Raw genomic sequence first — 56768 nt, 5'->3', positions numbered from 1 at the left:
CGATATAATCAAACGTGCGATGATCGAAGTGGACGCCTGGCTGCAAGCTCAGGAGAAGCCACTGGTGCGTATGATTATGCAGGTACACGATGAATTGGTATTCGAGGTTCATGAGTCGGTGATTGAGGAGTCCAACCAGCGTATTCGTGAGCTGATGGAAAACAGCATGACGTTGGCCGTACCGCTGAAAGTCGACGTTGGCGTGGGTGCCAATTGGGATGAAGCTCACTGATAATGCGGTGATTCGTCAGCTAGCCCTTCAATAGCTGTGCTAACTGGCGATAACCTAAGCAGTTTTTGTAATTAAGCTACAAGATACGGCGATTGTTTCCGCAACCTCGCCGTTATTACGCACTAAACTGTGTAAGTAAACTACAAAAAATTCTTTTGCACTGCGAAAAAATCATGTAAAGTTACTCGCGTAGGGTACAGAGGTAAGATGTTCTATCTTTCAGACCTTTTACTTCACGTAATCGGATTTGGCTGAATATTTAGCCGCCCCAGTCAGTATTGACTGGGGCGTTTTTTATTGTAAAAACAAAGCCACGCCATAAGTTTTTCCTATTCTCTCCGAAACACTTTTTCCCCGTTCGCTCCCCTGAATTTGCTCATCCGCTGGGTTCCCATCGTTAAATGGTCATAAGAATTTATGATGGATTTCAGTCAAAACTGTAATTAGATAACGAAAAAAAGCTGACTTTGCGGATCGCAGGCGTAAAAAAGCCGATGCGTTTCCACATCGGCTACTGCGGCACCTGGGGCGTTGTTATTCGCCGGCGGTGTCGTCATCTTCCGGCAGCACTTCCGGTGGGATCTCGTTAAACCAGGTGTTCAGTTTCTGGCTCAGCTTGTCGACGCCGATTTTTTTCGGGGAGGAGAAGGCTTCAACCTGGATATCGCCCATAAACGGCACTACCGCTTCACGCACCATATTGAGCTGCGCCTTGCGCGCGCCAGATGCCAGCTTGTCCGCTTTGGTCAGCAGGATCATGACCGGCGTACCGACATCGACGGCCCACTGAATCATCTGTTGGTCGAGATCTTTCAACGGATGGCGGATATCCATCAGCACCACCAGGCCTTTCAGGCAGTTACGCATCTGCAGGTATTCACCCAGCGCACGCTGCCATTTGCGTTTCATCTCTTCAGGAACTTCAGCGTAGCCATAACCCGGCAGGTCGACAAGGCGAATGCCTTCTTCCACTTCAAACAGGTTAATCAGCTGGGTACGGCCCGGCGTTTTACTGGTACGCGCCAGGCCTTTCTGGTTGGTCAGGGTATTTAACGCGCTGGACTTACCGGCATTAGAGCGACCGGCGAACGCAACTTCAATACCTTCATCCCCCGGAAGATGGCGAATATCGGGCGCACTGGTGACGAAATGGGTCACATGATAATTGTAATTCTTGCTGGTCAAAATTTTTCGTCTCCGCAAGGATGGCTAACTGGTTGGCGATTATAACTGCATCAGCGGTAAAAATGGTGTGTTTCTCTGTTTTTAAGCATCGAGCCAGCAGGGCGTGGCAGTCAGGCCTAAGTGAGCTTGTGAGACATTCGCCATTCGAATAGGGGGCAATGTCGCTTTATTCGAAAGCTGTTTTTATTCTTTACCTTTAAAAACAGAATGTTAATTCTCCGTTGTATTTTTTGTTATGCCAATTGCCCGATAGCTACCTTGAGCCTAATTCCCGATAGCGTAAAGTAGATTGCAGCACAGGGCTGTGCAGGATTAAGGAACATCCGGGAAGGGTGATAAATCTCATGGCGTGCACAGGAAGTGCTGGAGTACCAGGATGAACCCAGAAGGAATTGACCTATTTGCATCTGAATATGCGAATAGCACAAGGATGGTGAAGTCACTGCAATTTGGATGCCCGCGGGAAGCGCGCTCAGGAAGAGTGGATGCGCATGGATTGTGCCATGGACGATTTTTCTTTCAGGATGAAGGACGTAGTGCGGCAGGGAATGCGTTTATAGCAAAAGGAAAAACCAGGATGTTGAGTGTACGCACGGAGCGCGTAGCAGGAATATCCTTCGAAAGAGGGTGCAAATAGGCGGCGGGTTTAACCTGCCGCCTTTTTTCTTTGTCCGCTTTCTGCTAGATTCCGCCGCAATCGTATAGCATCTATCTCTATACTGAATCTACATACCTAAGAGCATACGCTATGAACCAGCCATCAAAAGCACCTCGCGCCCCACGCAGCAGCGCGGCGACGCCGAAAAACAAAAAGAAAAGCCGTGCGGAGCTCGATCAGGAAGCCCGTGAACACAAGCGTGCGAAAAAACGCCGTGGTCTCGCTTCCGGTTCTCGCACCCAGGTTGAGTCTGCTAATCAAAAAAATAAAGCGGCGGCTCAGGCCAAAGATCCACGTATTGGCAGCAAAGTGCCGGTAGCGCTGGTGGTTGAAGATAAACCAAAAGCCAAACCGCAACCCAAGCCGAAAGCTGAAGCCAAGCCTAAGCCACGTTTGACGCCGGAAGAAGAACTGGCCAAGCTGGAAAATGATGAGCGTCTTGACGCACTGCTGGATCGCATTGATGACGGCGAGACTCTGAGCGCCGAAGATCAGACATATGTTGATCAGACGCTGGATCGTATCGATGCCCTGATGGAGCAATTGGGCATTGAATTGGGTGATGACGACGAAGAAGAAGAAGAGAAGCGGGAAGATATCCTGAAACTGCTGAAAGGCGGTAACCCAAAAGACGTAATTTAACGCGTCATGTGGCTGATCCTGACAATAGCCCTACTCTTGATGTGTTATCTGCTGTGGTTATTCGGTAAACTATGGCGGCTGTCTAAACGCAAAACGCGTTTTCGCAGCGCTTCCGCGGCCAGACAGCGTAGACAACTGCCCATTTCCCGGCCCGGTAGGAAAAAGAAACCCGACAGATTTTAAGTTGCAGGTAGGCGGCAACAGAACGAATCCCCTGGAGCTTGGTAAACCAAGTGACTGGGGTGAGTGAAAGCAGCCAACACCCCTGCAGTTTAAAAGATAAAGGGGATACCGGAAGGAGTGAGCATGTCAGAGCAGGCAATTGTCTGGGATCTGGCCCTGATCCAGAAATATAACTATTCAGGGCCACGTTATACCTCATACCCCACAGCGCTGGAGTTCAACCAGGGCTATGACGAAGCGGCGTTTCAACGCGCTGCTGCGCGCTATCCAGAACGTCCGCTGTCGCTGTATGTGCATATCCCTTTCTGCCACAAACTCTGCTATTTCTGTGGCTGCAACAAGCTAGTGACGCGTCAGACGCATAAGGCCGATGAATATCTGGCGGTGCTGGCACAGGAAATCGCCCATCGCGCGCCTCTGTTTGCCGGGCGTAAAGTCGGTCAGTTGCATTGGGGTGGCGGCACACCGACTTACCTGAGCAAGTCGCAAATCAGCAAGCTGGTGGCAATGCTGCGCCAACACTTTGATTTTCTGCCCGATTTGGAAATGTCGATCGAAGTCGATCCGCGCGAGATTGAGCTGGATGTGCTCGATCATTTACGCTGCGAAGGCTTTAACCGCCTGAGCATGGGGGTACAGGATTTCAATAAAGAAGTGCAGCGGCTGGTGAACCGTGAGCAGGATGAAACCTTTATCTTCGCTCTGATCGCTCGCGCCAAGGCGTTGGGCTTTAACTCCACCAATATTGATCTGATCTACGGGCTGCCAAAACAGACGCCGGAGAGCTTTGCTTACACCCTGCAGCGGGTGGCGGAACTCAACCCGGATCGCCTCAGCGTATTCAACTACGCCCATATGCCGAACCTGTTTGCAGCCCAACGCAAAATCAAAGATGCGGATTTGCCGAGTGCGCAGCAGAAACTGGATATCCTGCAGCAGACCATCGCCTCGCTGACTGAGTCCGGCTATCAGTTTATCGGCATGGACCACTTTGCCCGCCCGGATGATGAACTGGCTGTGGCACAGCGCGAAGGGAAACTGCACCGCAACTTCCAGGGATACACCACTCAGGGTGACAGCGATTTGCTGGGGCTGGGCGTGTCTGCCATCAGCATGCTGGGCGACAGCTATGCTCAGAACCAGAAAGAACTGAAGACCTATTACAGTAGCGTTGAGGCGCAGGGAAATGCCTTATGGCGCGGCCTGGCGATGACGGAGGACGACTGCCTGCGGCGTGAGGTGATCAAAACGCTGATCTGCAATTTCAAACTGGACTATCTGGCAATAGAACAACAGTTCGCTATCGACTTCGCCGACTATTTTGCCGAAGACCTGCAACTGCTGGCACCGTTTGAACGCGATGGGCTGGTGGAGCGTGACGAACAGGGGATCTACGTCACGCCACGTGGTCGGTTGCTGATCCGCAATATTTGCATGTGTTTTGATATCTACCTGCGGCAGCAGGCGCGCACTCAGCAATTCTCTCGGGTTATTTGATCGATAAAGAAACGGCCGCATTAGCGGCCATTTTTTCAATTATAAATTCAACTGAAGAAATTAATCAGTGCTGCGCACAGCACCGCAGCAACGGCTGCCTGCGGCGTGTGGCTGGCGGCAGAGCCAAGCTCCGCGCCTTGGGAAATGAATGCGACAAATGAGTCCAGCATCGAGAGCCTCCAGAGTGTGCGCCCCGATCATACTGCCGGCAGAGCGGCTGTAAAGCCTGGAATAGCCGATTTTTTGTGCGCTTGATTGTGTTTTCTATAATTAACAACGCAAACTATTCCATTCCCAACTCTTTCAACTTGCGCGTTAACGTATTGCGGCCCCAACCCAGCAAGCGAGCGGCTTCCTGCTTATGCCCCTGGGTATGGCGCAGCGCGGTAGTGAGCAAAGTGCGCTCCATTTCCGGTTGCGCTTCCGACAGCAAGTTTTGATGACCGGAACGCAGTGCCCGGTCGGCCCACTGCGCCAGCAGCGTAGCCCAACTGTCCGGCAAGCTGTGGCCGGCCGTTTCCGGCGCTGCGGTTTCAAACAGCTCACTCGGCAGATCCTGAATCAGCACTTCCTGCCCGGCGGCCATGACGGTTAACCAGCGACAGGTGTTTTCCAACTGACGCACGTTACCTGGCCAAGGCAGGCGGGTCAGGGCGGTTTCGGTTTCAGGATGCAGATTCTTCGCCTCAACGCCCAGCTCTTTTGCCGCCACTTGCAGGAAGTAGCGCGCCAGACGCGGTATGTCTTCACGACGTTCACGCAACGGTGGCAGATGTACGCGAATGACGTTCAGGCGATGGAACAAATCTTCACGGAATTTACCTTCCTGTACCCGCAGCTCCAGGTTCTGGTGGGTGGCGGCGATAATGCGCACGTCCACCTTCACCGGTGCGTATCCACCGACCCGGTAGAATTGACCATCTGCCAGCACACGCAGTAAACGGGTTTGAACATCCAGCGGCATATCGCCGATTTCATCCAGGAACAGTGTCCCGCCGTCGGCCTGCTCAAAACGGCCCTGACGGATCTGATTGGCGCCGGTAAAAGCCCCTTTCTCGTGGCCGAACAGCTCGGATTCGATCAGGTCTTTAGGGATCGCCGCCATATTCAACGCGATAAACGGAGATTTGGCTCGCGGGCTGTGGCGATGCAGGGCATGGGCCACCAGTTCTTTACCGGTGCCGGATTCGCCGTTGATCAGCACGCTGATCGATGAACGCGACAGGCGGCCAATGATGCGGAACACGTCCTGCATCGCCGGGGCTTCGCCGATAATGTCCGCCACCGGGTCGTTGGCAGGCTGGCTGCGTGCCGGTTGTTGCTGTTCCTGATAATGGCTGATGGCGCGTTCTACCAGCGCAACCGCTTCATCGATATCAAAGGGTTTTGGCAGATAATCGAACGCCCCTTGCTGGTAGGCACTGACCGCGGCGTCCAAATCCGAATGCGCCGTCATTATGATGACCGGAAGCATCGGGTGACGCTGCTTGATCTGCTTGAGCAACGCCAGACCATCCATACCCGGCATGCGGATGTCAGACAGCAACACGTCAGGAGTTTGCGTGGCCAAGGCTTCCAGTACCGCATTGCCATTTTCAAAGGTCACGCAACTCACGCCCGCTCCAGTGAGCGCGCGCTCAAGCACCCAGCGGATGGAGCTATCGTCATCGACGATCCAGACTATCCCTCGTTGCATAGAAAACCTCACTGGCGAATAGGCAGGTAAACCGAGAATTCGGTATGTCCTGGCCAACTGTTAAATTCAATTTTTCCGCAATGCTGATCGATAAGATTACGGGCGATGGATAAACCCAGGCCGGTTCCGCCTTCGCGGCCGCTGACCATTGGGTAAAACAGCGTGTCCTGCAACTGCGCCGGTACGCCAGGGCCGTCATCCTCAATATCGATACGTGCCGCTAACCGGTAGCGGGTGCCGTGCAGGGTGATCTGGAATGCGGTACGGGTGCGCAGCGTGATGGTACCGCCGGCGTCACCCAGCGCCTGCAGCGCATTGCGAGTGATGTTCAGCAACACCTGTTCGATTTGGTCCGGGTCGTGCGCCAACTCCGGCAGGCTCGGGTCGTAGTCGCGCACCAGCGTCACGTTATCCGGCTTCTCCAGCGACACCAGTTGGCAGACTCGCTCCGCCACCTGGTGAATACTCTGAGTAATGTGCTGGCCCGGCCGTTGCGGGCCCAGCAGGCGATCGACCAGATTGCGCAGGCGGTCGGCCTGCTCAATGATCACCTTGGTGTATTCGGTCAGCGACGGATCGGGCAGAGCCTTGGCCAGCAGCTGTGCCGCACCGCGCAGCCCGCCAAGCGGATTTTTAATCTCATGCGCCAGGCCGCGAACCAGATCGCGGGCGGCAACCTGCTGGGCGTGCTGCAACTGTTCCTGACTCAGGCGGCGTTGGTTATCCATGGGCGCCAGTTCGATCAGGATATAGCCTTCAGATAGCGTCTGAGCGGTCAGGGAGAGGATATGCGCACGCCCGTCAACCACCAGGGTCACTTCGCTATCGGTAAAGCCCTGACCAGCGCGCAGGCTCTCACGCATCAGATCGACATTCAGCGAGAAATAGCCGAGCAGATCGGGTAACGGTGTACCGAAAAGTTTACGGGAACTTTGTGCCAGCAGTTGTTGTGCTGCCGGATTGGCGTAATGAACGGCCAGCGAGTCATCCAACAGCAGGATGCTGTTGATGAGAGAATTGAGGATCTGCCCAGCATCGGGCAGCTTGCCAGTTGCCATATAGCAGACTCCTGCACCTTTTTAGTGCATCTATCCTACTCCATCCGCCATGCGTGCGGTACGGAATAGTTTTGCAGAAAATACGGTGGAGAAAAAAACCCATCCGAAGATGGGCAGAAAGTTTCCACGGCAACAAAAAAGACAACTAAATCTGAGCGCCGTCCGCAGACGGCGCGGTAAAACTTAAACGCTGTAGTACAGTTCGAACTCAACCGGGTGTGGCGTCATGCGAACGCGGTCCATTTCTTCTTTACGCAGATCGATGTAAGCGTCGATCGCGTCGTCGGTGAATACGCCACCACGGGTCAGGAACTCGCGGTCTTCGCTCAGTGCAGCCAGCGCTTCATCCAGAGAGCCTGCAACTTTTGGAATTTCAGCTTCTTCTTCCGGTGGCAGGTCATACAGGTTTTTGTCCATGGCATCGCCAGGGTGGATTTTGTTAATCACACCGTCCAGGCCTGCCATCAGCAGAGCTGCGAAGCACAGGTATGGGTTGGCCGCTGGATCCGGGAAACGGGCTTCGATACGGCGCGCTTTCGGGCTGGCTACCACTGGGATACGGATGGAAGCAGAACGGTTACGGGCTGAGTAAGCCAGCATCACCGGTGCTTCGTAGCCTGGGACCAGACGTTTGTAAGAGTTGGTGGTCGGGTTGGCCAGGGCATTGATCGCTTTGGCGTGCTTGATGATGCCGCCGATGTAGAACAGGGCAGTTTCAGACAGGCCGCCGTATTTGTCGCCGGCGAACAGGTTGGTCCCGTTCTTGGACAGTGACATGTGGCAGTGCATACCGGAGCCGTTATCACCGAACATAGGTTTCGGCATGAAGGTCGCGGTTTTACCAAATGCGTGAGCCACGTTGTGAACCACGTATTTGTAGATTTGGATTTCGTCGGCTTTCTTGGTCATGGTGTTGAAGCGGGTTGCCACTTCGTTTTGACCTGCAGTTGCCACTTCGTGGTGGTGCGCTTCAACCACCAGGCCCATTTCTTCCATGGTCAAACACATGGTAGAACGGATGTCCTGTGACGAGTCGACCGGAGGAACCGGGAAGTAACCGCCTTTGACTGCCGGACGGTGACCTTTGTTGCCGCCATCGTATTTGGTGCCGGAGTTCCATGCGCCTTCGATATCGTCGATAGCTACGTGGGAACCACGGATGCTGCTGCCGAAACGAATATCATCGAACAGGAAGAATTCTGGCTCAGGCCCGAACAACACGGTGTCCGCGATGCCGGAAGAACGCAGGAAGTCTTCTGCACGCTTGGAGATTGAACGTGGGTCACGGTCGTAGCCCTGCATGGTGCCTGGCTCGAGGATGTCGCAGCGAATGATCAGCGTGGATTCTTCGAAGAACGGATCCAATACCGCCGTGCTGGCGTCTGGCATCAGCACCATGTCAGATTCATTGATGCCCTTCCAACCACCGATCGAGGAGCCGTCAAACATTTTACCTTCTTCGAAGAAGTCGGCATTTACCTGATGAGAAGGGATGGTAACGTGCTGTTCCTTACCCTTGGTGTCAGTGAAACGCAGGTCTACGAATTTCACTTCATGCTCATTCAGCATCGTCAAAACGTGTTCAGCGGACATACTTAACTCTCCCGGATTTGTCATTGTCTTCGTCGTGGAACGAATCTGTGGAACTGGCTTTTTTTGTCTTGAAAAGACTAAAGCGAAAACTGTGCCAACTTTGCGAAAGCGCTTTAATCGCCTTTCTGCGCGGCTTTTGCACAGAATCAGTATGCACCATCAGTGACGTTTTGCACTTAAATGGTGCAATCAATGGGCGGTGGGGCACTGTAATGGTGCAAAAGTGCACCAGATGCTGCTTTTTGCACCGTGAAAGGGATCACATACTGACCTGTACACAGTTGTTTATAAGAGACTGTTGTGATCTTGTTTAGTCCCTCGCTTAATACGTGTACAATAGCGCGCTATTTCTAATGCCTGAGGCAAAGCTGTGATCGAAAATTTGCGTAACATCGCCATTATTGCCCACGTTGACCATGGTAAGACCACCCTGGTTGATAAGCTGCTGCAACAATCCGGTACTTTCGGAGAGCGTGTAGAAGCCACCGAACGCGTAATGGACTCCAACGATTTGGAGAAAGAGCGTGGGATTACCATCCTCGCTAAAAACACCGCCATTAATTGGAAAGACTACCGCATCAACATCGTGGATACCCCAGGACACGCCGACTTCGGCGGTGAGGTTGAGCGTGTGATGTCAATGGTTGACTCGGTGCTGCTGGTTGTGGATGCAATGGATGGCCCAATGCCGCAAACCCGTTTCGTGACCAAAAAAGCGTTTGCTAATGGTCTGAAGCCGATCGTGGTAATCAACAAGGTTGACCGTCCGGGCGCACGTCCTGATTGGGTTGTTGATCAGGTCTTCGACCTGTTCGTTAACCTCGACGCGACCGACGAGCAGCTCGACTTCCCAATCATCTATGCTTCTGCACTGATGGGGATCGCGGGTACTGACCACAACGAGATGGCGGAAGACATGACCCCGCTGTATCAAGCGATCGTAGACCACGTGTCTGCACCGCAGGTTGAGCTCGAAGCACCGTTCCAGATGCAGATCTCTCAGCTGGACTACAACAACTACGTTGGCGTTATCGGCATCGGCCGTATCAAGCGTGGTAAGGTCAAGCCGAACCAGCAGATCACTATCATTGATAGCGAAGGCAAAACCCGCAACGGTAAAGTTGCCAAGGTTCTGACCCACATGGGTCTGGAGCGTATCGAAGCGCCTATCGCTGAAGCGGGTGACATCATCGCTATCACCGGTCTGGGCGAGCTGAACATCTCTGATACCATCTGTGATGTGAACGCGGTTGAAGCGCTGCCGGCACTGTCTGTTGATGAACCGACGGTAACCATGTATTTCAACGTCAACACCTCTCCGTTCTGTGGTAAAGAAGGCAAGTACGTGACTTCACGTCAGATCCTCGACCGTCTGAACAAAGAGCTGGTGCACAACGTGGCACTGCGTGTTGAAGAAACCGAAGATGCTGATGCATTCCGCGTATCTGGCCGTGGTGAACTTCACCTGTCGGTTCTGATCGAAAACATGCGTCGTGAAGGTTTCGAGCTGGCGGTTTCCCGTCCTAAAGTTATCAACCGTAAAATCGATGGCCGCATGCAAGAGCCATTCGAAAACGTGACGCTGGATATCGAAGAACAGCACCAGGGTTCAGTCATGCAAGCCATGGGTGAGCGCAAAGGTGACGTTAAGGACATGATCCCAGACGGCAAAGGTCGTATTCGCCTGGATTACCTGATCCCTGCGCGTGGCCTGATCGGTTTCCGTACCGAATTCATGACCATGACTTCCGGTACCGGTCTGCTGTATTCCACCTTCAGCCACTACGATGACGTGCGCCAGGGTGAAATCGGCCAGCGTCAGAACGGCGTGCTGATCTCTAACGGCCAGGGCAAGGCAGTAGCATTCGCCCTGTTCGGTCTGCAAGATCGCGGCAAGCTGTTCCTGGGTCACGGTGCAGAAGTGTATGAAGGCCAGATCATCGGTATTCACTCACGTTCTAACGACCTGACCGTGAACTGCCTGACCGGTAAGAAGCTGACCAACATGCGTGCTTCCGGTACTGACGAAGCGACTACCCTGGTTCCTGCTATCAAAATGTCCCTGGAGCAAGCTCTGGAGTTCATCGATGATGACGAACTGGTAGAAGTTACCCCAACGTCCGTACGTATTCGTAAACGTCACCTGACTGAAAACGATCGTAAGCGTGCAAGCCGCGGTCCTAAAGAAGCTTAATCGCTGATTTAGTCTGCAACACTTAGGGCGCGTCCAGCGCCCTGAGTTTTTTCCTCTGTCTTTTCCCATTTCTGCCGCGTGCTATACGCTTTTCCACCTGCTCTCTATTCAGCCTCTGCTTTTCCCGCTACAGTAAAATCTCACCGGCCCATCAGGAGAGGACTATGCTGTATATCTTTGATTTAGGTAATGTGATCGTCGATATCGATTTCAAACGTGTACTGGGTGTATGGAGTAATTTAAGCGGTACGCCATTGGCGGTCTTGTCCGAACGTTTCACTATGGGCGAGTTGTTCCAACAGCATGAGCGTGGTGAAATCAGCGATGAAGATTTTGCCGGGCAACTCAGTGAAGAGATGGGCATCGCCCTCAGTTTCGAACAGTTCGCTACCGGTTGGCAGGCGGTGTTTGTCGCCCTGCGCCCGGAAGTGATCGACATCATGAAACGCCTGCGTAGCGAAGGTCACCGTGTGGTGGTGCTGTCGAATACCAACCGCCTGCACTGCAACTATTGGCCACAGCATTACCCACAAGTGGCCGAAGCCGCCGATCATCTGTACCTGTCTCAGGATATCGGTATGCGCAAACCGGACGCCAACATCTATCAGCACGTGTTAAGCGCAGAAAATACCCCTCCCGAGCAGGCGGTATTTTTTGATGACGTGGCGGCTAATGTGGCCGCGGCTGAGGCGTTGGGTATTAAAGGGGTGCACGTGACCGATAGTGACGTGGTGCCGGCTTATTTTGCCCAATGACCACGAAGGGTTAAGCTTAAGGCGTATAAACTGACATCAAGGAGTGGCTATGTCATTTTTCCGCCGCAAGAGGCTACCCTCAGCGATCAAACCCAGCGTCACCTTTGGGCGGCTGCTGATCAAACGCGTCGACAGCGATGGCCTGACTATGCTGGCAGGCCATTTGGCTTACGTCTCCCTGCTGTCGCTGGTGCCACTGGTGACCGTAGTCTTCGCGTTGTTTGCTGCCTTCCCGATGTTCTCCGATATCAGCGTCCAACTGAAGAGCTTCATCTTTTCCAACTTCATGCCTGCCGCCGGCAATGTGATCCAAAGTTATCTGGAGCAGTTTGTCGCCAACTCCAACAAGATGACTGCCGTCGGCACTTGCGGGTTGATTGTCACCGCACTGCTGTTGATCTCCTCGGTGGACAGCGTGCTAAACACCATCTGGCGCAGCAAAAACACGCGTCCAATCGTGTTTTCTTTCGCGGTGTACTGGATGGTACTGACCCTGGGGCCACTGTTGGTCGGTGCCAGCATGGCGATCAGTTCCTATCTGCTGTCGCTTAACTGGTTGGCGCAAACCGGTGTTAACAGCCTGGTTGATCAGGTATTGCGTATATTTCCGCTGATCCTGTCATGGATATCGTTCTGGCTGCTGTATTGCATTGTGCCGACGGTGCGGGTGCCGCCCAAGGATGCATTGATTGGTGCGCTGGTGGCCGGGGTGTTATTTGAGCTGGGCAAGAAGGGTTTTGCGCTGTACGTCACCATGTTCCCGTCTTATCAGTTGATTTACGGCGTGCTGGCGGTGATCCCCATTTTATTCCTCTGGGTCTACTGGAGCTGGTGTATCGTGTTACTCGGTGCAGAAATCACGGTGACCATAGGGGAATACCGCGACTACCGCCGACAGAAGGCGGAACAACAGGCTCAGCCACCAGAAGGGCAGTTATGATTGCGTTAATTCAACGGGTATTAAATGCCAGCGTCACGGTCGAAGGCCAGACGGTAGGCAACATCGGTCCAGGTTTGTTAGTGTTATTGGGCGTGGAGCAGGACGATAACGAGCAGAAGGCCGTGCGTCTGTGTGAACGTGTTCTGGGGTATCGCATCTTTGGCGATGAGAACGACAAGATGAATCTCAATGTCCAACAGGCAGGGGGCAGCCTGCTGGTGGTCTCGCAGTTCACGCTGGTGGCCGATACGCAAAAAGGCATGCGCCCGAGCTTCTCACGGGGTGCGCAACCTTTGGTCGCCGATCGGTTATACCAATATTTTGTTGGCCAGTGCCGCGAGCGCGGCATAGAAACCCAAACCGGTGAATTCGCCGCGGACATGAAAGTCGCGCTGGTGAACGATGGCCCGGTGACGTTTTGGCTTCAGGTTTAAGTATTTTCAAAGAGAAGGCGTCTATGTATCACCTACGAGTACCGGTAACAGAACAAGAACTGAAGGATTATTACCAGTTCCGCTGGGAAATGCTGCGCAAGCCGCTGCACCAGCCGGTGGGGTCGGAAAAGGATGCCTATGACGCCATGGCGCATCACCAAATGGTGGTGGACGAGGCCGGAAAAATTGTCGCGATTGGGCGGCTGTATATTAATGCCGACAACGAAGCCGCGATTCGTTTTCTGGCAGTAGACCCGACGGTGCAGGACAAGGGGCTGGGTACGCTGGTGGCCATGACACTGGAGTCCGTGGCACGCCAGGAAAGCGTGAAGCGTGTAGTGTGTAGCGCCCGTGAAGATGCGGTGGATTTCTTTGCCAAACTGGGTTTTGTCAATCAGGGTGAGATCACTGCGCCGCAGACCACGCCGATTCGTCACTTCCTGATGATAAAACCCGTGGCGACGCTGGACGATATTCTGCATCGCCCCGACTGGTGCGGCCAGCTGCAACAGGCCTGGTACGATCATATTCCACTCAGTGAGAAGATGGGCGTGCGCATTAGCCAATACACGGGGCAACGCTTTGTCACCACCATGCCGGAGATAGGCAACCAGAACCCGCATCATACGCTGTTCGCCGGTAGCCTGTTCTCGTTGGCGACATTGACCGCCTGGGGATTAATCTGGTTGCTGCTGCGTGAGCGCCATTTGGGCGGCACTATTATTCTGGCGGATGCCCATATTCGTTACAGCAAGCCGATCACCGGTCGGCCGCGCGCGGTGGCGGATCTCAGTTCGTTGAGCGGTGACTTGGCGCGTCTGGCGCGTGGTCGTCGTGCTCGAGTGCAGGCTGAAGTCCACCTGTTCGGTGACGATGACCGAGGGGCGGTGTTTGAAGGCACTTATATGGTGCTGCCCGCCGAGCCGGAAGTGCCCCTGGACCAGGGCGGTTGCGAGGCGATCGAAGGTTGATACTGTGGCCCTCTGTGCTGAGAGGGCCACTTCAAACTCAAGGCAGTTGTTGCTCCAACGTTTGTCCCGCCTTGCTGGTGGCCTGTAACCGGCCCTGCAAAGAAGACTTGAACGGCCCATCGCTGCTTAGCAAGCCTTTCAACTGTAATTGCAGGTTGCCGTCGCCTTCCAGTGGTACCTGTTGCCATCCCCATTGTTGTAGCGTGTTCACCGGTACCGAGCGCCCGTTCAGCGACAGCGTGAAGGGTTTGCCCGGCAGTTGCTCAACGGTGGCTTTGGCCTCCAGCAAGCCCTGCGGCATAAAGGCACTGAGATCGGTGACGTTAATTTGGCTGTCATTGGCGTTCAGCGCCAGCGATGGTCGACGAACATCGATTTTGTTGAAGGTTGCTTCGCTAGCGTTGAGATTCAGCGTGCCGGACCAGATGCCCCATTGGTGGTCGCGTGCCAGCAGCAGATTACTGCCGTAGCCGTCCAGCGCGGTTAGCTGGAACGGAAAGGCCGGATTGATATCGATGATCAGGTTGCGGTTGGTGGTCAGCTTGTTGACGTACACCTCCGCCAACCAGTGCGGGAGTTGTCGCAACCATAGCTCGCGCCAGTCGATTGGCAATGTGTATTCCAATGCGGCGACCGCTACCTCATCGAGTTGCAGCCGGTTGTTGGCGCGCAGCCAGTTGCCGGAAGTGCGCAACAGTCCACCTTCCCAACGGGTGGTGAACTGTTGAATGGCAATGCCGGCCGGCGAGAGCCGCATATTCATGATCGGATCAATCAGGTGGAAACTGCCGTTTATCAGATCGCTGGCATTGAAGTTCAGCGAACCGTCCGGACTGCTCCAGTCGCCCTGCTGGAAGGTGACATTTTGCAGCGACAGGTCAAGGTCGTTGAATGCCCACTCTTTACCTTCCAGCCGAGCATCGATCAGGTCAAAACGTTTTAGCGTGATCGGCGGCAGGGCAGTAAAGCGCTGCCAGAACTGTTCCAGCGTCAGGGGGGTCTGAAAGCGCACGCCGCTTAGCCGCAGGCGTTCCACCTGCCAGCTGCCATCGGCGGCACGGGTCGCTACGCCAGTCAAGTCACCTTGCGCCAGGTCGGCACCGAAGTTACTGAGCAGCAACTGGTTTTGTTTGAGTTCGCCTTGTACCAATACCTGTGAGGCGGGGATGCCGTTCAGCGTCATAGAACCGGCGCTGAACTGGAACTGATGGTTTTCACCCAATGGATGACCGGCCTTCGGTTGCCATGGCGTAATACCGGCATTGACCTGTTGGGCATTAAGCTGCCAGGTTTCATCGTTGGATTGCAGCGCCATATTGCTCAGTTGCAGTACATCGGCCCGTAACGGCAATACAGCATTCTGCTGAGGTAACTTAAGCGTACCCTCGCGTAGCGTTACGCTATGGAAATAACGCGGCTCGGTAAGTTGGCGCAGGCTGAGGCCGAGATCCAGTCGCTTGGCGACCAGCGAGGGTGGCTGATTCTTTGTCGCTAACTGAACGTCTTCCAGGCTGATTTGACCCGGTTGGTCCCACGAGTGCGAGATCTTCGCTACCGACAGGCGATATTCACTGTTATCGCTAACCCAGCGGCTCAACCAGCCCGCAGCCCAACGGGTTTGCCCTATGATGTACAACAGCGCAATGGCAAGCACTACCAGCAGCAGTAACGTCAGCAACAGTTTCCCGATAAATTTCATCGTCTACATCCGCGTCGGTCAAAAAAGATACCCTGTTTATGCCGCAATTGGCCGGGCATCTCAAGTGCAATGGTCTGATAGGCAATAAAAAACGGCCGCGAGCGACCGTTTAATCGTCGGAGTGGCCGATTATGGCTTTTCGTGTTCGTGCGGGAACACCAGGTTCAGCACGATAGCGGTGATACCGCCGGCAGCAATGCCTGAAGAGAGCAGGGTTTTCAGCCAGTCCGGCGCGAACTGCAGGATCAGCGGCTGCTGGGAAACGCCCATACCCACCGCCAGAGACAGCGCCATGATCATGATTGCGCGGCGATTCAGTCGTTCGCGAGACACGATACGTACGCCAGATGCAGCGATGGTGCCGAACATCACCAGGGTTGCACCGCCCAGGACCGGCTCGGGAATATGTTGCACGAAACCGGCCACCGCTGGGAACAGCCCCAGTACGATCAGCATCAGTGCCACCACGAAACCGACATAGCGACTGGCGACGCCGGTCAGTTGGATCACGCCGTTGTTTTGACCAAAGCACGAGTTGGGGAAGGTATTGAATACGGCCGACAGCATCGAGTTCAGGCCGTTGGCCAGCACGCCGCCCTTCAGGCGTTTCATATACAGCGGACCGCTGACCGGCTGTTCTGACACGTCCGAGGTGGCGGTGATATCGCCGATGGTTTCCAGTGAGGTGACCATAAAGATCAACATCAGAGGCAACAGCAGGTTCCAGTCAAAGCCCAGACCGTAATAGAGCGGCGTTGGGATGACTATTGCTGCCGCCTCGAGAGCCGGTTGGCTTTGCGGCAACATATCCATGGCCCAGGCCAGCAGATAGCCGACCGCCATGGCAATCACCAGCGAGGCAACGCGCAGGTAGGGGTTGCGCTGACGGTTAAGCAGAATGATGACCAATAATACCGCACCGGCCAACAGCAGGTTTTTAGGGGCGCCGAAGCTGCCCCCGTTCATCGCGGCATAGCCGCCGCCGATGGAGGTCAGTCCGACCTGGATCAGTGATAAACCGATAATCATCACCACAATCCCGGAGACCAGCGGGGTGATAATACGGCGTGCCAGGTGAAGGACGCGCGACAACAGAATTTCGGTGCAGGAGGCGACCATTAGCGTGCCAAACAGCGCTGCCATCATGGTGGGGACATCGGCACCGCCGTTTTTCAGCGCCAGACCGCCCATAATCAGCGGCGAGACAAAGTTAAAGCTGGTGCCCTGAATGGACAGCAGGCCAGAACCGACCGGCCCCCAGGTTTTAATTTGCAGGATAGAGGCCAGGCCGGAGGCGAACAGTGACATGCTGATAATGTGTTGAGTATCTTGCGCCGGCAGACCCAGTGCTTGGCAGATCAACAGAGCCGGGGTAATCACCGCAACAAACATCGCCAGCAAGTGCTGACCGGCGGCAAACAGCGTCTGCGGCAGCGGTGGGCGGTCTTCCAGGCGATAAATCAGTTCACTGTTGCGGGGAGTGGCAGATGCTTTTTGCACGGCATCGAGCTCGGTGGATGGCATGGTCATGGTGTGGCATTTCCAGAAACGGCAAAGCAGGCATTTTAATGATTTGACCCACAAAAGCAAACGGTTGCGCGTTAAAGTTATGTTAGCTTTATCGCCGGTTATGTCGCATTTTCATTCATTTTTTCTTGTGTTATCAGCGTTTTTTACTTCTAATCCTGCACTCATCAAGTTTTAAAAACTAAGCGGTTTTCTATAACTTATTATTTCTTAATTGGATCTTTCCCCTTACATGGAGTACCTGGATGTTTCATCTTGATACTTATGGCACGTTAGTCGCGGCAACATTGGTTTTGCTCCTCGGGGGCAAATGTGTCACCAGCATTCCCCTGTTGAGAAAATACACTATCCCCGCCCCTGTCGCCGGTGGTTTGCTGGTGGCGCTCCTGTTGTTAGCCCTGAAAAAGCTGGTTAACTGGGAAATCAGCTTCGATATGTCGCTGAAAGACCCGTTGATGCTGGCCTTCTTCGCCACCATCGGTCTGAATGCCAACCTGGCGCGATTGCGTGCGGGCGGCAAGGCATTAATGGTGTTCCTGTTTGTGGTGCTGGGCCTGCTGCTGGTGCAGAACGCCATCGGCATCGGCATGGCAAAAATGCTGGGTCTGGATCCGCTGATGGGTCTGATTGCCGGCTCCATCACCTTGTCCGGTGGGCATGGCACCGGGGCGGCCTGGAGCAAACTGTTTATCGAACGCTACGGGTTTGAAAATGCCACGGAAGTGGCGATGGCCTGTGCCACCTTCGGGCTGGTACTGGGTGGCCTGATCGGCGGCCCGGTTGCGCGTTATCTGGTGAAGCACTCGTCCACGCCGGAAGGCACGCCGGATGACAGCGTCCAGCCAAGCGGTTTTGAAAAGCCTGAGAGCGGTCGTTTGATCACTTCGCTGGTCATGATTGAAACCATCGCCATGATCGCCATCTGTCTGAGTCTGGGACAGCTTATCGCCGGTCTGTTGAATGGTACGGTGTTTGAACTGCCAAACTTCGTCTGCGTGCTGTTTGTTGGCGTGATCCTCAGCAACACCCTGGCCTTTACCGGCTTTTATACCGTATTTGAACGCGCGGTATCGGTGCTGGGTAACGTCAGCCTGTCACTGTTCCTGGCGATGGCATTGATGAGCCTGCGGCTGTGGGAGCTGGCTTCGCTGGCGCTGCCGATGTTGGCGATCCTGGCGGTGCAAACGCTGGTAATGGCGCTGTACGCGATTTTCGTCACCTACCGGGTGATGGGCAAAAACTACGATGCGGCGGTACTGGCAGCGGGTCACTGTGGCTTCGGCATGGGGGCGACGCCAACGGCGATCGCCAATATGCAGGCGATTACCGATCGCTTCGGCCCATCGCACCTGGCGTTTCTGGTGGTGCCGATGGTGGGGGCGTTCTTTATTGATATCGCCAACGCGATTGTGATTAAGCTGTATCTGCTGTTGCCGGTGTTCCCGGCGATAGGTTGATTCGCGGATTGCAATAAACCATAAGGGCGCCGATTGGCGCCCTTAGTTTTGGCAGGTAATCAGGCGTTGGAGTAACGCGCTTTTTCCGGTAACCAGCGTTCAATCAGGGCGTGGGCATGTTGCGGATATTGCTGATGGATATGACGAGCGACGCGTTGTACTTCAGGGATCATCGCCTGATCGCGTAGCAAATCGGCTACCTTAAACTCGGCGCTGCCGGTTTGGCGTGTGCCAAGCAGCTCTCCGGGGCCACGGATCTCCAGATCCTGCTGGGCAATGACGAAGCCGTCATTACTGTCACGCAGCACCTGCAGCCGCTTCTGTGCGGTTTTACTCAGTGGCGTTTTGTACAACAACACGCAATGTGACGCCACGGCACCACGGCCCACGCGGCCACGCAGCTGATGCAACTGTGCTAACCCTAACCGCTCCGGGTTTTCGATGATCATCAGGCTGGCATTCGGTACGTCGACACCGACTTCGATCACCGTTGTCGCCACCAACAGCTGGAGATCGCCTTGTTTAAAGGCCTGCATCACCGCCTGCTTCTCTTGTGCTTTCATTCGGCCATGTATCAACGCGACTTTCAGCTCCGGCAGCGCGGTTTTCAGTTCTTCCCAGGTGGCTTCTGCGGCCTGGGCTTCGAGTAGTTCAGACTCTTCGATCAGCGTACAAACCCAATACGCTTGCCGGCCTTCTTCCAGACAGGCGCTTTTCACCCGCTGGATTATATCGGCGCGCCGGGTATCGGGTATCGCGACGGTAGTGACCGGCGTTCTGCCCGGGGGCAGCTCGTCGATCACCGAAGTGTCGAGATCGGCATAGGCGGTCATTGCCAGCGTGCGTGGGATGGGCGTGGCGGTCATGATCAACTGATGGGCATGGAAGCCTTGCTCCTCCCCCTTTTCCCACAGTGCCAGTCGCTGGTGGACGCCAAAACGGTGCTGTTCGTCGATGATCACCAGTGCCAGGCCGGAAAATTTCACCTGCTCCTGGAAGATGGCGTGTGTGCCGACCACCATCGACACCTGACCACTGGCAATCGCCTCTTGCTGTGCGACACGCGCCTTGCCTTTTTGCTTGCCGGCCAGCCAGCCGACTTCCAATCCCAGCGGTTCAAACCACTGGCGGAAATTGTTGGCATGCTGTTCGGCCAGCAGTTCCGTGGGCGCCATCAATGCCACCTGCTTGCCGTGGGCGATAGCGCGTAGCGCGGCCAGTGCGGCCACCAGCGTTTTACCGGAGCCGACGTCACCCTGTACCAGGCGCATCATCGGGAAGCCTTTTTGCATATCAGCTTCAATATCTGCCACCACGCGCTCTTGTGCGCCGGTCGGTGTAAACGGCAACTGGGCGAGAAATTGAGTTTTAAGCCGATCATCCGGCATCAGAGGCAGCGCCTGATAGCTCTGAGCGCCGGCGCGTACCGCCAGCATACTGAGGTTATGCGCCAGCAGCTCTTCCATGATCAGTCGTTTTTGCGCCGGGTGTTTACCCTGTTCCAAATCAACCAGCTGGATATCCGGCGGCGGGCGGTGCAGGGTATGCAAAGCCTGTGGCAGGCTCATCAAACCACCACTCAGTTCCGACGGCAGCAGCTCGGTGATGGCACAGGTATCCAACAGTTCCAGAGCCTGATCGGTCAGCTTTCGCAGCGTAGCCTGCCGGATACCTTCAGTCGTTGGGTAGACCGGGGTCAGTGACTCTTGCAGCTCAACCTCGCTGCTTTCTCCCTGAATGCGGTATTCCGGGTGAATAATTTCGGCACCGTGATTGCCGCGTTTGACTTCACCATAGGCGGTTACGCGACGGCCGGTTGCCAGGCTGTTTTTCATCGCCGCATTGAAATTGAAGAAGCGCATGGTGAGCAGGCCGGTACCGTCACTGATCTGGCAGGTCAGCATACGTCGACGGCCAAAACTGATGTCCGTACGCAGTACTTCACCTTCCACCGTGGCAAAAATGCCCGGCTGCAGGTCGTTTATTGGATAGAGGCGGGTGCGATCTTCGTAGCGCAGTGGCAGGTGCAGAAGCAAATCCTGAATGGTTTCCAGGCCAATTTTGGCCAGTTTTCCCGCCTGGCTGGCACCCACGCCGGAAAGTGTGGTGAGTGGGACAGCATCCAGCAGGCGTCCTTTCATTTGCGTACCGTCGCTTGCATGGCTGCCCACCATTCGGGATCGGCGACAACCTGACCCTGTTCATCAATGTGCGGACGCGGCAGTCTTTTACGTTTGGCCACGTTGGCCAGCACCGGATAACCACCTTCAAACAGCAGGCGCTGTTGTTCTTCCTGGTCGAGCATGCTGTGCTCACGGCGATACAGACCGGCATTTTGCCGCTGGCGTTGTGCTTCGTACAGGATCAATGCTGAGGCGACCGACACGTTGAGTGACTGCACCATACCGATCATTGGAATGATGATGTCCTGATCGGCAAGCCGCAGTGCTTCTTCGGTAATACCGGTTTTTTCCTGGCCCAGCAGCACGCAGGTCGGGCGGGTGTAATCCACCTCGCGGAAGTCTACTGCCCGGGCGGAGAGGTTGGTTGCCAGGATCTGCATACCCTGATCTTTCAAATGGGCCACGGCGTCGACGATGGTGGGATGGGTTTTGACATTTACCCAACTGTTGCTGCCGGCGGCGGAGGAAACCAGGGTTCGCATGCGTGGGGTTGGCCACACGGCATGCACCTGATGCACGCCAACGGCGTCGGCGGTGCGGATAATGGCGGAGACGTTATGCGGTTTGTGGACCTGTTCCAGGCAGACGGTTAAATCCGGCTGCCGGGTGGCCAGCATTTCACAAATCCGCGCATAGCGTTCAGGGCTCATAAGCGCTAATTTCGGTTACGGTTAACTTTAATCACATCCGGCATGATACGGATTTTACGCATAATATTTGCCAGATGGATGCGATCGCGGGTGGTTAAACGGATAAATGCACTATAAACCCGGCCGTCTTTTTCTTCGGTATTCAGGCTTTGAATATTGGACTCAGCCGCATTGATGGCTGCCGTCAGGTTGGCCAGTGCCCCCTGATGATTAAACATGTCCACTTTGATCTCGGCGATGAATTCCTGCTCGATGTCTTGATCCCACTCTACCGCCATGAATTTTTCAGGTTCTTTCTGGTAGCCACGGATATTTCGGCAGGACTCATGGTGGATCACCAGGCCTTTGCCTGGACTGACGTGGGCGATGATCGGATCGCCTGGAATAGGTCGGCAGCATTTAGCGAAGGTGATCAGCACGCCGTCTGAGCCCTTGATCGCCAGATTACGAACCCCAGAGGAGGTCCCCAGATTAGACTGGTCACCCTGCAGGTTTTTCGCTACCACCACGCTCATGGCATTGCCCAAGCCGATTTCAGCCAACAGGTCGTCCAGCGTCGCCAGTTTCATGCGATCCAACTCGTGTTGGATATTTTCTGCCGGAACCTCCGCTAGTTTGCGACTGCCGCCCAATGCATGATTTAACAAGCGGCGGCCAAGGCCGACTGAATCATCGCGCTTGAGGTTTTTCAGCATCTGGCGGATTTTTGCGCGCGCTTTTGAGCTGACGACAAAGTTCAGCCAGGCGGCGTTAGGTCGTGCACCAGGAGCCGTGATGATTTCGACCGTTTGCCCGCTGGTCAAGGACTGTGACAGCGGGTATGGCTGGCGATCAACACGTGCGCCAACGCAGGCGTGGCCGATATCGGTGTGCACCGCGTAGGCGAAGTCGACCGGCGTTGCGCCCGCAGGCAATTCAACAATGCGGCCTTCCGGGGTGAAAACGTAAATCTCATCCGGGAACAGATCGGATTTTACGCTCTCGATAAATTCAAACGAACTGCCGGCGCTTTGTTGCAGCTCCAGCAAGCTCTGCATCCAGCGCTGAGCGCGGATTTGTGCGGTGGTGCCGGTTTCGCCCTGTTCTTTTTCTTTATAAGCCCAGTGCGCGGCGACCCCCATTTCGGCCATCTGATCCATATCTTCGGTACGGATCTGCACCTCAACCGGTACGCCATGTGGGCCGATCAGTGATGTGTGCAGCGATTGATAGCCGTTGGCCTTGGGAATGGCGATATAGTCTTTGACCCTGCCCGGACGCGGTTTGTACAGGCTGTGAGCCTGGCCCAGTACGCGGTAGCAGGTGTCGACTTCCTTCACGATCACCCGGAACGCGTAGATATCCATAATCGAATGGAAACGCTGTTCTTTCAGGTGCATCTTGAGGTAGATGGAATACAGATGTTTTTCCCGCCCGCTGACGCGGCAGGGAATGCCGGCTTCGGTCAGTCGCCCTTCGATCTCGGAGAGAATCTTCTGGATCATCTCTTTACGGTTACCGCGTGCGGCTTTCACCACTTCTTTGATCACGCGATAGCGGTTCGGGTACAACGCCTCAAAACCCAGCTCTTCCAGCTCGGTTTTCAGGTGGTGAATACCCAGGCGATGGGCCAGGGGGCTGTAGATTTCCAGGGTTTCACGTGCAATACGCCGCCGTTTGTCAGGACGCAGCGAACCGAGGGTGCGCATGTTGTGCGTACGGTCGGCCAGCTTGATCAGCACGACGCGGATATCCTGCACCATCGCCATGATCATCTTGCGGAAGTTTTCCGCCTGAGCTTCTTTTTTATCCTGGAACTTCAGCTTGTCGAGCTTGGATACGCCTTCAACCAGTTCGGCAACGCTTTTGCCGAATAGCTGTTCCATATCCTGGTAGGTGGCCGGGGTATCTTCGATGACGTCGTGCAGCAGTGCTGCCATCAGCGTCTCATGATCGAGACGCATTTCCGCCAGAATGCAGGCTACGGCAACCGGGTGAGTAATGTAGGGCTCACCACTGGAGCGTGTCTGTCCCTCGTGAGCATCACGTGCAACGAGGTATGCCTGTTTGAGGCGCTTAATCTGCTCCTCAGGCAGGTAACGTTGAATCAGCAGATTCAGGCTTTCAAACAGGTACAAAGGCAGACTCGCAGTCTAATTAACGACGACCTTCAGCAATGGCGGTAACCGCTTGAATCTCTGCGGCTTCCTGCTCTTGCTGCTCCTGACGATCACGAACATCGAGGATTTGGCTGGTGATCAGGCCTTCTTCGATTTCGCGCAGCGCGATAACGGTGTACTTGTCGTTTTCTTCCGGAACAAGTGCATCTTTACCGCCAGTCTGGATTTGACGTGCCCGACGAGCAGCGACCAACACCAGGTCAAAACGGTTACCAATTTTCTCTACAGCGTCTTGAACAGTTACGCGTGCCATATTTGTGCTACTCCACAGGTGACGAAAAGACTGGGCATAATACTGAAACTGTCTTCAGTCTGCCAATAGTTTGCTGATTAAAGCGTCATGCCGCAGTAATTGGCGGCCTAAACGCAGGCGTTCGGCGCGAATAATGGTTTTCAGATCGGACAGGGCCAGATCGAAATCATCGTTCACGATTAAATAATCATACTCAGCGTAGTGTGCCATTTCTGCCACGGCCTGAGCCATGCGCTTGGCGATCACTTCATCCGAGTCTTGCCCGCGGCCACGCAGGCGACGGCCAAGTTCGTCCTTCGACGGCGGCAAAATAAAGATGCTGCGCGCCTGTGGCATTTTGGCGCGAATTTGCTGTGCGCCCTGCCAGTCGATATCCAGGAAAACGTCTACGCCGGTCGACAACACTTGCTCAATGGCAGCGCGTGAGGTTCCGTAATAGTTGCCGAACACTTCGGCGTGCTCAAGAAACGCATCCTGCTCAATCATCTGGCAGAATTCATCTTTTGAGACGAAGAAATAATGATCGCCGTGCTGTTCACCCGGGCGGCTGTCGCGCGTGGTGTGCGAAACCGAAACCTGCGTGTCGTACAGCGGTTGCGTCTTTAACAAAGCCTGAATCAGACTTGATTTCCCTGCGCCACTGGGGGCAGAGACAATATAAAGCGTGCCTTGAGCCATGATGATGTTCGTTGATAGCGGTTGATATGCCAATAACAGCGGATGTGTATTTTCTCCGCACAGTATACACGGCTAACGAGCCGGATGCAGCGTTAGCTCGCATTTTGCCCGCCGCTTTGTGCTGAAAAAACCTCAAACTGGCGGGTTTGCGCAGCGTATCGCTAAGTTTTGGCGGTTTTCTGCAACGTGATCTGCTTTTCTCGAGGTGTTTTGCAGAACGGCTCTTTAGTCATTGTCGCGCTTCCACTTCCCGTATTTACTGCCGGTTATCAGGGAGGTGCTCAATGCATAAGGGTGTCATGGGGATCGGGATGATCCTGCTGGGTTGTTTGGCGTTTAGCGGATCGCTGTGGGCGGAGACTTGCCCGATGTGGCGACCTGAGCGGCTGCAACTGGAGATAACCACGTTAAAAAACCAGCTTGAGCGCTGGGATGTGGCTTATTACCAACAGGGAAACAGTTTAATTGAGGATGAAGTGTACGACAGCCTGCAGAAAAAGCTGCGGCTGTGGCAAGGTTGCGCCGGGATGGCACCGGCAGATGAATCTGTTCCACTTTTACCTATCGGCAGGGTGGCGCATCCGGTCGCGCATACCGGACTGCGTAAATTTCCGGATACGGCTGCTGTGGCTCAATGGCTACATGGCCGCAGCGATCTTTGGGTCCAACCCAAGGTGGACGGCGTGGCCATTACGCTGGTTTACCGTGACGGAGAACTGGCGGCGGCGATCAGTCGGGGAAATGGGCTAAAAGGGGAGAACTGGCTGGAAAAAGTACGTGCGATACCGGCAGTACCCGCCAGTATCAAGGGGGCTCCACAGACGCTGACTCTGCAAGGTGAGCTGTTCCTGATGGTGAACGGTCATCAACAGAAAATCAGCGGCGGCATCAATGCCCGTGCCAAGGTTGCCGGTGCATTGATGAAAAAGCAGCTTTCGCCGGAATTGCAACAGATTGGCCTGTTTGTCTGGGCTTGGCCGGACGGTCCGCAGACCATGCCGCAGCGTTTGCAACAACTTGCCGCAATGGGATTCCCTCTGGCCCAGGCTTACTCGCAACCGGTGAAATCATTGGCGGAAGTGCAGCAATGGCGGGAGCACTGGTACCAAGCTGCTTTGCCTTTTGTTACCGATGGTGTGGTGATTCATCAGGCGCGTTCACCACAGGGGAAGTATTGGCAAGCGAAGCCCGGTGATTGGGCCGTGGCCTGGAAATATCCGCCTGTGCAGCAGGTTACTCAGGTCAATGGGGTCGATTTCAATGTGGGTCGTACCGGGAAAATTGCCGTGGTACTGAGGCTTGAGCCTGTCAGGCTGGACGACAAATGGGTGGCACGGGTTAATCTCGGTTCGCTGTCACGTTGGCGGCAGTGGGCGGTTGCGCCAGGAGATCAAGTGGCGATCAGCCTGAAGGGGCATGGTATTCCGCATCTGAATAAAGTGGTCTGGCGGGTAAAAGAAAGGTCAGTACCCAGTGCGCCATCCGCAGAAGATTATTATCCGTTGAGTTGCTTTAGCTGGCGGCCGGATTGCCGTCAGCAATTTCTTGCCCGGCTGGTGTGGCTAAGTGGTCGACAGGGGTTAAATCTGCACGGCGTCAGTGAATCCACCTGGCAGGCATTAATCGAACAGGGGTTGGTACGGCATCTGTTGGACTGGCTGGTGCTGACGCCGCAACAGTTGATGTCTGCCCCTGGTATTGGTGATAAGCGAGGGCAGAGTATTTACCGGCAATTTCAGTTGGCGCGGCAGCAGCCATTCGCCCGCTGGTTAATTGCTTTAGGTGCGCCACTGTCCCCACAGCAAGTGGTGACGTTGAAAAGCTGGCATCAGGTCCAGCAATTGTCTGCCGGAGAGTGGCGGGCAATTGCCGGTATTGGTGCAAAAAGGGCGCGGCAGATTGCCGATTTTCTTCAGCACCCACCACTGCTGGTGCTGGTCAGTACGCTGGAATCCCAGGCAATAAGCGGTTTTTCTCCAGAGGTGAATCCTGTTAATGATCCGGATGCTGGTAATTAAATACTGGCAGGCCCAGGCGAAAACGCAGGGCGAGCAAGCGGGCACTGAGGCCGACGACCAGAGTGATAATCACGACCAGGTTATGTGGCAGGCTGAAGTGCTGCAGGCCGATGTACAGCCAGGCGGCACCAAAGGAAATGCCGGCGTAGATTTCTTTCTGAAATACCAGCGGAATACGATTACAAAGCATATCGCGCAGTACACCGCCGAATACGCCGGTGATCACGGCTGCAATCGCGGCGATGATGGCACCATGGCCCATATCCAATGCGACTTGCGCACCGATGATTGAAAACACAATCAGGCCAACGGCATCCAAAACCAGGAACAGGCGACGCAGATGGCGCATCAACGGGGCCAACCAGGTAGTGACAATCGCCGCAATGGCGACGATAACGATATATTCAGGATGTTTGACCCACCCCAGTGGAAAATGCCCGAGCAGCATATCGCGCACTGAACCGCCGCCGATGGCGGTGGCCGAAGCGATAATAATTACGCCAAACATATCCATCTGGCGACGGCCTGCAGCCAGTGCGCCGGTCATGGCTTCGGCAGTAATGCCGATGATATAAAGAATGCTCAGTAACATAAGGTATTCACAGGGTGGGCGGGAATGAGTGTAATGGTGGAAGGGTAATCTCCGACGGGATATATCGCTACTGAGTTTTTCTAACCGGTGACGCTTCGGATTACTTTAATTAATCCGTTATTGGTTTTTTTAACTTGTTTATTGTCTTTTTTAGCCTTTTATTGCTAATCGATTCATTAGAAATGCTGTATTAATTTCTATTGCTGACTATATTTATTGCATTGGGTCCGAGGCGGCTTGTCGACGACAGATCGGATAATGGTATTCACTAAGGAACATAAAGATAAATGCAAAATACTCCCCTGCTGGTGACGGCTTTAACCGCGGTCTTACTGATGAGCGGTTGCGTTGCTCCGGTTCCAAACACCGCACAGCAAAAGTCAGCGACTTGCACTCTGGGCGATCCTATGACGCAAACCACGCTGTATTTTGGTCTGAATCGCCCGACGGGGCCAGTGATTAGCGCAGAAGAATGGCAGCGTTTTGTTGACCAGCAAGTGACGCCGCGCTTTAAAGATGGGCTATCGGTATTTGATGCCAAAGGGCAGTGGCTGGGTAATGACGGCAAGCTGGCACGCGAGAACAGCAAAGCGTTGATGCTGATCCATGCACCGGGCAAGGAAGGTGAAACCAATATCGAGGCGCTGCGTAGCAGCTATAAGCAACAGTTTGCCCAGGATTCTGTGATGCGGGTTGATACTCCTGTCTGTGTCGCGTTCTGATGAATAAAGTCCCGGCCCGCAGGCCGGGATATGGGGCTGGCTTACAATACCAACCCGGCGATTGCTGCCGAAAGCAGACTAACCAGCGTTGAGCCGTAGACCAGTTTCAGGCCAAAACGAGAAACCACATTGCCCTGCCGCTCGTTAAGCCCTTTGATTGCCCCGGCCACGATACCGATAGAGGCAAAGTTGGCGAAGGACACCAGGAATACCGACAGGATGCCCAGGCCGCGTGGTGTTAGTTCTGCTGCAATTTTCTTCAGTTCAATCATTGCTACAAATTCATTGGCTACCAGCTTGGTCGCCATGATGCTGCCTGCCCGCAGTGCATCCGGCGCCGGGATGCCGATTAGCCAGGCCAACGGATAGAATACATAGCCCAGGATCTGCTGGAAGCTGATACCGAACACGGCGGAGAACAGGGCGTTTACCGCAGAAATCAGCGCAATAAAACCGATCAGCATGGCAGCGATAATCATCGCAATTTTGAAGCCCGCCAAAATGTACTCCCCCAGCATTTCAAAGAAGCTCTGATCTTCATGCAGCTTACTCAGCTTCAGCTCAGGCTCATCGTCCAACTGATAGGGGTTGATGATCGACAAAATGATAAAGGTACTGAACATATTAAGGATCAACGCAGCGACTACGTATTGTGCATCTATCATCGACATATAGGCGCCAACGATGGACATGGAGACTGTCGACATCGCGGTTGCTGCCATGGTGTACATGCGGCGTGGTGAGATATCACCAATGATGCCTTTATAGGCGATAAAGTTTTCCGATTGTCCGAGCACCAGCGTGCTTACGGCGTTGAAAGATTCCAGCTTGCCCATGCCGTTAACCTTGGACAGCAGGGTGCCAACCACACGGATAACCAGCGGCAGAATGCGGAAATGCTGCAAAATACCGATTAGCGCAGAAATAAAGATAATCGGGCACAAAACCCCAAGGAAGATAAACGCCAACCCCTCTTTGCTCATGCCGCCAAACACAAAGTCCGAGCCTTGTGCAGCATATGTCAGCAGCGTTTCAAAGAAGCCAGCGACGTGCTTGATGACGCTAAGGCCACTTTCTGAATGCAGGAAGAAATAGGCGAGAGCACCTTCGATGACCAGAAGCTGAATAATATAGCGCAGGCGGATTTTTTTGCGGTCGTTGCTGACCAGTAGTGCCAGGGCGATGATCACCACCAGGGCAAAAATAAATTGCAGAATTTGCGGCATAAAGGGTCCGTACGGCTTGCGGGCTTGAAAAAAACACATTTAGCCACAGCTTGGCCCGCCTTTCATTACCTTAGGTGATAATTGGAATAAAATACTTTCAGCCAGCGAAATAAGTTACCCATTGCCGCCTGTGCCCGCTCGCTCGCAGTTTTTCATAAACCCACGTTGTTCCGTATCCGATGTATTCTTTGCGTTATGGCGCGCAAAGGTTTTCCTCTTCTATGGTTGTTGCATAACGGCTTGGAACCCGATGCTCAGAACGCACAGCGGATTTCGATAAATAATTGTTTTATTAAGGAATATGCAAGAAAATACTCTGACATTTTGCCGTGGAAGATCAGCGATTTTTCTCAGGATGATGAACACCAGCACCTTATTGCGGGCATTAGCTAACGGCGTTAATCCCGATACCGGCGAGTTATTGAAACCTGCCTCAATGGTCTGTTCACCGGAAGCGATACGCCTTTTGTTCACTCTGGCCGAGGAGTTTAAGAGTGAAACTGAGCGCCAGAAGAAAACCAAGCAAACGCCTGAGGAACGGCGACAGAAGAATATTTTCGAGGGGCGGCCGTTCCCCTTGGACGAAGAAGAAAAACAGCGGTTGCAGGAAAGCCATGCCGAGGGCATGACGCTGGAGATGATGAGCAGCGAGTTTGAACGCTTCACCAGGGGCATTGCCGTGCAACTGCAGAAAAAGAGATTGATTACCGAAGAGCAGGCCGCTGGTTTACCCAGAGCATAGCCGTAAAAAAGCCCGCTGACGCGGGCTTTAAACGAACGAAGGAACACATCACTCGATGTTCTGGATCTGCTCGCGCATCTGCTCGATCAACACTTTCAGCTCGATGGCGGAGGTGGTGACCTCGGCATTGATCGACTTGGATGCCAGGGTGTTGGATTCGCGGTTGAACTCCTGCATCATAAAGTCGAGGCGGCGACCTACGGCTTCTTTTTTCTTCAGGATGTTGTGCGTTTCTTTTACATGCGCTTCCAGGCGATCCAGCTCTTCGGCGACGTCAACACGCTGCGCCATCAACACCAGTTCCTGTTCCAGACGGGTATTTTCCAGCTGTACCTGAGCTTCTTCCAGCTTGCTGACCAGACGCTCACGCTGCCATTGCAGAATGTTTGGCATCTGGGCACGTACTTTGATCACTTCGGCGCTAACGCCGTCCAGACGCTGTTCAATCAGCGCCTTCAGTGCGGTACCTTCGCTTTCACGAGCAATAATGAAGTCGTCCAGTGCGCCGTCCAACGCTTGCATTAGCTGTGCGCTGATAGCGTCCAGATCCTGCTCCTGGGCAGACATCACGCCTGGCCAACGCAGTACGTCGATAGGATCAATTTCCCCTTCGTCGCTCTGCATTTTTACCCAGTTGGCGGCTTCAACCAGCTGTTTGGCCAGTTTTTCGTTCAGGATCATTGAGCTTTGTGCGCTCGGATCCAGTTCGAAGCGCAGGTTACACTCCACTTTGCCACGGGTCAGGCGGCCACGAATACGTTCGCGGATCACCGGCTCCAGGCTGCGGAATTGCTCCGGCAGGCGGATGTAGGTTTCTAGATAGCGTTGGTTCACGGAACGCAGCTCCCAAGCTGCGCTGCCCCATTCACCCTTGATTTCACGCCGGGCGTAGGCTGTCATGCTGCGGATCATTGATGCGTACCCGTAATAGGAAAAGATGAAGCGATTATAGCGTTGGAGATGCGGGCAGGATAGGCATTACGTCACTAAGCCCGTATAATGCGCAGCCAATCGTTGATTAGAAGCCGGAGAGAGCCAATGCGTCCTGCAGGCAGAGCACCACAACAAGTTCGCCCACTGACACTGACCCGTCACTATACCAAACATGCAGAAGGCTCAGTGCTGGTTGAGTTTGGCGATACCAAGGTTTTGTGCACCGCCACGGTAGAAGAGGGCGTTCCGCGCTTCCTGAAAGGTCAGGGCCAGGGTTGGATCACCGCTGAATACGGCATGCTGCCGCGTTCTACCCACAGCCGTAACGCCCGCGAAGCCGCAAAAGGCAAGCAGGGTGGCCGTACGCTGGAAATTCAGCGCCTGATCGCTCGCTCGCTGCGTGCAGCGGTAGATCTAAAAAAGCTTGGTGAGTTCACCATTACGCTCGACTGTGACGTCTTGCAGGCTGATGGTGGCACCCGTACCGCGTCTATCTCCGGTGCCTGTGTTGCGTTGGCCGATGCGTTGAATGCGCTGGTGGCTAACGGCAAGCTGAAAGCCAACCCGATGAAAGGGCTGGTCGCTGCAGTTTCTGTCGGCATTGTTAACGGCGAAGCGCTGTGCGATCTGGAGTATGTCGAAGACTCTGCGGCAGAAACCGATATGAACGTGGTAATGATGGAAGATGGTCGCATGATCGAGGTGCAGGGCACCGCCGAGGGCGAGCCGTTTAGCCATGATGAGCTATTGGCGCTGTTGGCGCTGGCCCGAGGGGGCATCGATACCATCTTCCAGGCGCAGAAAGCGGCGCTGGCAGACTAATTATTAAGGCGACTCAAGGGTCGCCTTTTTTACGCCCGGCGATCGGGCGGCAGTATTAACAGATCTAACCGACCAGACGAGGAGAAGCAGTAATGAAAGCCTATCAGCGCCAGTTTATCGAGTTTGCGCTTAACAAGCAGGTATTGAAATTCGGCGAGTTCACCCTGAAATCCGGCCGTACCAGCCCGTATTTCTTTAATGCCGGCCTGTTTAATACCGGGCGTGACCTCGCGCTGTTAGGGCGTTTCTATGCCGAAGCGCTGGTGGATTCCGGTATTGAGTTCGACCTGCTGTTTGGTCCGGCCTACAAAGGTATTCCGATCGCGACCACCACGGCGGTCGCATTGGCGGAACATCATGAGCGTGATGTGCCGTACTGCTTTAACCGTAAAGAAGCCAAAACCCATGGCGAAGGGGGCACACTGGTAGGCAGCCCGTTGCAGGGCCGTGTAATGCTGGTGGACGACGTCATCACTGCTGGTACGGCGATCCGTGAATCGATGGAAATCATTGGCGCGGGTGGTGCCACCCTGGCTGGGGTATTGATTTCTCTCGATCGCCAGGAGCGCGGCCGCGCGGATATTTCTGCCATTCAGGAAGTTGAGCGTGACTATCACTGCAAGGTCATTTCCATCGTAACGCTGAAGGATTTGATTGTTTATCTGGAAGAAAAACCGGAAATGGCGGATCACCTGGCGGCAGTGCGTGCTTATCGCGAGCAGTACGGGGTTTAACGCGGGATCTACTATGCCGGGCGCAACCAAACGCGCCCGGCATAGGGTTTATTGCAGTTGTGCCGCCAACAGTGGCCAGCGGCCATCGAATTCTTGCGTTGGGCGGTAGCGGAATTCGGAGCGCACATAGCGTGACAGCATGCCTTCACAGAACGCCAGTAACTGGCTTGCCAGCAGCGTTTCGTCCACGATAAAGCCTTTTCCTTCCCGCAGTTTGCGTTCTTTCAACACCTGGCGCAGTTGCGCCTCGATGCGTTCAAACAGTTGGTTGATTCGCCCCTGTAGCCGATCCTGCTCAAACATGAGTGCGTGGCCGGTCATGATACGCGTCAGGCCCGGGTTGCGTTCGGCAAACCCCAGCACCAGTAGCAGGATCAACCGCAGGCGGTTAAAGGTCTCTTTCTCATCCTGCAGGATCAGGTTGATGCGCGTGATCAGGCTGTCTTCAATAAACTCGATCAGACTGTCGAACATCCGTGTCTTACTTGGGAAGTGCCGGTACAGTGCAGCTTCGGAGACTCCGACGTTAGCGGCAAGCTTAGCGGTGGTAATACGCTGGCTGCCGTCGCTGGATTCCAGCATTTGGGCTAACGCCTGCAGTATTTCTTCGCGCCGGTTCCTTTTGATTTTTTCTTTTTCTGCCATGTCTGATTAGACCCTTGCTAAAACTGCTTAGACTTTCGAAAACCCGGGCATCGGCCGCTGCAGAGATTATCTCTGTGCGGCTTATGTGATAGCTTTTTTACGATGCTGGGGTCAGCGGCCTTAACGACCTGTATTCTCCGCGCGTCCTGGTCTGCGCTGAAATCGTAGCCGGCCAAACCTTGCCGTAGAGCTGTCCTTCTCTCCGGGGTGGCAAGATTTCAGGCGACGTTTCCCTGTCGGCAATCGGGTATCGCTTAGTGGCGGCCGGAATGGCCAAAACCACCGGCACCACGTTCGCTGCTGTCGAATTCTTCAACCAGATTGAACTCAGCTTGTACCACCGGCACAAATACCATCTGCGCGATACGTTCGCCGGGTTCAATAGTGAAGGATTTTTGACCGCGGTTCCAGACGGAAACCATCAGTTGCCCCTGATAATCGGAATCGATCAGGCCGACCAGGTTGCCCAGCACCACACCGTGTTTATGGCCCAAACCGGAACGTGGCAAGATCACTGCCGCAAGATCGGTATCGGCGATGTGAATAGCCAGGCCGGTAGGCAGCAACTGGGTTTCACCCGGTGCCAGTTCAACGGCGCTGTCCAGGCAGGCGCGCAGATCGAGGCCGGCAGAGCCAGGGGTGGCGTAGGTCGGTAATGGGAAATCCTTGCCAATGCGCGGGTCCAGGATTTTAACGTCGATTTTTTTCATCATAACGGCTGACTATCTCGTCTATTAAACGTTGGCCAAGGAGTGCCTTTTCGCTCAGCGCCAGGCGCTTTTCTCCATCCTGCCAAAAAAGGTGCAAGGCATTGGTGTCACTGTTAAACCCATGCTCTGCAAGCGATACATCATTAGCGCAAATTAAATCCAGTTTCTTACGCGCCAGTTTTTGTCGCGCGTATTCTTCCACATTCTGGGTTTCGGCGGCAAACCCCACGACAAAGGGGCGATTTTTCGTCATCGCGGCAACGCCGGCAACAATATCGGGGTTTTTTACCATTTTGAGGATGATTTCATCACCCTGTTTTTTTATTTTTTCATCGGAAACCTGTTCCGCTCGGTAATCGGCTACTGCGGCGCAGGAGATAAAAATATCTTGCGCTGCGGCGCGCTGCTGTACCGCCTGCTCCATTTCCAACGCGCTGACAACGTCCACCCGAGTGACCCTGGGAGGGGTTGGCAGATTGACCGGCCCGGCTATCAACGTGACCTGCGCACCCCTCGCAGCGGCGGCGTGGGCGATGGCAAAACCCATCTTGCCGGAGCTGTGATTGCTGATGAAACGTACCGGATCCAAGGCTTCACGCGTCGGGCCGGCGGTGAGCATAATCTTTAAATGTTGCAGATCTTGTGGCGCAGAGAAATGGCTGTTGGCCAGTTCGACAATTTCCAGCGGATCGAGCATGCGACCTGGGCCGATGTCACCACAGGCCTGGCTACCGCTGTCTGGCCCCCACAGCAGCATGCCGCGCGCCTGCAGAGTTTGCAGGTTGGCTTGGGTGGCGACGGCACGATACATCTGTTGGTTCATGGCGGGTGCAGCAGCAATGGGGGCTGCGGTGGCCAGGCAAACAGTGGTCAGCAGATCGTTGGCCATACCGGCGGCGACGCGCGCCAGCAGATCGGCGGTGGCCGGAGCCAGGATCACCAGGTCTGCCCATTTACCGAGCTCGATATGACCCATTGCCGCTTCGGCGGCGGGATCCAGCAGATCGTCTGAGACCGGATGGCCGGAAACGGCTTGCAGCGTCAGCGGGGTGATAAAGGCTTTCGCCGCGCTGGTCATTATCACGCGCACTTCGGCGCCTCTGTCACGCAGGCGGCGTACCAGTTCTGGGCATTTGTATGCGGCGATGCCGCCACTGATGCCAAGCACAATATGTTTGCCGGAAAGTCCCGTCATCATGATTGTCCGATTGAATCCGAAAGATGTGCCATTTTAGCATAACCGCCAGACAGGTGAGCGATTCCGCTGTGTCTGCAGTGCGTTACATTGTGCTTTGCGTAGTACTTCGCAATGTTATCAAACACCTGTCGTTGGCCTTACCGCTGCATGGCATGCTGTGGCGTTTTCAGGGAGGCGAAGATGAGCAGTCAGGTAATCACCTTGTGGCCGGACACGCTGGCACCACGGGAAAAACTATTGCGTTACGGGGCGTCGGCACTGTCTGATGCGGAGCTGTTAGCCATTTTTCTGCGCACCGGTTTTCCTGGGGTGCACGTCATGCAACTGGCTAAACAGTTGTTGGAGCAGTTTGGCTCGCTGTACCACCTGATGTCGGCGGAACACTCGGTTTTTTGCAGCTACAAGGGGCTGGGGAACTCCAGTTATGCGCAACTGCAGGCTATTTCCGAGTTGGCGTTCCGCTTCTTTTCCAGCCATCTGGCGCAGGAAAATGTCATGCTTAATCCCAGAATGACCCAGCATTATTTGCAAAGTTTGCTGGCACATCATGAGCGGGAAGTGTTTTTGGTACTGTTTTTAGACAATCAGCACCGTGTTATTCGCCATCAGGAGATGTTTACTGGTACCATCAGCAGCGTTGTCGTATACCCGAGAGAAATTGTGCGTGAAGCGTTGAAGGCTAATGCGGCCGCCATTATTCTGGCGCATAATCACCCTTCGGGTAAGGCGGAACCCAGTCATGCCGATCGTTTGATAACCGAGCAAGTGGTTAATGCCTGCCTGTTATTGGAAATCCGAGTGCTCGATCATTTGGTGATAGGTCGGGGTGAATGTGTCTCTTTTGCCGAGCGCGGATGGCTTTAAGCGATTTTTTCGCGATCCTTCTGGGATCTTTAGCTGTTCGGGACTTGAGCACTTACGCTTCAGAGCGTATACTACGCCACCTTTGAGAATCTTGGGTTTGGCGTAAGAGCCTATCTCAGCAGGTTTCTAACCTGATGTGTGGTTTCTAACCTGATGACGAGAGTCTCCTCAGTATGAAGTTTGCTGAGATGGGCTCTAAAAGCCTGACGAGGCGGCCATACTCTATACGAAGCTCGAGCTGATTTGATTTTTGGAGAATAGACATGTCACGAGTCTGCCAAGTTACTGGCAAGCGCCCGGTGAGCGGTAACAACCGTTCCCACGCAATGAACGCGACCAAACGCCGTTTTCTGCCGAACCTGCACTCACACCGTTTTTGGGTTGAGGCTGAGAAGCGCTTTGTAACGCTGCGTGTATCTGCTAAAGGTATGCGTGTTATTGATAAGAAGGGTATTGAGACGGTCTTGGCCGATCTGCGTACCCGTGGTGAGAAGTATTAAGGAACTGCATCATGGCTAAAGGTGTTCGCGAGAAGATCAAGCTGGTTTCTTCTGCTGGTACTGGTCACTTCTATACCACCACGAAGAACAAGCGTACTAAGCCGGAAAAATTGGAACTGAAGAAATTCGATCCAGTTGTCCGCCAGCACGTGATCTACAAAGAAGCTAAAATTAAATAATTTTAGCGGATTAATAAAAACCCGGCTCAGGCCGGGTTTTTTGCATTCTAAAGGTAGAAAACCGACAGGAGAGCGCCAGATGCCTGAATTACCAGAAGTTGAAACCAGCCGCCGTGGTATTGAACCTTACCTGGTTGGTCATAGCATTCAATATGCCGTGGTACGCAATGCGCGCCTGCGCTGGCCGGTCTCCGAGCAAATTCTGGCGTTAAGCGACCAGCCGGTACTGAGCGTGCAGCGTCGTGCCAAGTATCTGCTGATTGAACTGGCTAGCGGCTGGATTATCGTCCATCTGGGGATGTCAGGCAGCCTGCGGATGTTGGCGGAAGAAACTGAGGCTGGGAAGCACGACCACGTCGATCTGGTGATCAGCAACGGCATGACGCTACGTTATACCGATCCGCGCCGTTTTGGTGCCTGGCTATGGTGTGACGATCTGGCGACCAGCAATGTACTGGCTCATCTTGGGCCGGAACCCTTGAGTGAAACCTTTACCGGTGCCTACCTGTACGAAAAATCACTCAACAAGCGGACGCTGATTAAACCCTGGTTGATGGATAACAAGCTGGTCGTGGGGGTGGGTAATATCTATGCCAGTGAATCGCTATTTACCGCCAGGATCCTGCCTGACCGGCCTGCAGGTTCGCTGAGCAAGGTGGAGGCCGAAGTCTTGGTGGCAACCATTAAGGCGGTATTGCTGCGTTCGATAGAACAGGGCGGAACTACGCTGCGGGATTTCCTGCAGTCGGATGGTAAACCAGGCTATTTCGCGCAGGAATTGCAGGTTTATGGTCGTGCGGGTGAGCCTTGCCGCGCTTGCGGCACGCCGATTGAATCCGCCAAGCATGGGCAGCGTAGCACTTTCTTCTGCCCACGCTGCCAGCGTTGATTATTGCGCGGCCAGTTTCTCGAACAATGCCTGAGTGACCACTGCCGGCAGGAAAGGGGCGATGTCACCGCCGTGACGCGCCACTTCTTTCACCAGCGAGGACGAGATAAACGACCACTCTTCGGAAGGCATCAGGAACACACTTTCCAGCGTCGGCATCAAATGGCGATTCATATTGGCCAACTGCAGTTCATATTCAAAATCAGATACCGCACGCAGGCCGCGAACCAGAATATTGGCATTCTGATGGGCAGCAAAATGCGCCATCAGTTCACTGAACCCCAGCACTTCCACATTATCCAGATGAGATGTCACCTGGCTGGCTAAAGCTACGCGCTCTTCCAGTGTGAACAGCGGCTTTTTACTCGGGCTGGCGGCAATCGCCAAAATGACGTGATCGAACATCAGTGACGCACGGGTTACCAAATCCAGGTGGCCGTTGGTCATGGGGTCGAAAGTACCGGGATAAATGGCTTTACGGGTCATGATTTACTTCTCTGAAAAGTTGCGGCCCAATGCCCAGAGTGCGGCATATTTATTGAAAGTATATTGCGCGTTGACCACGGCTAACAGCAACCCCTGTTTACCGTCCAGAAAGCCGGCACGCAGCAGCCAGGTTTTGCAGAAGGCGCCAAGAGTGTGGGTCAGTATCGAGAGATAGCCGCAGCGTTTGCCGGCCTGGTGGCGTTGATTGGCCCATTCTTCGGCATAACGCAGCTGTTTGCGCTGGAAGGCAAAAAAGTCGCGGCAGGTCAGATGCAGTAGATCGCCGTTAAGAGGCACCACTTTCGCCCCGTTGATATTGAGCGACTCATGCACCAGATTGTCGTTATAGCGATAGCGCTGGTTGGCGTACAGTCGGTTGACGCGATCCGGGTACCAGCCGCTGTGGCGCATAAAACGCCCGAGGAACAGGTTGCGGCGTGCGCAGCTGTAGACTTGATTATCGTCCGGTGCGGTCAAGGTTTGTTCAATTGACTGGCGCAGCTCCGGCGTAACGCGTTCGTCGGCGTCGATCATCAGAATATAGTCGTGACTGGCGTAGCTCTGAGCCAGTTGGCGCTGTTTGCCAAATCCCTGCCAGTCGACGTGGGTGAATACTTTGGCGCCCAAACTTTCGGCCACGGCGACGCTGTCATCCTGACTGCCTGAGTCGAGCATGACGATTTCGTCGGCCCAGGCTACGGATTGCAGACAATCCGGCAGCAGCCCGGCTTCGTTCTTGGCGATAATCACCACCGACAGGCTTTTGCGCGCGCTCATTTAATGGCTCCGAGGCGGCAGATGCGGTTCTAACAGTTGCAGCAGGCGCTGCAGCGCACCCTGGTTTTGATACAGCACTTCTACCGCGTGGCGGCCGTAATAGCGGCGATAGTCTTCGTCGGTGAGCAGCGTAGCCACTTCCTTGACCAGCGAATCTTCATCGGTCACGGTGATCAGACCTTCGGCCTGTGACAGTTTGGCGCAGATATCCTTGAAGTTGAAGATATGTGGCCCCATCAGCACCGGGATGGCATGCGCAGCAGCTTCCAGCGGGTTATGTCCACCGCGCTCTACCAGGCTGCCGCCAACGAAGGCCAGATCGGCAATACCGTACAGCAGCATCAGTTCGCCCATGGTATCGCCGATCACCACCTGGGTACCGCCTGACGGAATTTCACCGCTGCTGCGCAGGGTGTAGCTGAAGCCGGCTTTTTGCACCAGCTCTTTGGCTGTAGAGAAGCGTTCCGGGTGACGTGGCACCAGGATCAGCAGCAGGTCAGGGTGTTTTTCCAGCAGTTTACGGTGTGCGGCCAGCAGAATGCTTTCTTCACCTTCGTGGGTGCTGGTGGCAATCCACACCGGGCGACGCGGCGCCCATTGGCGGCGTAACGTGATTGCGCGTGCGGCCAGCTCCGGGGTAACGGAAATATCGAATTTCAGGCTGCCGGTTACCGTCAGTTGTGAGCGTTTCAGGCCAAGTTCGACAAAACGTTCGCCATCTTCCTGATTTTGCGCGGCGATCAACGTAATGCGGCGCAGCATATCGCGGACAAAACCGCCGATTTTTTTATAGCCTGCGGCAGAGCGGGCGGAAAGTCGGGCGTTGGCGATGACCAGAGGGATCTGACGCTGATGCAGGGCGTTAATCAGATTGGGCCACAGCTCGGTTTCCATGATGATGACCAGCTTGGGGTTTACCTGATCCAGGAAACGACGCATCGAGCCGGGCAGGTCGTAAGGCAGATAAACATGATGAACGTCTTTACCGAAGGCGGACTGCACGCGTTCTGAACCAGTCGGCGTCATGGTGGTCACAGTAATCGGTAAATAGGGGTAACGGTGGCGTAACGCGCGGACCAACGGGATGGCCGCCAGCGTTTCACCTACGGAGACAGAATGCAGCATGATGCCACCCGGTACGACTTTACCGGCGCAGAAGCCATAGCGTTCTGCCCAGCGTTTACGGTAGGCTGGAGCTTTGCGGCTGCGCAACAGTAAGCGGAGCCAGATCAGGGGTTGGATGAGGTAGAGTAGTACCTGATATAAACGCAGCAACATTCTATCAATTTCATTTATATGGGTTATTCAGAATAGTACCATAACTGGAAGGGAAAGGCGCTAATTTGGTAACCTTGGGTGTCAGTTTCGGACAACAGGCGAGAGATTTCGCTGATAGGCTTGGAATGAAGAATATTTTAATTATTCGCCGTGACAATATTGGCGATCTTGTTTGTACCACTCCGCTGATCGAAGGGGTGAAAATTGCCTATCCTGATGCCAAACTTTATCTGTTAATCAATAAAGTCAGTCAGGATGTTGTTAAAAATAACCCGCACCTTGAAAAGGTTTTCGTCTATAAAAAGGCAAAGCACAAGGCGAAAAATGAAACCACGCTGGGGGTTTATTTCGAACGCCTGATGATTTTTCTTAAACTGCGTAAAATAAAATTCGACGCGGCGATCCTGGCTAACCCGGTTCCTTGCAAGTACAGCCTGCGATTGGCAAAAATGGCGGGGATCGGCAATATTATTGGCGCAGATTTGGGTACGCCTGATATCCATCATCCTTTTCGTAAGGAAAATTTCAGCGGCAAACATCAGGTAGAGCACACCTACAGCTACCTTTCGGCGATTACCGACCAGCGCATTCCTATCCCCCCGGTGCAGGTGTACCTGACGGCGGAAGAACGCCAGCAGGCGGCGCAGCGTTTGCAACAATGCCTGCCGCCGGTCGAGCGAGTTTTTGCGGTTCATATCAGCAGTCGCAGCCCTAAGCGGCGTTGGCCGATCGAGCGCTATGCCGAAATTATCAACCGCTTACTCGCCGAACAGAATACGGCGGTACTGATTTTCTGGTCGCCTCAGGGCACGTTAACGCCGGACGATGTTGGCGATCAGAAACGCGCAGAGCAGTTGTTGGCGTTATGTCAGAGCGAGCGCGTGGCGCTGTACCCAACGGCGTCGGTGCGTGAACTGCTGGCCGGTTTTGATTTATGCGACAGGGTGTTGTGCAGCGATGGTGGGCAGATGCATCTGGCTGCAGCGTTGAATAAAGACATGGTGGTCTTCTTTGGCGATACGGATAAAGAATCCTGGCATCCATGGTCTGGACGCTATCAGATTCTGCAAACCGAATCGGGCGACTGTATTGATGTTTCTGTGGAAGACGTCTGGCAAAAAATACAGACGTTAAATTAATTAACTATGAGGCAGGGATCCCCTGCCTTATTTATTTTTTGAGTGCCAGATATTGCTGACAAATAGGCTCTAGTCCATAGCCCAACAGCTGTTGGTAATTAATCTCTGGTGGATTGGCATAAATATCTGCCATTTTTTCCGCCAGTGATTTTTCATTGAGTTCCGCCAGTGCGTTATCCATTCCCGCTTTTTCCAGAATTTCCGCAGGCCCACCCGGGCAACGGGTACTGACCACTGGGGTACCGCAGAGTAGCCCCTCCACCAGCACGTTACCAAAGCCTTCGCTGTCAGAGCTAAGTACCAGCAGCGATGCGTGCCGAATAAACGGGTAGGGATTGGCCTGGAAGCCCAGAAACAGCACGCGGTCTGCGATACCCAACTGGTTTGCCAGTTGTTTCACTTCCCCTATGCTGGCTTCGCTGCCGGTGCCAATCAACGTCAGCGGGGCTTGTATACCCGATAGCGCATAGGCCTTTAGCAGGCGGTCGTGGCGCTTATGAGGATGAAACCGTCCGACGTGTACCAAATAATCTTTGCCTGCCAGCTCACAGGGTTCCGCCGCCTGCCGCTCGATGGCGGCAATATCAAACGGATTATTGATCACCGCCAACCTGTTTGGGCGGATCGGCAAGTTCTGCTGTAAGTCGTTGCCCACGGCTTGTGAGACGGCAACGATATTTCTGCCCTGGTAAACCTGGGTGATTTTCCGTTGTTTCAGCCAACGATCCAGCCCCTTGCGATGGCCCAGATAAGAGGTCGACAGGATACCGTGAATGCAGAACCACAGGCGGTCTGACGAGAGCAACTTGCTGCGGCTGACGATGCGATCGGTTTTATGCAGGTTGGAGAACACCAAATCATAGGCACCTTGTTGGCGCTCATTGTCAGCGATCGCCCGATCCAGTGCGGCGGCGCGGCGTGACAGTTCAGTCAGTTTGCGCCATGGTGAGCGGCTATGGTCCGCGACCACCTGATAGTGAATGCCTGCGGGGATCGGGTAGTTACAGACGTCGCGCAATGAAATCAGACTGACGTCATGACCCATTTGCTGCATTCCCTGGCACAGAGTCAGAACCACTTTTTCAGCGCCTCCGCCAGGCAGGCCGTCGATAATCATCAGAATACGCATAGTTAATCCAGCAGCCGGTTATAAAGGGAGATCAGCTGTTCCGACAGGCGCGCCGGAGTGGCCGACATGATACGCGCTCTTGCTGCCTCACCCATGGCGGAGCCCAGGGCCTGGCGCGGTAGCGCTACGATTGCCGCGACCAGCGCGGGGACATCAAGGGCATCGGTAACGAAGCCATTTTGCCCCTGAGTGATAAACTCCGAGCCACCGCAGGTGGTGCTGGTAATGACCGGCAGACCGCAGGACATGGCTTCCAGAATCACGTTGGGGAACGGATCGTACAGCGTAGGCAACAACAGCGCATCGGCGGCCTGGTAGAACGGCAGCGTTTGTTTCTGCACCCCCATAAATCGCACCCGATCGCTGCAGCCCAGTGATTGCGCCAGCGCCTGATAACGTTTTTCCGCCTTATCCTTACCTACCACCAACAGATAGCTTTCGGTCGCCGCGACGGCACGGATGGCAGCGGCCAGCCCTTTGCGTTCAAAACCGGAGCCGACAAAAACCAGGCAGTGAGCCTGTTGCGGGATCTGATACTGCAGACGCAGCTGCTGGCGTAGTTCGGCATCGGCGGGCGGAAATTTTTGATTATCAATGGCATTGTAGATCACCGTGATTTTATCGGCGGGGACTCCGAAGTCATCAATGATTTCCTGCTTAATCATTTCGGCATTGCAGATAACGGCCTTCAGTTCCGGTGCAGCGTACATTGCCCGTTCTGCGCACATTACGTAACGGTGATAGCGATTGGAGAACAACCATTTACGACGCCATTCCGGCAACAAACGTGCCCGTTGCAGCAACCAGCGGCGATGGACACCATCACCGGCGCGGTAAATATCGCAGCCTGGGATGCGTTCATGGCTTTGCACCAGATCGAAGCTTTCTTTCTGCCACAGTGCTCTGGCTGCTTCGGCAAAGCCACGTTCACGGCTGATGCGGCCGAATTTTAGCGGATTACACAGGTGGATATGCCAGTTTGGATTGGCGTCACCCTGCCATTCGCGGGTGATAACGTTCAGATCGAGGTCCTGCTGTTCCAGCGCCTCAAGGGCGCGGGAAACGAAACGCTCAGCGCCACCGTCCGGGCGGTATTTTTGGCGAACGATCGCCAAACGAAATGCTTTCATGCCAGCGTGCTCCGCGCGGCTGCAATCACCGCGTCTGTAGGAATAAGGTCCAGATAACGTTCATCGGTGCCGGTATTGATGGCGTCCGGATCGGGTAAGTCGCCGTAGTCTCCGGCCCATATCACGTTGCCTATGACCTGCCAGGGGCGCCAGAACACCAGTTTGGAAGGTCCAAACAGTGCGATGCAGGGGGTCTGCAGCGCCGCGGCCATATGCATCGGCACTGAATCTACGCCGATAAACAGTTTAGCGTGGTCAATCAGGGCGGCCAGTTGCCTCAGCGTCAGTTGACCTGCCAGCGAAATTACGCCCTGCGGCGGGCAAAGTGCCAAAATGCGCTCCACCATTTCACGTTCTTTTGCGTCTGGCCCGGAGGTGACCACCAATTGGTGACCATCGGCCTGCAGTGCGCTGATAGTGGCCGCCATTTTCTCTTCGCTCCAGCATTTGAAGAACCAGCGGGAGGTGGGTTGCACCACAATAAAATCACCGCTAATCCCCTGTTGCTGCAACAACTGTTCGCAGGTCTGCCAGTCCTGCGCCGGGTAGCTCATGGTCACCTGTTGGCTAAGATTGGGCAGGTTGAGCGGTTGTAACAGTGACAGGTTCTGTTCAACAGTATGCAACCGGGCGTGATCGCTCACCGGAACCAGATGGGTATGACAATGGCGCCATAGGAAGCCCTGACGTTTGGGGAAATCGAAACCCAGACGAATACGCGCGCCGGTCAGCCTGGTGAGCAGGGCGCTGCGCCACTGATCGGCCAGATTGACCACCAGATCGTAACCCTGGGCCTTAAGCTGCCGTATCAAATTAAGTTCATGGCGCAGATGCGCTTTAGTACCCTGTTTTTTCCATTGACGATCGATAGCGAAGACGTTTGACAGCGCCGGGTGGCTGGCCAGCATTTCCTGGGTTTCTTTATACAGCAGTACGTCGATCTGTGCCTGCGGGTAGTTTTGCCGCAGGGTATTGATGACCGGCGTGATCAGCAACATATCGCCATGATGGCGAAGTTTAACGATCAGAATACGCTGTATCGAGGTATCAGGAGTTAGGGCTGGCGCGTCGTTCATCATGAGTCGCTTTCAGGGAAACCAATCTTTGATTCTAAATGACCCGATCGCATGTGGCTACTGTTGCTCGGTTTTCTTGCCGTGAAGTGAAAAAATAGCCTGGGGGAGTGACAAAAGGCCTTCAACGTTGTCCAAACCAGGCAGCAAAGTCGTTTGCCCTGGCGAAACGCCCTGCGTAACATAATGTATTCTGTTGATATCAGGCTCGATATTTATGACTAAACCGGCGTTTCTCATCACCATTGATACCGAAGGCGACAATTTGTGGCAAAACCACGATCGCATTTCGACCGAAAACACGCGCTTTTTGCCGCGCTTTCAGGCGCTGTGTGAGAAATATGGCTTTAAGCCGGTGTACCTCACCAACTATGAAATGGCGGTAGATGCAGAATATGTCGAGTTCGCCCGCGATGTGATTGCGCGTAATACCGGGGAAGTAGGCATGCACCTGCATGCCTGGAACAGTCCACCGCTGACGCCATTAACCGACGACGACTGGCGGCATAAACCCTATCTGATCGAATATCCGGCCGATCAAATCCGCGCCAAGGTCGATCATATGACCAAATTGCTGGAAGACAGCTTCCAGACCAAGATGCTCAGCCACCGTGCCGGGCGCTGGGCGTTTAATGAATACTATGCCACTTTGCTGCTGGAATACGGCTATCAGGTTGATTGCTCGGTGACGCCGCGAGTTAACTGGCAATATTCACCGGGTAATCCACAAGGCAACGGCGGCACCGACTACCGTAACTTCCCATCGCAGGCCTATTTTATCGATCCGGAAAATATCGCCAGGGCGGGTTCCTCACCGCTGCTGGAAGTGCCGATGAGCATTCAGTATAAGCATTCGGCACTGATGAATACGCTAAAGCAGGGTTACGATAGCCTGCGTGGCAAACAGCGTTCACCGTCGGTCAACTGGCTGCGGCCCAGCGGCGGTAACCTGGAAAAAATGAAGTCGGTGGCGGAGCAATGTCTGACACAGGGGCATGACTACGTTGAGTTTATGCTGCATTCGTCCGAGTTTATGCCTGGCGGCAGCCCGACCTTTAAAACACAGCAGGATATTGAAGTGTTGTATCGTGATTTGGAACAGCTTTTTGCCTGGCTGCAGCAACGCACGATAGGCATGACGCTGGCCGAGTATTATCAACTTAAAGTGAACTGACATGTCGAAAAAATGGAAAATTAAGGTCGCGGATTGGTTTCTGCGACGCTATACCGCAAAGTCCGGTCGTTTCCAGGACAAGGCGACTTTCGACAGTCGGCTGCAGTTTGACAATATCGTTATCTATTCCACCACGGCGCTGGGTGACTTTATGTTTAACACGCCTGCGCTGCGTGCGATGCGGGAGCGCTACCCTGACGCCCACATTACGTTGGTGGTGCATAAAAAGAACCAGGAACTGGTCGAGAACGGTCGCTATTACGATCGGGTGGTGTACTGGGACAGTAAAATCAAAACCATGCGCCCGTTGCTAAAATCATTGCGCGAGCATCAGCCTGACTTGGCGTTGATCCTGCACTCACATCTGCCGTATGACATTATTAGCGCCGTCTTATCCGGGGCGAAATATATTATCAGGGATAACTACAGCTCAGGTATTTGCGGGCTTGAGCCTTGGCTGACCAACTATATTTTCCATTACTACGGTCACTTTATTCGTCGCAAGCTGGAGCTGATTTCAATTCTGGGCTGCCGTAGTGATGATCCCACCATGGAAATTCCAGCGCCTTACCAGCCAGGTGTCAAAAGCACTGAGCACTGTACGATTGGGTTCCAGCTTGGGGCCTCTACCGAGTCTCGTTGCTGGCCCGTCTCGCATTTTGTCCGGCTGGCGGACGACCTGATGGCCAGGCAGGCCAACGTACGCATAGTACTGATTGGCGGACCTTTTGATGAAGGCAAAGCGCAGCAATTCCTGAGCCAGGTCAGCCCTGAAACCCGGACATGCGTCGACAATCAGATTGGTAAAACGGGGTTGCAGGGGCTGCTGACGCTGATCGACAGTTTCCATGTGCTGATCACCGGCGATACCGGGCCGCTGCACCTGGCGGTGGCGTTGAAAGTTAAAACCATCAGTTTGTTTGTCACCGCTGATTCACGTTCTACCGGGCCGATTCAGGATCTGGAACTTCATCGGATTATTCAGGTTTCCCGCACCGGCTATACCATGCCACTGGAGGCGGAAAGCCCGATGGGGGTGATCCAGCCGCAGCGTATTTACGCCGAAGTGGTGGATCATCTGTCGTTGGATAAAGCGCGCGTTTAGCGCTTTTTCAATCGCCAGCGGATTTTTGACAGCCAGGAATCTATTCGGGCGTAGCGCATTTGCAGGATTTTTTTACGCGGTACATCACTATTGCGGCATACGCCAGCCAGCCGGCGAAGAGTGTGGAGCACCTCCAGCTGATAGTGATAGTACCCATACAGCACCTTCGACATGCCCCTCATTTCAGAAAAACAGTTGGCGAGCATTAAGGCCGCCAACTGCCGCAGCGGTTCATCACCGGGATGTTGGTCGATATAGCGCAGCATTTTGTTGATAGCAAACAGCATATCTTCAATGTCTTTGGCTTTGACATTGCGGGTGATCCCGTGGCCATTGTCACGGTAGAAATAAAGCACCTGCTCGATATGGGCAATCTTCCGGGTTTTGAAATACAGGAAAGGGGTGAAGATCACGTCTTCATAACGTCGACCGTTTTCGAATGACTCGCTCCCCAGCAATGTATGCCTGTAGACCCGGCTCCAGAGATGCCACATTGAGTTGGCAAATAATGGGGTTAAACAGGACAGCCCGCGATTGGCAAAATCATAAGTGCTGCAGTTAGCGCCTGTCTCGACAGCTTGTGCCGGCGGGGTTTCGGTGAATTTCTGATAGTTAAAGTCAATCAGGTCATATTCATTGGCAATCAGCAATGGCCGCAGGATGGTCAGGTAGTTACTGCTCAGTAAATCATCACCGTCAAGGAACGTAATATAGCGCCCTTTGGCGTGATGCAGCCCGATGTTACGGGCGTAAGCGATGCCACCATTTTTCTGCGAGATAAAAGTCACATGCGGATGCTGCCGTTCGGCCAATAGTTGGCGAACCAGTGAAGCGGATGCGTCCGTTGAGCCATCATCTATGATAACTACCTCAATATCATCACCAATCTGGTTGAACAGCGAGCTCAGGCTGGCGACCACGAAATTTTCGTTATTGTAAAATGGCACGATAAAGCTGAGCAGGTGTGGTGATGAATCCATGTTTTTTCAATCCTGAGCCGGGGGCGTTTTCTTCACTGATAACACGCTGGCGATAATCGCCAGGCAGAACATGGCAGTGCCTTCGGTGCTGAAGAAGATAACGTCGCTGAGTCCATAGACAAACAGGCTGAATGTCACTCCCAGCAGCATCGCATTACGATAGGGCTTGAGTGAAGAAACGAAGAGGCCAATGTAGAGCGCCAGCAAAAATAACACGCCCCAAACACCTTTGAGTGAATAGGTCTCCAGCAGTTCGTTATGCAGATGCACATTGATATAAGGCATGACGCCATACAGTTCAGGCTGCTTGGCGACAATGGTTTTGATTTCCTCTCCGCGTTGCTCTGCAGACTGCCCCAGGGGTGCCATGGTACCAGTACGTACGCCGATTATTTGCATCGAAAGACGGGACATAACCGAGTTATCGATTTCCGGAGTATTCACCAGTTGCATATTGGTTTTAAAATCGGTAATGCGCTGTTCTATCTGTGATTTAAAGATGAAGCCGCAGACAAGGAGCAGCAGCGGCACTGAGGCAATCAACTGAATTTTATGCTTATGGGAAATCAGACTCTTTGTCGCCAATATCGACAGGGCAACGGCAACCGGATAAACCAGCATTGCCGCTCGCGTGCCGGTGATCACCAGTGTGGAGAAGGTCACCAGGAATCCGATAATGTATAGCGGGATGCGGTATTTGGTCTGTAGCATCAGTATTGTCTGCATCATCACCAGGTTGATGGCAGTAATCAGGTAAGCGGCAACGGTGGCACGATCAAAATTGAGTTCTACACGTGGAATATCCAGCCACAGCCCCTGATAGAGGGAATAACCGTTGACCGTAATACCTGCCACCAACGCAATAATAATAAATGCGCGCTGCATGCAAAGGCGCTCATTTAGCGCGATGAGCAGAATAAAAGCGGTGGCGATCTGCAACTTGCCGGTCGACATGTATGAGCGGTAAATATTGATGTAATCGCCCGGTTGTTTGAAGTGCTGCAGCCAGAAAATGCTTCCCATGCCGACGCAGAAAAATAAAATGGGCACGATAAGGTTTCTTTTGTTTTTAAAATAATACTTCAGGTTTAAACAGACGGCGATAAATGAGATATAGCTGGCGACATAAAAAAGATTGCGCCCGGTATCGGAGCCGAAAGGGATCGTGCAAAAGGCGATGGCGCATCCCAGATAGATGAGATAACTGAAGGCGGGATGCGGTATTGTATCTTTTAGTAGCATGGTTCTTGGTTTCCGGCTCACATTACGGTTGGACAATAAATGATTTCATCGCGTCTTCAAACTCGGTTTTGAACATGGCATAGCTGAAATGTTCGGCCGGGTAACGTTGCGCATTTTGACTCATGCTTTGATAGATTTCCGACACCATCAGCCTTTCCACCGCATTCGCGCACTCAAGGTGTGACAGCAGTTTCGGCGTTACCAGGGTATCGCTAACCGGATCGTAAACATCGTGCGGGAAATCTACCGCTATTCCGGTCAAGCGTTGATGTTCTTCAATCGTCACCGAAGGCGTTAGCCCAATGCCGCAGTGCCCGTCTTTAATTACCTCGGGTTGGCCATCGACCTGCGGGAAAATCACCGGTACGCCAAAATACAACGCTTCCATACAGGATAAGCCGAAGGGTTCGGTGATCGGTGTACTCATGTAGATATGCGTGCGGTTGAAGAAGTCGGCTACGTTTTCCTGGAAGCCGCTGAAGGTGACGCGATCACCCAGCTCGAGTTTTTCCGCCAACGCTTCAAATGCCTGCCGATCCGGGCCCTTGCCGGCGATCTCCAATGTCACGTCATGCCCACGACGCAGCAGCTCTTGCATCATCAGCAACGAAACACTAATGCCTTTCAGGCTCACCAAGCGTGATGCCGTGCCGATCCTGACCGGTTTACTGAGCGGTTTCAGGTTATCGCTGATGCCCGAAGGCGTTTTCAGCCGATTTATCACCACGTGATTAGGGCAAGGCAGGTTAAACCGCAGCGCCATAACCCGTTTTGAGGCGTAGGACGCAGAGATGCAGCCGTCCAACATTGCCAGAAAACGTAATGTTTTGTGGTTTTTCGGATAGCGCCATGAACAGCCGTGATCGTAATACACCAGCTTGCTGCGTTTAGGTTTTGCTGCCAGGCCCGGTATCAGGTCCCAAACGATTACCACGTCGGCGTTGGCCCGCTCGATTTTTCTTTTCAGCAAGTATTTGCGTAAAAATTGCGGGCAGCGTAGTGGTAGCGCGTTGAACAGTCGATTCGCAAAGGTAACTTTTTGGTCAGGCATTTGCCGACGTATTTCTTCGCCGACTTCACTGCTGATGCAAATCACCTCATTGCTACCGTCGCTGGTGTCGTTGATGTACTGCAGGAACAGGCGTTCAACGCCCCCCATTTTCCCCAAATTGATAACATGCAGCTTTTTCATTCGATAACCTTTTGCAACTCTGCCCAGACTGCGTCGGCGGTGAGGGTTGCCATGCTTTTTTCTGGGGAAATCAATGAGTGTTGATTCTGACCATAGCCGCCGATCAAGCCTGGATCGGTGGGGCCAAACAGCGTGATATTCGGCCTGTCGAGCGCGGCGGTCAAGTGGCTGAGGCCGGTATCAACCGAGACAACGGCTTTTGCGCCTGCCAGGACTTCGGCCACCTGTTGCAGACTGAGTTTTGGCAAAACTTCAACCTGTGAAAAGCCTTCCGCCAGACGCAGCGCGCGCTGACGTTCGTGCTCTGCGCCCCACGGCAGTTTAATCTTTAATCCGCTCGCTGCGGCCAACGTAATCAGGTCGCGCCAGTGATCTTCCGGCCAGTGTTTTTCGTCGCGGGTTGTGGCGTGCAAAAACACCAGATACTGCCCGGCATCGGCCGGCAGATGGCTCAGAAAGCGGGCCGCAATGGCGTAATCGCCGTAGCTGTCCGGCTTGTCATAGCCCAGGCTTTTGGCGAACAGCTCACGTGTGCGTTCTACGGCATGCTGTTGTTTGTCGATATCATGGCGATGGTTATAAAACCAGCTTGCGAAAGGTTCGCGGGCGCTTTTGCTGTCCTGGCCATGTTTGCTGCCTTTGGCGATACGGGTGATCAGCGCGGCGCTTTTGATTAGCCCCTGGGCGTCGATCACGACATCGTAGTCACGTTCCTGCACCACACGTTTAAAGTCGCAACGTTGCTGGCGGGTTTCGCTGCCGAACCAGTTTTTGCGCCAACGGCGGATTGCCACCGGGATAACGCGGTCTACCGCCGGATGCCAGGTGGGAATTTGGCTGAAACCTTCCTCTACCACCCAGTCAAAGCGGATGCCGGGGATCGCCTGCATCGCGTCGGTCAACGCCGGCAGCGTATGGAGTACATCTCCCATGGAGGAAGTTTTAACAATCAACACCTGCATGCTTATTCCTCGCTGGCGGCAAGTAACGGCGTCAGCGCGTCCAACACCTGCTGTGGCTGAATATCGATCAGGCTCTGATGGTATCCCTGCTCGGCATCGCCTTTGCGTATCTTATGGTAACCGCTTATTAAGCGGATCACTTTGGCCTTGTTGGACAGCGGCGGCGTGAAGTCCGGGCTGCTTGGGCCGTACAAGGCGATCAGCGGTTTGTTCAATGCTGCGGCGACGTGCATCAGGCCGGAGTCGTTACTGACCACGGCCGAACAGGAAGCCAGCAGGATCACCGCTTGCTCAAGCTGGGTTTCCCCGGCCAGATTCATGCAAAAGCCGCGAGAGTCATCATCCAGCGCGGCCCGTATCTGCTCACCCGCTTCATTATCTTTGGCGGAGCCAAACAGGGCGATTTGATAACCCTGGTCAATCAGCTTCTGCGCAAGCCGGGCGTAATGATAGTGCGGCCAGCGTTTGGCTGGGCCAAATTCGGCGCCTGGGCAAAAGCCGATAATCGGCCGATGATCGGTCAGATTGAAGGCGGCGGTGGTTTCGGCAATTTCTTCGTCGCTGACCTGCAGTTGCGGCCATAACAGAGGCTGTGGCAGGTCTTCGGCGCGCTGAATGCGTTGTTTGTCATAGGCGAGGGCTACGTAACGCTGCACCATCAGCGGAAAGGCGGTTTTGTCCAGCAAGCGAATATCATTCAGCAGGCCATAGCGCATTTCCCCGCGCCAGCCGGTGCGTTGCGGCACCTTGGCAAAGAAAGGCACCAGTGCGGATTTGAATGAGTTTGGCAGTACATAGGCGCGATCGTAGCCGTTGGCTCGCAGGGCATGCCCCAGTCGTCGGCGTTCGCCGAGCGCCAGCGCACCGTGGCCCAATGGCATCGACAGGGCCTGATTGACCTCAGGCATACGCGCCAGTAATGGACGGCACCAGGCCGGCGCCATCACATCAATTTCTGCCGTCGGGTGCTCGGCCTTCAGGGTGCGGTAGAGACTTTGCGACATCATCATATCGCCAACCCAAGAAGGGCCGATAACCAGTATTTTCATACCCTACGTCAAATCCCTTCAGCTTAAGCGGTGCGGTTCAACCAGGCCATGTACTCTTTCACGCCCTCGGCGACCGTTTTGAACGGTGCGTCATAACCGGCAGCGCGCAGTTTGGTCAGATCGGCCTGAGTGAATGCCTGGTAGCGACCCTTCAGTTTTTCCGGGAACGGGATATTTTCTACCGCCCCCTTCTGGTGGAAATCGACCACCGCATCGGCGACCGCCTGGAAGGTTTCAGCACGGCCGGTGCCGCAGTTGAAGATGCCGGATACGCCGCTTTTCAAGAACCACAGGTTTACTGCCGCCACGTCGCCGACGTAGATGAAGTCACGTTTGAAGTCCTGGCTGCCGTCGAACAGTTTTGGGCTCTCGCCGCGGTTGATCTGGCCGTTCAGGTGGAACGCCACGCTGGCCATGCTGCCTTTGTGACCTTCGCGCGGGCCATAAACGTTGAAGTAACGGAAGCCGCAAATCTGCGAATCCGCCTGCGGCAGAATTTCACGGACATATTGGTCGAACAGGAATTTGGAGTAGCCGTAGACGTTCAGCGGTGCTTCAAATTGGCGCTCTTCGATAAATTCTTCGCGGCCGCCGTAGGTGGCTGCGGATGAGGCATACAGGAACGGAATTTCGCGATCCAGGCAGTAGTGCAGCAGGTCTTTGGAGTACTGATAGTTATTGTCCATCATGTACTTGCCGTCCCACTCGGTGGTGGAAGAGCAGGCGCCCTCATGGAAGATGGCGTCGATTTCGCCCAGATCGTCACCGGCGATGATATTGGCGATGAAATCTTCTTTATCGATATAGTCGGCGATATCGAGATCGACCAGGTTGGCGAATTTGGTGCCGTCTTTCAGGTTATCTACCACCAGGATATCGCGATACCCTGTGTCATTCAGCGCCTTAATGATATTGCTGCCGATCATGCCGGCGCCACCAGTGACGATAATCATTGGGTTACCCCTGTTATTCTGCCCGGTGGGACACAGTGCCCCACGCTCAATGCTGCTTATAATAGCATTTCATGTCGTCGCAAACATCGGACGGGCTCTGAATATCCCGCGATGTCGAGCTCCACAGCACTTTGCCGTGATATCTGCTGCAATTTTCATATTCTCTCCCGCAGATTCTCGTCAGTTTGGTTACAAATCAGTAAAATATGTTGAAAACAGACCAATCCTGGAGATAACCGAATGTCCGCGTCTTTTTATCAGCAGTTGGAACAACAACTTGAGACTACCCGCAGCGAAGGTTTGTTCAAAGAAGAACGCATCATCACCAGCGCTCAGCAGGCGGATATTGCCGTTGCTGACGGCCGCCATGTGATCAACTTCTGCGCCAACAACTATCTTGGCCTGGCCAACCACCCGGCAATGATCGCGGCAGCCAAGGCCGGTATGGACAGCCACGGTTTCGGCATGGCGTCGGTGCGCTTTATCTGCGGCACCCAGGACAGCCATAAACAGTTGGAACAAAAGCTGGCCGATTTTCTCGGCATGGAAGACGCCATTCTGTATTCCTCCTGTTTTGATGCCAACGGCGGGCTGTTCGAAACCCTGTTGGGCCCGGAAGACGCGATTATCTCCGATGCATTGAACCATGCGTCAATCATTGACGGCGTCCGCCTGTGCAAGGCGAAACGCTACCGCTACGCCAACAACGACATGACCGAACTGGCCGCGCAGCTTGAGCAGGCGAAAGCCGACGGCGCACGCCACATTATGATCGCCACCGACGGCGTGTTCTCGATGGACGGCGTGATAGCCAACCTGAAAGGGGTGTGTGACTTGGCGGATCAATATCAGGCGCTGGTGATGGTCGATGACTCCCACGCGGTCGGTTTTGTCGGGGCCAACGGGCGCGGCACACACGAATATTGTGAAGTCATGGGTCGCGTCGACATCATTACCGGCACCCTGGGCAAGGCCTTGGGCGGCGCTTCCGGCGGTTATACTGCGGCGAAGAAAGAAGTGGTTGAGTGGCTGCGTCAGCGTTCACGCCCCTATCTGTTCTCCAACTCGTTGGCGCCGGCGATCGTTGCCGCTTCGATTAAAGTCCTGGAACTGCTGGAGCAGGGTGACGCGTTGCGCGACCGTCTGTGGGCCAATGCCAGCCTGTTCCGTGAAAAAATGACCGCGGCGGGCTTTACGCTGGCCGGGGCCGATCACGCCATCATCCCGGTGATGTTGGGTGAAGCAAAACTGGCGCAGGAATTTGCCAATGCGTTGCTCAAGGAAGGCATTTATGTAACGGGTTTCTTCTATCCGGTGGTGCCGAAAGGCCAGGCGCGCATCCGTACCCAGATGTCCGCCGATCACACCCCGGAGCAAATTGAACGTGCGATTGCGGCGTTCATTCGTATCGGTAAAGATCTTGGCGTTATTGCATAAGGTAAAACCATGAAAGCATTGTCAAAACTGAAAGCGGAAGAAGGGATTTGGATGACCGATGTGCCTCAGCCGGAGCTGGGCCATAACGACATCATGATTAAAATCCGTAAAACTGCGATCTGCGGTACCGATGTTCATATTTATAACTGGGATGAATGGTCACAGAAAACCATCCCGGTCCCTATGGTGGTCGGCCATGAGTATGTCGGTGAAGTGGTTGCCATCGGCCAGGAAGTCAAAGGCTTCACCGTCGGTGACCGCGTTTCCGGCGAAGGCCATATCACCTGTGGCCATTGCCGTAACTGCCGTGGTGGCCGTACACACCTGTGCCGCAATACCACCGGCGTGGGCGTGAACCGCCCAGGCTCATTTGCTGAATATCTGGTGATCCCGGCGTTTAACGCCTTCAAAATCCCGGACAATATTTCCGATGAGCTGGCGTCTATCTTCGACCCGTTCGGCAATGCGGTTCACACCGCGCTGTCGTTTGATCTGGTTGGCGAAGACGTGCTGGTTTCCGGTGCCGGGCCGATCGGCATCATGGCGGCGGCGGTGTGCAAGCACGTTGGTGCCCGCCATGTAGTGATCACTGACGTTAACGAATACCGTCTGGATCTGGCGCGCAAAATGGGCGTGACCCGTGCGGTGAACGTCAGCAAAGAGAACCTGAATGACGTAATGGCCGAGCTGGGCATGACTGAGGGCTTTGACGTTGGGTTGGAAATGTCCGGTGCGCCACCGGCGTTCCGTACCTTGCTCAATGCGATGAACCACGGCGGGCGTATTGCCATGCTGGGTATTCCACCGTCGGATATGTCGATCGACTGGAATCAGGTGATCTTCAAAGGGCTGTTTATCAAAGGGATTTACGGCCGCGAAATGTTTGAGACCTGGTACAAGATGGCCGCGCTGATCCAGTCTGGTCTGGATCTGACGCCTATCATCACCCACCGTTTCTCAATCGACCAGTTCCAGCAGGGCTTTGATGCCATGCGTTCCGGTCAGTCCGGCAAAGTAGTTTTGAGCTGGGATTAGTTTAAGTTGCTGTTTAGATGTAAAAAGGGCCGGAATTCCGGCCCTTTTTTTATGCTTTGGGTTTGTCTGGCGTTGAGTCCGTCCAGCGTTGCCACTGGTGTTTGATAAAGGTTACGGCCGGCGACTGTGCCACACTTTCACCGATCACACTTATGACCTTGCCTGCACTGACTTTTTCCTTCGGTAACTTGACCTTACACTGCTTGATACCGCCGGTGAACGGGTTCTTCGGCTGCGATTTCGGCGGTTTGACCGCTGGTGGGACGTAACTGCCACCGCTGCCGCCCTGAGGTTCATTCAGCAGTGAGCTGGGTTTTACCAACACGATATCGGCCGGCAATGTCGGCAGCATTTGCTGCAATACCCTTACCGTCGCCGGGCGCGGGTGGCCAATGGCGATGGCGGAGCCATTACGTCGTGCCAACTCGACCGCACGGTTAAACTGCCGACGGATGTCGGCTTCGTTGGCGGTATCGTCCAGGAATACCTTGCGCTTGATCACCTTAACGTGTGTGCCGGCGGCAGCGCGGGTGGCCTGGCTATTGCCAATGGTCATGCTGTCGAGGAAATAAAGCTGGTAGCTGTCGAGCGCCTGCATCACTTTCTGCATGCCCGGCAGGCTGGAGGTCATGGCGCTGCCCATGTGGTTATTCATACCCACCGCATAGGGCACATTATTGACCGCATTGCGGATAATACGCTGGATCTCTTCGCTGCTCATCGACGGCTGTAACGTATCGCGTTCCAGCGGCTGTTTGCTGAGCGGTGCCATCGGCATATGGATCAGCACTTCACGCCCCTGGCCGTGGGCGCGGGTGGCCATTAAGCGGGCATGAGGGGCGTTGGGCAGTACGGCGACGGAGATCGCGGTTGGCATCTGCAGCACGGCGCCTTCTTCATGTGGCCGATAGCCCACGTCATCGATAACAATGGATAATTTACCTGCCTGTGCGGCGCAAACCTGCAGCAGGCAGCCAATCAATACGACAGTACGGGTTTTGATATAGTGCAAATCTATCTTCCCAACCACGGCAGTGGGTTAACGGCCTGACCCTGGCGACGAATTTCGAAATAGAGCGACGGCGTTCCCTGGCCCCCGCTGGTACCCACTAAGGCTATTGGTTGACCGGCACGCACCTGCGCCCCGACATTGACCAACGCGCTTTGGTTGTAGCCATACAGGCTCATGTCACCCTTACCGTGCTCGAT

55 protein-coding genes (2 of these 55 running past the window's edge) are annotated in these 56768 nt (G+C 54.3%); 23 read left to right on the top strand and 32 right to left on the bottom strand.

Going from position 1 to position 56768, the window contains the following annotated elements; translation table 11 throughout:
* Window positions 1-232: the final stretch of a DNA polymerase I gene (gene polA / locus OCH02_RS24140; protein ID WP_261433322.1), read on the top strand. 2573 nt of this gene lie to the left of the window's left edge; only the last 232 of its 2805 coding nucleotides appear in the window; the start codon falls outside the window, past its left edge; the stop codon is at window positions 230-232.
* Window positions 233-766: 534 nt separating this feature from the next.
* Here the strand turns inward: polA and yihA are convergent.
* Entirely contained in the window at window positions 767-1417 is a 651-nt protein-coding gene (gene yihA / locus OCH02_RS24135) for a ribosome biogenesis GTP-binding protein YihA/YsxC (RefSeq protein WP_112349269.1), read from the bottom strand.
* A 748-nt stretch (window positions 1418-2165) separates the two neighbouring features.
* On the opposite strand from yihA, the gene yihI reads away from it, so the two are divergent.
* Window positions 2166-2717 carry a Der GTPase-activating protein YihI gene (gene yihI, locus OCH02_RS24130; protein ID WP_174355317.1) on the top strand — a complete coding sequence of 184 codons (552 nt, stop codon included), beginning with the start codon at window positions 2166-2168 and terminating at the stop codon, window positions 2715-2717.
* Between the two features lie 306 nt (window positions 2718-3023).
* Window positions 3024-4397 (top strand): oxygen-independent coproporphyrinogen III oxidase, encoded by a 1374-nt coding sequence (gene hemN / locus OCH02_RS24125; RefSeq protein ID WP_261433321.1) that lies wholly within the window; start codon window positions 3024-3026, stop codon window positions 4395-4397.
* 47 nt (window positions 4398-4444) lie between these two features.
* Here hemN and OCH02_RS24120 read toward each other — a convergent pair whose 3' ends face one another.
* From OCH02_RS24120 to glnA, 4 genes are all read right to left on the bottom strand, one after another.
* Window positions 4445-4567 carry a YshB family small membrane protein gene (locus OCH02_RS24120; protein ID WP_261433320.1) on the bottom strand — a complete coding sequence of 41 codons (123 nt, stop codon included), beginning with the start codon at window positions 4565-4567 and terminating at the stop codon, window positions 4445-4447.
* Window positions 4568-4680: 113 nt separating this feature from the next.
* Window positions 4681-6093, bottom strand: a complete 1413-nt coding sequence (glnG, locus tag OCH02_RS24115; protein WP_012147551.1) for a nitrogen regulation protein NR(I) — start codon at window positions 6091-6093, stop codon at window positions 4681-4683.
* Window positions 6094-6101: 8 nt separating this feature from the next.
* The gene (gene glnL / locus OCH02_RS24110) at window positions 6102-7151 is read right to left on the bottom strand and encodes a nitrogen regulation protein NR(II) (protein WP_261112868.1); all 1050 of its coding nucleotides are present in this window, start codon (window positions 7149-7151) and stop codon (window positions 6102-6104) included.
* Between the two features lie 183 nt (window positions 7152-7334).
* Entirely contained in the window at window positions 7335-8744 is a 1410-nt protein-coding gene (glnA, locus tag OCH02_RS24105) for a glutamate--ammonia ligase (RefSeq protein ID WP_012147549.1), read from the bottom strand.
* Between the two features lie 370 nt (window positions 8745-9114).
* Here glnA and typA point away from each other — a divergent pair, with 370 nt between their 5' ends.
* The 5 genes from typA (at window position 9115) to fabY (ending at window position 14038) form a co-directional block, all read left to right on the top strand.
* On the top strand, window positions 9115-10938 hold the full coding sequence (gene typA, locus OCH02_RS24100; RefSeq protein WP_012147548.1) for a ribosome-dependent GTPase TypA: 1824 nt from the start codon (window positions 9115-9117) through the stop codon (window positions 10936-10938).
* A 164-nt stretch (window positions 10939-11102) separates the two neighbouring features.
* Entirely contained in the window at window positions 11103-11693 is a 591-nt protein-coding gene (gene yihX, locus OCH02_RS24095; RefSeq protein WP_261433319.1) for a glucose-1-phosphatase, read from the top strand.
* Window positions 11694-11742: 49 nt separating this feature from the next.
* Window positions 11743-12633 (top strand): virulence factor BrkB family protein, encoded by an 891-nt coding sequence (locus OCH02_RS24090; RefSeq protein ID WP_261433318.1) that lies wholly within the window; start codon window positions 11743-11745, stop codon window positions 12631-12633.
* Window positions 12630-13067: a D-aminoacyl-tRNA deacylase gene (gene dtd / locus OCH02_RS24085; protein WP_261433316.1), complete on the top strand. Its 438-nt coding sequence runs from the start codon at window positions 12630-12632 to the stop codon at window positions 13065-13067. The genes OCH02_RS24090 and dtd overlap by 4 nt, the downstream gene beginning before the upstream one ends.
* Before the next feature lie 23 nt (window positions 13068-13090).
* Window positions 13091-14038, top strand: a complete 948-nt coding sequence (fabY, locus tag OCH02_RS24080) for a fatty acid biosynthesis protein FabY (protein WP_261433315.1) — start codon at window positions 13091-13093, stop codon at window positions 14036-14038.
* 37 nt (window positions 14039-14075) lie between these two features.
* Here fabY and OCH02_RS24075 read toward each other — a convergent pair whose 3' ends face one another.
* Together OCH02_RS24075 and OCH02_RS24070 are read right to left on the bottom strand one after the other, a co-directional pair.
* Window positions 14076-15737, bottom strand: coding sequence for an AsmA family protein (locus OCH02_RS24075; protein WP_261433314.1), 1662 nt, complete (start codon window positions 15735-15737; stop codon window positions 14076-14078).
* 129 nt (window positions 15738-15866) lie between these two features.
* Complete coding sequence (locus tag OCH02_RS24070) at window positions 15867-17267, bottom strand: nucleobase:cation symporter-2 family protein (RefSeq protein WP_261433309.1); 1401 nt, start codon at window positions 17265-17267, stop codon at window positions 15867-15869.
* Window positions 17268-17509: 242 nt separating this feature from the next.
* Between OCH02_RS24070 and gltS the strand changes: the two genes are divergently transcribed.
* Window positions 17510-18721, top strand: a complete 1212-nt coding sequence (gene gltS / locus OCH02_RS24065) for a sodium/glutamate symporter (protein WP_017894460.1) — start codon at window positions 17510-17512, stop codon at window positions 18719-18721.
* 59 nt (window positions 18722-18780) lie between these two features.
* Here gltS and recG read toward each other — a convergent pair whose 3' ends face one another.
* From recG to gmk, 5 genes are read right to left on the bottom strand one after another with little or no spacing between them, the layout of a single operon-like run.
* Window positions 18781-20862: an ATP-dependent DNA helicase RecG gene (gene recG / locus OCH02_RS24060; protein ID WP_261433308.1), complete on the bottom strand. Its 2082-nt coding sequence runs from the start codon at window positions 20860-20862 to the stop codon at window positions 18781-18783.
* Window positions 20859-21554 (bottom strand): tRNA (guanosine(18)-2'-O)-methyltransferase TrmH, encoded by a 696-nt coding sequence (gene trmH, locus OCH02_RS24055; protein WP_261433307.1) that lies wholly within the window; start codon window positions 21552-21554, stop codon window positions 20859-20861. Before trmH ends, recG begins: the two co-directional genes overlap by 4 nt.
* A 5-nt stretch (window positions 21555-21559) precedes the next feature.
* Window positions 21560-23671: a bifunctional GTP diphosphokinase/guanosine-3',5'-bis pyrophosphate 3'-pyrophosphohydrolase gene (gene spoT / locus OCH02_RS24050; protein ID WP_153858506.1), complete on the bottom strand. Its 2112-nt coding sequence runs from the start codon at window positions 23669-23671 to the stop codon at window positions 21560-21562.
* A 19-nt stretch (window positions 23672-23690) separates the two neighbouring features.
* Window positions 23691-23966, bottom strand: coding sequence for a DNA-directed RNA polymerase subunit omega (gene rpoZ / locus OCH02_RS24045; protein ID WP_004953385.1), 276 nt, complete (start codon window positions 23964-23966; stop codon window positions 23691-23693).
* A gap of 54 nt (window positions 23967-24020) precedes the next feature.
* On the bottom strand, window positions 24021-24644 hold the full coding sequence (gene gmk / locus OCH02_RS24040) for a guanylate kinase (RefSeq protein ID WP_012147536.1): 624 nt from the start codon (window positions 24642-24644) through the stop codon (window positions 24021-24023).
* A gap of 284 nt (window positions 24645-24928) precedes the next feature.
* On the opposite strand from gmk, the gene ligB reads away from it, so the two are divergent.
* Window positions 24929-26662, top strand: coding sequence for an NAD-dependent DNA ligase LigB (ligB, locus tag OCH02_RS24035; protein WP_261433306.1), 1734 nt, complete (start codon window positions 24929-24931; stop codon window positions 26660-26662).
* Here the strand turns inward: ligB and OCH02_RS24030 are convergent.
* The gene (locus OCH02_RS24030; RefSeq protein WP_012147533.1) at window positions 26637-27254 is read right to left on the bottom strand and encodes a trimeric intracellular cation channel family protein; all 618 of its coding nucleotides are present in this window, start codon (window positions 27252-27254) and stop codon (window positions 26637-26639) included. The genes ligB and OCH02_RS24030 overlap by 26 nt on opposite strands.
* Before the next feature lie 287 nt (window positions 27255-27541).
* Here OCH02_RS24030 and OCH02_RS24025 point away from each other — a divergent pair, with 287 nt between their 5' ends.
* Window positions 27542-27976 carry a DUF3574 domain-containing protein gene (locus OCH02_RS24025; RefSeq protein ID WP_261433305.1) on the top strand — a complete coding sequence of 145 codons (435 nt, stop codon included), beginning with the start codon at window positions 27542-27544 and terminating at the stop codon, window positions 27974-27976.
* A gap of 41 nt (window positions 27977-28017) precedes the next feature.
* Here OCH02_RS24025 and OCH02_RS24020 read toward each other — a convergent pair whose 3' ends face one another.
* Window positions 28018-29202 (bottom strand): NupC/NupG family nucleoside CNT transporter, encoded by a 1185-nt coding sequence (locus tag OCH02_RS24020; protein ID WP_261433304.1) that lies wholly within the window; start codon window positions 29200-29202, stop codon window positions 28018-28020.
* 358 nt (window positions 29203-29560) lie between these two features.
* Between OCH02_RS24020 and OCH02_RS24015 the strand changes: the two genes are divergently transcribed.
* Window positions 29561-29944 carry a hypothetical protein gene (locus OCH02_RS24015; RefSeq protein WP_315899243.1) on the top strand — a complete coding sequence of 128 codons (384 nt, stop codon included), beginning with the start codon at window positions 29561-29563 and terminating at the stop codon, window positions 29942-29944.
* A gap of 48 nt (window positions 29945-29992) precedes the next feature.
* Here OCH02_RS24015 and OCH02_RS24010 read toward each other — a convergent pair whose 3' ends face one another.
* Window positions 29993-30856, bottom strand: a complete 864-nt coding sequence (locus OCH02_RS24010; protein ID WP_017894448.1) for a YicC/YloC family endoribonuclease — start codon at window positions 30854-30856, stop codon at window positions 29993-29995.
* A 126-nt stretch (window positions 30857-30982) separates the two neighbouring features.
* On the opposite strand from OCH02_RS24010, the gene rph reads away from it, so the two are divergent.
* The gene (gene rph / locus OCH02_RS24005; RefSeq protein ID WP_012147518.1) at window positions 30983-31699 is read left to right on the top strand and encodes a ribonuclease PH; all 717 of its coding nucleotides are present in this window, start codon (window positions 30983-30985) and stop codon (window positions 31697-31699) included.
* Between the two features lie 92 nt (window positions 31700-31791).
* The gene (gene pyrE, locus OCH02_RS24000; protein WP_012147517.1) at window positions 31792-32433 is read left to right on the top strand and encodes an orotate phosphoribosyltransferase; all 642 of its coding nucleotides are present in this window, start codon (window positions 31792-31794) and stop codon (window positions 32431-32433) included.
* A 48-nt stretch (window positions 32434-32481) separates the two neighbouring features.
* Here the strand turns inward: pyrE and slmA are convergent, their stop codons facing one another.
* The 3 genes from slmA to coaBC all read right to left on the bottom strand — a co-directional run bounded on the left by slmA (window position 32482) and on the right by coaBC (window position 34986).
* Window positions 32482-33078 carry a nucleoid occlusion factor SlmA gene (gene slmA / locus OCH02_RS23995; protein ID WP_012147516.1) on the bottom strand — a complete coding sequence of 199 codons (597 nt, stop codon included), beginning with the start codon at window positions 33076-33078 and terminating at the stop codon, window positions 32482-32484.
* Window positions 33079-33332: 254 nt separating this feature from the next.
* The gene (gene dut, locus OCH02_RS23990; RefSeq protein WP_012147515.1) at window positions 33333-33791 is read right to left on the bottom strand and encodes a dUTP diphosphatase; all 459 of its coding nucleotides are present in this window, start codon (window positions 33789-33791) and stop codon (window positions 33333-33335) included.
* Window positions 33769-34986, bottom strand: a complete 1218-nt coding sequence (gene coaBC / locus OCH02_RS23985) for a bifunctional phosphopantothenoylcysteine decarboxylase/phosphopantothenate--cysteine ligase CoaBC (RefSeq protein ID WP_261433302.1) — start codon at window positions 34984-34986, stop codon at window positions 33769-33771. The genes dut and coaBC overlap by 23 nt, the downstream gene beginning before the upstream one ends.
* A 180-nt stretch (window positions 34987-35166) precedes the next feature.
* Here coaBC and radC point away from each other — a divergent pair, with 180 nt between their 5' ends.
* The 4 genes from radC to mutM all read left to right on the top strand — a co-directional run bounded on the left by radC (window position 35167) and on the right by mutM (window position 37418).
* Entirely contained in the window at window positions 35167-35850 is a 684-nt protein-coding gene (radC, locus tag OCH02_RS23980; RefSeq protein ID WP_261433300.1) for a RadC family protein, read from the top strand.
* 263 nt (window positions 35851-36113) lie between these two features.
* The gene (gene rpmB, locus OCH02_RS23975) at window positions 36114-36350 is read left to right on the top strand and encodes a 50S ribosomal protein L28 (RefSeq protein ID WP_004953342.1); all 237 of its coding nucleotides are present in this window, start codon (window positions 36114-36116) and stop codon (window positions 36348-36350) included.
* Between the two features lie 11 nt (window positions 36351-36361).
* Window positions 36362-36529 (top strand): 50S ribosomal protein L33, encoded by a 168-nt coding sequence (rpmG, locus tag OCH02_RS23970; protein ID WP_004392084.1) that lies wholly within the window; start codon window positions 36362-36364, stop codon window positions 36527-36529.
* A 79-nt stretch (window positions 36530-36608) separates the two neighbouring features.
* Complete coding sequence (mutM, locus tag OCH02_RS23965; protein ID WP_261433299.1) at window positions 36609-37418, top strand: bifunctional DNA-formamidopyrimidine glycosylase/DNA-(apurinic or apyrimidinic site) lyase; 810 nt, start codon at window positions 36609-36611, stop codon at window positions 37416-37418.
* On the opposite strand, the gene coaD is transcribed toward mutM, so the two are convergent.
* Genes coaD through waaA form a run of 3 tightly spaced genes read right to left on the bottom strand, consistent with a single transcriptional unit; the run spans window position 37419 to window position 39959 of the window.
* Entirely contained in the window at window positions 37419-37904 is a 486-nt protein-coding gene (gene coaD / locus OCH02_RS23960) for a pantetheine-phosphate adenylyltransferase (protein WP_085120057.1), read from the bottom strand. It lies immediately after the preceding gene.
* Between the two features lie 3 nt (window positions 37905-37907).
* Window positions 37908-38681 (bottom strand): glycosyltransferase family 2 protein, encoded by a 774-nt coding sequence (locus OCH02_RS23955; protein ID WP_261153557.1) that lies wholly within the window; start codon window positions 38679-38681, stop codon window positions 37908-37910.
* Window positions 38682-39959, bottom strand: coding sequence for a lipid IV(A) 3-deoxy-D-manno-octulosonic acid transferase (waaA, locus tag OCH02_RS23950; protein ID WP_261433297.1), 1278 nt, complete (start codon window positions 39957-39959; stop codon window positions 38682-38684).
* 125 nt (window positions 39960-40084) lie between these two features.
* Between waaA and OCH02_RS23945 the strand changes: the two genes are divergently transcribed.
* Window positions 40085-41098: a glycosyltransferase family 9 protein gene (locus tag OCH02_RS23945; RefSeq protein ID WP_261433295.1), complete on the top strand. Its 1014-nt coding sequence runs from the start codon at window positions 40085-40087 to the stop codon at window positions 41096-41098.
* Window positions 41099-41129: 31 nt separating this feature from the next.
* Here the strand turns inward: OCH02_RS23945 and OCH02_RS23940 are convergent, their stop codons facing one another.
* Genes OCH02_RS23940 through rfaQ form a run of 3 tightly spaced genes read right to left on the bottom strand, consistent with a single transcriptional unit; the run spans window position 41130 to window position 44436 of the window.
* Window positions 41130-42227: a glycosyltransferase gene (locus OCH02_RS23940; protein WP_261433293.1), complete on the bottom strand. Its 1098-nt coding sequence runs from the start codon at window positions 42225-42227 to the stop codon at window positions 41130-41132.
* A gap of 2 nt (window positions 42228-42229) precedes the next feature.
* Window positions 42230-43357, bottom strand: a complete 1128-nt coding sequence (locus tag OCH02_RS23935; protein ID WP_261433292.1) for a glycosyltransferase family 4 protein — start codon at window positions 43355-43357, stop codon at window positions 42230-42232.
* Window positions 43354-44436, bottom strand: coding sequence for a putative lipopolysaccharide heptosyltransferase III (gene rfaQ, locus OCH02_RS23930; protein WP_261433290.1), 1083 nt, complete (start codon window positions 44434-44436; stop codon window positions 43354-43356). The genes OCH02_RS23935 and rfaQ overlap by 4 nt, the downstream gene beginning before the upstream one ends.
* Before the next feature lie 211 nt (window positions 44437-44647).
* On the opposite strand from rfaQ, the gene OCH02_RS23925 reads away from it, so the two are divergent.
* On the top strand, window positions 44648-45604 hold the full coding sequence (locus tag OCH02_RS23925) for a polysaccharide deacetylase family protein (RefSeq protein WP_261433288.1): 957 nt from the start codon (window positions 44648-44650) through the stop codon (window positions 45602-45604).
* A gap of 1 nt (window position 45605) precedes the next feature.
* On the top strand, window positions 45606-46709 hold the full coding sequence (locus OCH02_RS23920) for a glycosyltransferase family 9 protein (protein ID WP_261433287.1): 1104 nt from the start codon (window positions 45606-45608) through the stop codon (window positions 46707-46709).
* On the opposite strand, the gene OCH02_RS23915 is transcribed toward OCH02_RS23920, so the two are convergent.
* Genes OCH02_RS23915 through rfaD form a run of 6 tightly spaced genes read right to left on the bottom strand, consistent with a single transcriptional unit; the run spans window position 46706 to window position 53087 of the window.
* Window positions 46706-47689 carry a glycosyltransferase family 2 protein gene (locus OCH02_RS23915; RefSeq protein ID WP_261433286.1) on the bottom strand — a complete coding sequence of 328 codons (984 nt, stop codon included), beginning with the start codon at window positions 47687-47689 and terminating at the stop codon, window positions 46706-46708. The genes OCH02_RS23920 and OCH02_RS23915 overlap by 4 nt on opposite strands.
* A gap of 6 nt (window positions 47690-47695) precedes the next feature.
* The gene (locus OCH02_RS23910) at window positions 47696-48931 is read right to left on the bottom strand and encodes an O-antigen ligase family protein (RefSeq protein ID WP_261433285.1); all 1236 of its coding nucleotides are present in this window, start codon (window positions 48929-48931) and stop codon (window positions 47696-47698) included.
* Window positions 48932-48953: 22 nt separating this feature from the next.
* Window positions 48954-50123: a glycosyltransferase gene (locus OCH02_RS23905; RefSeq protein WP_261433281.1), complete on the bottom strand. Its 1170-nt coding sequence runs from the start codon at window positions 50121-50123 to the stop codon at window positions 48954-48956.
* Window positions 50120-51085 carry a lipopolysaccharide heptosyltransferase RfaC gene (rfaC, locus tag OCH02_RS23900; RefSeq protein ID WP_261433279.1) on the bottom strand — a complete coding sequence of 322 codons (966 nt, stop codon included), beginning with the start codon at window positions 51083-51085 and terminating at the stop codon, window positions 50120-50122. Before rfaC ends, OCH02_RS23905 begins: the two co-directional genes overlap by 4 nt.
* 2 nt (window positions 51086-51087) lie before the next feature.
* A complete protein-coding gene (gene rfaF, locus OCH02_RS23895; protein WP_261433277.1) occupies window positions 51088-52134 on the bottom strand; it encodes an ADP-heptose--LPS heptosyltransferase RfaF in 1047 nt (348 codons plus the stop codon).
* Between the two features lie 23 nt (window positions 52135-52157).
* Window positions 52158-53087 (bottom strand): ADP-glyceromanno-heptose 6-epimerase, encoded by a 930-nt coding sequence (rfaD, locus tag OCH02_RS23890; protein ID WP_261433276.1) that lies wholly within the window; start codon window positions 53085-53087, stop codon window positions 52158-52160.
* Window positions 53088-53327: 240 nt separating this feature from the next.
* Here rfaD and kbl point away from each other — a divergent pair, with 240 nt between their 5' ends.
* Complete coding sequence (gene kbl / locus OCH02_RS23885) at window positions 53328-54524, top strand: glycine C-acetyltransferase (protein ID WP_012147497.1); 1197 nt, start codon at window positions 53328-53330, stop codon at window positions 54522-54524.
* Window positions 54525-54533: 9 nt separating this feature from the next.
* Entirely contained in the window at window positions 54534-55559 is a 1026-nt protein-coding gene (gene tdh, locus OCH02_RS23880) for an L-threonine 3-dehydrogenase (protein ID WP_135318523.1), read from the top strand.
* 49 nt (window positions 55560-55608) lie between these two features.
* Here the strand turns inward: tdh and OCH02_RS23875 are convergent, their stop codons facing one another.
* Both OCH02_RS23875 and envC read right to left on the bottom strand, forming a co-directional pair.
* A complete protein-coding gene (locus tag OCH02_RS23875; RefSeq protein ID WP_261433275.1) occupies window positions 55609-56571 on the bottom strand; it encodes a divergent polysaccharide deacetylase family protein in 963 nt (320 codons plus the stop codon).
* A gap of 2 nt (window positions 56572-56573) precedes the next feature.
* Window positions 56574-56768 carry the 3' end of a murein hydrolase activator EnvC gene (envC, locus tag OCH02_RS23870; RefSeq protein WP_261433274.1) on the bottom strand. The gene runs 1140 nt beyond the window's last position, so only the last 195 of its 1335 coding nucleotides appear in the window; the start codon falls outside the window, past its right edge — the gene reads right to left on this strand; it ends in the stop codon at window positions 56574-56576.

It is taken from the genome of Serratia quinivorans (assembly GCF_946227985.1).
Lineage (GTDB): Bacteria > Pseudomonadota > Gammaproteobacteria > Enterobacterales > Enterobacteriaceae > Serratia > Serratia quinivorans_A.
The sequence above is the reverse complement of the archived record's forward strand: the minus strand, read 5'-3'. Positions and strand labels throughout refer to the sequence as shown.

Coding starts and splice junctions, on each gene's coding strand:
- yihI (WP_174355317.1), top strand. CDS start 2,166: ATGAACCAGCCATCAAAAGCACCTCGCGCCCCACGCAGCAGCGCGGCG.
- hemN (WP_261433321.1), top strand. CDS start 3,024: ATGTCAGAGCAGGCAATTGTCTGGGATCTGGCCCTGATCCAGAAATAT.
- OCH02_RS24120 (WP_261433320.1), bottom strand. CDS start 4,567: ATGCTGGACTCATTTGTCGCATTCATTTCCCAAGGCGCGGAGCTTGGC.
- glnG (WP_012147551.1), bottom strand. CDS start 6,093: ATGCAACGAGGGATAGTCTGGATCGTCGATGACGATAGCTCCATCCGC.
- glnL (WP_261112868.1), bottom strand. CDS start 7,151: ATGGCAACTGGCAAGCTGCCCGATGCTGGGCAGATCCTCAATTCTCTC.
- glnA (WP_012147549.1), bottom strand. CDS start 8,744: ATGTCCGCTGAACACGTTTTGACGATGCTGAATGAGCATGAAGTGAAA.
- yihX (WP_261433319.1), top strand. CDS start 11,103: ATGCTGTATATCTTTGATTTAGGTAATGTGATCGTCGATATCGATTTC.
- OCH02_RS24090 (WP_261433318.1), top strand. CDS start 11,743: ATGTCATTTTTCCGCCGCAAGAGGCTACCCTCAGCGATCAAACCCAGC.
- dtd (WP_261433316.1), top strand. CDS start 12,630: ATGATTGCGTTAATTCAACGGGTATTAAATGCCAGCGTCACGGTCGAA.
- fabY (WP_261433315.1), top strand. CDS start 13,091: ATGTATCACCTACGAGTACCGGTAACAGAACAAGAACTGAAGGATTAT.
- OCH02_RS24075 (WP_261433314.1), bottom strand. CDS start 15,737: ATGAAATTTATCGGGAAACTGTTGCTGACGTTACTGCTGCTGGTAGTG.
- OCH02_RS24070 (WP_261433309.1), bottom strand. CDS start 17,267: ATGACCATGCCATCCACCGAGCTCGATGCCGTGCAAAAAGCATCTGCC.
- gltS (WP_017894460.1), top strand. CDS start 17,510: ATGTTTCATCTTGATACTTATGGCACGTTAGTCGCGGCAACATTGGTT.
- recG (WP_261433308.1), bottom strand. CDS start 20,862: ATGAAAGGACGCCTGCTGGATGCTGTCCCACTCACCACACTTTCCGGC.
- trmH (WP_261433307.1), bottom strand. CDS start 21,554: ATGAGCCCTGAACGCTATGCGCGGATTTGTGAAATGCTGGCCACCCGG.
- rpoZ (WP_004953385.1), bottom strand. CDS start 23,966: ATGGCACGCGTAACTGTTCAAGACGCTGTAGAGAAAATTGGTAACCGT.
- gmk (WP_012147536.1), bottom strand. CDS start 24,644: ATGGCTCAAGGCACGCTTTATATTGTCTCTGCCCCCAGTGGCGCAGGG.
- ligB (WP_261433306.1), top strand. CDS start 24,929: ATGCATAAGGGTGTCATGGGGATCGGGATGATCCTGCTGGGTTGTTTG.
- OCH02_RS24030 (WP_012147533.1), bottom strand. CDS start 27,254: ATGTTACTGAGCATTCTTTATATCATCGGCATTACTGCCGAAGCCATG.
- OCH02_RS24025 (WP_261433305.1), top strand. CDS start 27,542: ATGCAAAATACTCCCCTGCTGGTGACGGCTTTAACCGCGGTCTTACTG.
- OCH02_RS24020 (WP_261433304.1), bottom strand. CDS start 29,202: ATGCCGCAAATTCTGCAATTTATTTTTGCCCTGGTGGTGATCATCGCC.
- OCH02_RS24015 (WP_315899243.1), top strand. CDS start 29,561: ATGAACACCAGCACCTTATTGCGGGCATTAGCTAACGGCGTTAATCCC.
- OCH02_RS24010 (WP_017894448.1), bottom strand. CDS start 30,856: ATGATCCGCAGCATGACAGCCTACGCCCGGCGTGAAATCAAGGGTGAA.
- rph (WP_012147518.1), top strand. CDS start 30,983: ATGCGTCCTGCAGGCAGAGCACCACAACAAGTTCGCCCACTGACACTG.
- pyrE (WP_012147517.1), top strand. CDS start 31,792: ATGAAAGCCTATCAGCGCCAGTTTATCGAGTTTGCGCTTAACAAGCAG.
- slmA (WP_012147516.1), bottom strand. CDS start 33,078: ATGGCAGAAAAAGAAAAAATCAAAAGGAACCGGCGCGAAGAAATACTG.
- dut (WP_012147515.1), bottom strand. CDS start 33,791: ATGATGAAAAAAATCGACGTTAAAATCCTGGACCCGCGCATTGGCAAG.
- coaBC (WP_261433302.1), bottom strand. CDS start 34,986: ATGATGACGGGACTTTCCGGCAAACATATTGTGCTTGGCATCAGTGGC.
- radC (WP_261433300.1), top strand. CDS start 35,167: ATGAGCAGTCAGGTAATCACCTTGTGGCCGGACACGCTGGCACCACGG.
- rpmB (WP_004953342.1), top strand. CDS start 36,114: ATGTCACGAGTCTGCCAAGTTACTGGCAAGCGCCCGGTGAGCGGTAAC.
- rpmG (WP_004392084.1), top strand. CDS start 36,362: ATGGCTAAAGGTGTTCGCGAGAAGATCAAGCTGGTTTCTTCTGCTGGT.
- mutM (WP_261433299.1), top strand. CDS start 36,609: ATGCCTGAATTACCAGAAGTTGAAACCAGCCGCCGTGGTATTGAACCT.
- coaD (WP_085120057.1), bottom strand. CDS start 37,904: ATGACCCGTAAAGCCATTTATCCCGGTACTTTCGACCCCATGACCAAC.
- OCH02_RS23955 (WP_261153557.1), bottom strand. CDS start 38,681: ATGAGCGCGCGCAAAAGCCTGTCGGTGGTGATTATCGCCAAGAACGAA.
- waaA (WP_261433297.1), bottom strand. CDS start 39,959: ATGTTGCTGCGTTTATATCAGGTACTACTCTACCTCATCCAACCCCTG.
- OCH02_RS23945 (WP_261433295.1), top strand. CDS start 40,085: ATGAAGAATATTTTAATTATTCGCCGTGACAATATTGGCGATCTTGTT.
- OCH02_RS23940 (WP_261433293.1), bottom strand. CDS start 42,227: ATGCGTATTCTGATGATTATCGACGGCCTGCCTGGCGGAGGCGCTGAA.
- OCH02_RS23935 (WP_261433292.1), bottom strand. CDS start 43,357: ATGAAAGCATTTCGTTTGGCGATCGTTCGCCAAAAATACCGCCCGGAC.
- rfaQ (WP_261433290.1), bottom strand. CDS start 44,436: ATGATGAACGACGCGCCAGCCCTAACTCCTGATACCTCGATACAGCGT.
- OCH02_RS23925 (WP_261433288.1), top strand. CDS start 44,648: ATGACTAAACCGGCGTTTCTCATCACCATTGATACCGAAGGCGACAAT.
- OCH02_RS23920 (WP_261433287.1), top strand. CDS start 45,606: ATGTCGAAAAAATGGAAAATTAAGGTCGCGGATTGGTTTCTGCGACGC.
- OCH02_RS23915 (WP_261433286.1), bottom strand. CDS start 47,689: ATGGATTCATCACCACACCTGCTCAGCTTTATCGTGCCATTTTACAAT.
- OCH02_RS23910 (WP_261433285.1), bottom strand. CDS start 48,931: ATGCTACTAAAAGATACAATACCGCATCCCGCCTTCAGTTATCTCATC.
- OCH02_RS23905 (WP_261433281.1), bottom strand. CDS start 50,123: ATGAAAAAGCTGCATGTTATCAATTTGGGGAAAATGGGGGGCGTTGAA.
- rfaC (WP_261433279.1), bottom strand. CDS start 51,085: ATGCAGGTGTTGATTGTTAAAACTTCCTCCATGGGAGATGTACTCCAT.
- rfaF (WP_261433277.1), bottom strand. CDS start 52,134: ATGAAAATACTGGTTATCGGCCCTTCTTGGGTTGGCGATATGATGATG.
- rfaD (WP_261433276.1), bottom strand. CDS start 53,087: ATGATTATCGTCACTGGTGGCGCCGGCATGATCGGCAGCAATATCATT.
- kbl (WP_012147497.1), top strand. CDS start 53,328: ATGTCCGCGTCTTTTTATCAGCAGTTGGAACAACAACTTGAGACTACC.
- tdh (WP_135318523.1), top strand. CDS start 54,534: ATGAAAGCATTGTCAAAACTGAAAGCGGAAGAAGGGATTTGGATGACC.